We start from the raw sequence: 57,671 nt of genomic DNA, 5'->3' as shown, positions 1-57,671 counted from the left end.
TTTCGGTTTTAGGATTCTTGAGTATTTGGGCAGCAATAAAATATACCGTTGGCGATACTGCATATGGTTATAAAGGACTTGGCGATTTGTTTGTCTTTTTATTTTTCGGAATGCTCGCAGTGTTAGGCTCAATGTTTCTGTATACAAAATTTATTACACTAATATCAATATTGCCCGCAATAGCAATTGGACTGCTTTGTACAGCAGTATTAAATTTAAATAACCTAAGAGATTATGAAACTGATAAGAAATCTCAAAAGAATACGTTAGTAGTATTGATGGGGTTTGAAAATGGAAAGAAATACCATTATTCATTAGTGCTAATTTCTTTTCTCTGTACGGTTGTTTTTATGGGTATAAGCTTTAATAATTGGCTACTATACTTGCCTATAATTGCATTTGTGTTGATTTTCGTACATTTGTTTAAGGTGTATAATATCAAAGAACCAGTATTGTTAGACCCGGAGCTTAAGAAATTGGCGTTAAGCACATTTTTCTTGGCTGTACTGATTTTTTCAGCTGTTATTATAAAAACTAAATTTAAATGCTAACTAACCACCTAAACGCCCTATATCTTGGAACAACCAATTAGAATTCTTATCGTTGAAGACAATGTTATCATCGCAGATGATATGCAATCTATGCTTGAAGAGATTGGCTATGAAATTGTTGATAATGTTATTGTCTATGAACAGGCAGAAGAAGTATTAAAAACAAAAGAAGTTGATCTTGTTTTAATAGATATTATACTTGCTTCTGATAAAACAGGTATTGATCTTGGTAAGCATATTCGAGAAAATTACGATATCCCTTTTATTTTCGTTACATCTAACTCGGATCGTGCTACAGTTGAAAATGCCAAAACTGTTAAACCAAATGGATATTTGGTAAAACCATTTGAACAACAAGATTTATATACTTCCATTGAAATTGCGCTTTCTAATTTTATACAATCACCAAAAGGTGAAAATGGTGAAAGTGCGCCAGCTGCTGTTGCTGATGGTCCTATGTCTAATGCGGTATTAAAAGATTCTATTTTTGTAAAAAAACAACATCTGTATTATAGAATTCAGTTTGGTGATATTCAGTTTATAAAAGCAGATAACGTTTACTTAGAGGTTAATACAATTGATAAGAAGTTTTTAGTTCGTTCACCCCTTAAAGATTATTTAGAAAAATTACCAAAGAATAAATTTTACAGAGCGCATAAATCTTATATCGTTAACGTAGATCATATTGATGCTATTAACTCTAAAGATATTATGATTAATGAAACTTTAATTCCAATTTCGAAGGATTTTAAAGAGTTTATAATTTCCGCAATGAATTCTTAATTTTTTTAAAATATATAATAAAAAGAAAGGTGTTTTATTAAGCACCTTTTTTTATGGAATAAATTATACCATATCATATTTTGTAGGTAAATACTGTATATGTTTGAAGAATATTACATATTTATAATTATTGATTCATCGATAAACGGTAAATATATTCGTTGAAATACACTTTTTTGTACTGAAATGGAATCTAACCACAAAAAACAGCACTTATGCAACAAATGGAAAACGAAATTTTGTTGAAGCACTAATTTTGTACTACAATAAGAATCTATTTATTTTTTTAAATAAAAACTTGGACCACTTATTACATCGAGAATTCAATTAATACTGCCATGAAAATGAAACAAAATCGAATATCATGGTAAAACAACGTTTTTAATTGAAAATTAAATGTCAAAAACGTTATTTGGCGACAACAAATATTAAGACAAAGCGTTGAAATATATAATGTTTTGCTTTGTTCCGTTCACTAAACCATGAAAAAGTTACTTTTCAATTTCTTTTGCTTAACGCTATTTTACAGCGTATCTGTTACATCTGTGTACGGACAGGACTTGGAAATTCCTGAAGTTAATTCATACGAAAGCTTTATAAAACTAGAAGGAGCCACAGAACGATTCACTTTTTTCTTTAATACTTCAAACAGATATCAAGAGAATTCTGCATACGATTGGTTTGATAGGGTAAGTGAATATGAAATCGAATCGGAAAGGGAAAGGGATTCTTCGGCCATACGATACTATAAATTAATACAATCTCAAATTTATCATGATTTAGGTGATTTTGAAAAGGGATTAGCAATAGCTAAAGACGTCTATAAAAATGTTGATGCCCTTGAAATAGAGCAGAAAACTGTTTTATTGGATATCATGGATCAGACTTACGGTCAGTTAGAGCTGTATGATGAGCAGATGAATATTCGAGAAAAGAAAAAAGAATCTGGTATAATTGAGAATGTATATTTCTATGATATTTATGCTAACCTAGGAATGTATAGAGCTGCATTTGATGACTATTTTGATAAAGTAAGACCAAACTTAGACGATACCGATTCATTTGCGCAAGCCGATTTTTACAATAATGTCGGTAGTTTTTTGAGACTCGATAATTCTATTCCGATAGCACTTAGTAATTACAAAAAGGCCTTCGGTTATATAGAGGTTTATATCAACGACTTTATGTTGGATAAAACTGAGAAAAGTGAAACTAAAGGACTGCTGTTAAAAGGTATTATTGAAGGAAATATTGGTAAATGTTATGCTCAGATGAAAAATTATGAGTTAGCCATACCAAAATTAGAAAGTAGTTTAGAGTTCATTAAAAAACACAACGCTGGCAAATATTCAAAAGATTATATTGAAAATATTCTGGCCATTGCAGATTGCTATATTCAATTAGAGGATTTTGAAAAAGCTACAGATTACTTAAGTGATAACGTTGATATTAAAAGAACTAAAGACATTTTAAAAAAGAATGTTTTATTCGCTGCCTATTATGAAAAAACAGGTGATTATAGAAATTCAACCCAGTATCTAAAAAGAAATTTACGTATTCACGATTCAATTGCCATAAATAAATCAGAAGTACAAAAACAGATGTTGGCATCTGTTATGGGAAGAGATTTTAAAAATAATCAAACGATGATTTCAAATCAGCGTGCATTATTAGAGCAAAGTAGAAACGAATTGGATGCTAAAGAGAAACGTAATGATTTAGTAATTATATTTTTAGTTTTCACATTACTTTTTCTAGCAGGCCTCGTTTATGCCTATATGCGTAGTATCAAAAATCAACGCCTCATTGCAAAACAAAAAGGTATAATTGAAAATGCCCTTGTTGAAAAAGATTCTTTGTTAAAAGAAATTCATCATAGGGTGAAAAATAACCTTCAAATGGTTTCTAGTTTATTGAGTTTGCAAACTAAAAACACTAGAAGTAAAGCTGCAATAGAAGCTCTTGAAGAGGGTAAAAGTAGGGTGAAAGCAATGGCATTAATTCACCAGAAATTGTACCAACATGATGATCTTTCCGTAATTGAAATGCAAGGCTATATTGAAAGCTTAATTAATAGTGTGCAATCAGTTTACAAAAAAGGAGGTCATAATATTAATATAACCATTGATGCTGAGGGAGTTGAATTAGATATCGATAGGGCTATTCCATTTGGTTTAATGCTGAATGAATTAGTTTCTAACTCTTTTAAATATGCCTTTCCGAATGATGAAGAGAATGGTAAAATTTATATTCACTTAAGAAGAACAAAGGGTGAAGAAGGTTTCTTTGAATATACCGACAATGGTGTTGGGCTTCCGGAAGATACAGACGAACGTGCAAATAGCTCCATGGGGCTACGTTTAATGAACAGATTGGCAAATCAACTACAAACAGTTCTTAATGTTGACAAAGGCGGAGAAGGTGTGCGCTTTTGGTTTAACTTTAAATAGCTTATTTAACGGTACTTTTTAATACTACGCGATGTAATAATTTTGGAAAAAATCGTTTCAAATAAACACCCATTTTTTCTTTCTGTCCAATATAGGCTTCATGCTTATTTTTTTCTATTGCTTTTACCATTTTTATTGAAAAAGATTTAGGGGAAATGCCATTTGCTGTAGCGGTGTCATTTTTTTCTTGTACACTACCATCTCCTGTTAAAGCATTTTTAGCTACATCGGTATTAATGAATCCAGGGCAAATTAATGTTACAACGATACTATCCTTTTCATGTTCCATGCGAAGTACATCAAAGAAACCGTGAAGCGCATGCTTAGCACCACAATAACCTGAACGATATGGAGAACCGAATTTTCCCATCAAACTTGTAACAGTTACAAAATGGCCTGAACCATTTTCAACAAAAAAGGGTAAAATAGCTTTAGTTAGGGCAACAGTACCTAAGTAATTTACATCCATTAATTTTTTATCTACTGATATATCGGTGTCTATTATTAACGATCGTTGGCTGATTCCTGCATTATTTATTAGGATATCAATGTTGCCAAATGTATTGATAGCTTCACTCGTTTTGGATTTGGCCATATCAATCATGGCAATGTCCATTTCTAGAATGCTAATATTTTCTTTATTTATACAATTGTTTTTTACGCGTTGTAATTCATTTAATCTTCTTGCAGAGATTATTATTTTACATTTTTTCTCGTCCAATAGATAAGTTAAAGCCTCGCCAATACCTGAAGATGCTCCTGTAATCCAAATTGTTTTTCCGTCAATCCTTGCCATTTGTACGCTTTATTGCCGTAAAATATAATTAAATTTGATGTCTTCGGATGAAAGCATCATATAAAAAACATATACTCGATTTAAAAAAACCTAGTGGAACTTCGCGTGGGGTACTAAAACAAAAGGAATCTTGGTTTATTACTTTACAAAATGATGCGCAAATTGGAATAGGAGAGTGTGGCCTCTTAAAAGGGTTAAGCATAGATGATGTTGACACCTACGAACAAAAGCTAAAATGGACTTGTGAACATATTCATTTAGGTATGGATTTTCTATGGCAAGAATTAGAAGAATACCCCAGTATTCAATTTGGAATAGAACAAGCATTTTTGTCTTTTGAGTCTACCGATACTTTCGAATTATTTCCTTCAGATTTTACGTCTAATGAAAATAAAATTCCTATAAATGGTTTGGTTTGGATGGGGGATTTTGAATTTATGAATGATCAAATTCAACAAAAACTAGCAGAAGGTTTTAAGTGTATAAAACTAAAAATTGGTGCCATAGATTTTAACCAAGAAATAGCTTTATTAGAATCTTTAAGAAACCAGTTTTCAGAACCTATTTTAGAAATTAGAGTTGATGCAAATGGTGCATTTGTTGCTGAGGAAGCATTAGAAAAATTAGAGACCTTAGCTAGCTTTAATTTACATTCGATAGAACAACCTATTAAACAAGGACAACCTACTATAATGCAACAGCTTTGTGCTAAAACTCCTTTACCAATAGCTTTGGATGAAGAATTAATTGGAATTTCGAAGCTTGTAGAAAAGGAAGAATTATTGCAAACAATTCAACCGCAGTATATTATCTTGAAACCTAGTTTAATAGGAGGATTTAAAGGAAGTCAAGAATGGATAGATTTAGCCGATAAATATAATATTGGTTGGTGGGTTACAAGTGCTTTAGAAAGTAATATAGGACTTAATGCTATTTCGCAATGGACATATACTTTAGATAATAAAATGCCTCAGGGATTAGGAACTGGAAGCTTGTACACCAATAATATTGAGAGTCCGTTAATTGTTGAAAATGGACATATCTTTTATAGTCAAACAAAAAAGTGGAATATGAATCAAATTGAAAATAGATGTATATAGAGCAGGGATATAAAGGAAAAATTGGTTTATGGAAATATTGGATAATTCCGCCAGCATTTATTTTATTTATGGCTGTCAATTATATCATGGTGATAAATTCAGAGGTTCCGGTTGATAAGATGATGCAGGACATCGTTGAACAATTGGGGTCAAATACAGTTTTTGCCATTAATATGATTCCTCTAGCTGTCGGATTGTTCGTAGTCTTAGGATGGACAGTTCTCATACATCAACAAAAGGTAACATCGTTGACCACTTCAAGAAAAAAAATTGACTGGAAACGTATATTTTTTGCATTTATATTATGGGGCACAATAACTGCTATAATGTTAGCTGTAGACATATATTTTTCACCAGAAGACTTTGTCTTTAATTTCAGGCCTGTACCATTTTTTATTTTAGCAATTTTGGCTATAGTCTTGGTTCCGCTGCAAACAAGTTTTGAAGAATATTTATTTCGAGGACATATGATGCAGGGCTTGGGTATTTTAGTAAAAAATAGATGGGTGCCTTTGCTGGTTACTTCATTCATATTTGGCATCATGCATCTGGCAAATCCTGAAGTCGGTACACTGGGATATGGTATTATGGTATTCTATATAGGTACAGGATTGTTTCTGGGAATTTTAACCTTAATGGATGAAGGTTTAGAGTTAGCACTTGGTTTCCATGCAGCCAATAATTTGATTGGAGCACTACTAGTAACAGCAGACTGGACGGCTTTTCAAACAGAATCACTTTATAAGGATGTTTCAGAACCAGGTTTAGGCTGGGAAACTTTTGTGCCAATTTTTGTTATATATCCGATATTATTATTTGTTTTTTCAAAGAAGTATAGTTGGTCTAATTGGAAAGAACGCCTTACTGGTAAAGTGTATTCCGAAGAAGAATTTTTAGCATTAGAACAAAACGATGCAGTATTACAAAACCCTTCATAAAGATTTTAAGTTTAATGGATCTTCTTATTCGGAAGTGGAACTCTTAGCGCTATCTGATAAGTATATTGCAGAAGGTAAAGAGTACCAGCAGGCTATAGGTACGTTTCTTAAAAATTGGCTTAATGATGATTCATTTGTAAAAGTAAATACATCTGGATCTACGGGACAACGAAAAGAAATTATACTGCCCAAATCTAAAATGATTAATTCTGCTTTAGCGACGGGAGAATTTTTTCAATTGATGCCTAAGCAAAAGGCATTGTTATGTTTATCTGCGGATTATATAGCTGGTAAAATGATGTTGGTTCGCGCTATGGTCCTAGGCTTAGAAATTGATTGTATTGAGCCTAGTTCTAGTCCTTTACGTGTAAACGATAAACAGTATCATTTCTGTGCAATGGTGCCTTTACAAGTAGCTAATTCTATCTCAGGATTATCAAAAGTTAAAACATTAATTGTTGGCGGTGCCGCAATTTCTACTTCGTTAAACGAAAGGCTACAAAATACCACTTGTGAAGTTTATGCTACTTATGGCATGACTGAAACAATTACTCATATTGCCTTGAAAAAAATAAATCACCTTAGTTTAGATACAAATGCTTCTGTTTATAAAGCAATAACCAATGTAACTTTTACTGTAGATGAACGAAATTGTATTGTTGTACATGCTCCTAATGTCTCAGATGAAATAGTTGTTACAAATGATGTGGTAAACCTAATTTCGAAAACGGAGTTTAAATGGCTTGGCCGTTTTGATAACGTTATTAATTCGGGGGGGGTAAAATTATTCCCCGAACAAATTGAAGCGAAATTGGAAAAATTAATTTCGCATCGATTTTTTGTTGCCGGGATACCAGATGATCAATTAGGTCAGAAGTTAATTTTAATTATAGAAGGAAACCCTGATTTAGAAAAACTACGAGAGGCCATAAATAATTCTGTTCTGGACATTTACGAAAAACCAAAAGAAATAATCTTACTTCCTAAATTTAAAGAAACAGCTACAGGTAAAATTCAGAGAGCGAATACCTTAGAATTGATTTAAACCTGTAAAACTCCCATATTAAAGGGTGTTTCAATAGGAGCATGGTTGGCTGCTTCAATACCCATGGAAATCCATGTTCTTGTATCCAGCGGATCTATTACACCATCTGTCCAAATACGTGCTGCAGCATAATAAGGTGAAATCTGATTATCGTATCGCGATTTAATTTTATCAAAAAGTTCCTTTTCTTTTTCTGGTGTAATTTCTTCACCTTTCTTTTTTAAAGATGCTGTTTCTATTTGCAATAGTACTTTGGCTGCAGAATTTCCGCTCATTACCGCTAGTTCGGCACTAGGCCATGCTGCTATCAATCTTGGGTCATAGGCCTTGCCACACATTGCATAATTTCCAGCTCCGTAGCTGTTACCGATTACAATGGTAAATTTTGGAACCACAGAGTTACTAACAGCATTCACCATTTTAGCGCCATCTTTTATTATTCCGCCATGCTCACTTTTACTGCCAACCATAAAGCCTGTAACATCCTGTAAAAATACTAGTGGAATTTTTTTCTGATTACAGTTTGCAATAAAACGAGTTGCTTTATCTGCCGAATCCGAATAAATGACCCCTCCGAATTGCATTTCACCATTTTTGTTCTTTACAACTTTTCGCTGATTTGCTACAATTCCAACAGCCCAACCATCAATTCGGGCATACCCAGTAAGTATTGTTTTTCCATAGCCTTCTTTATATTGCTCAAATTCTGAATTATCAACTAATCGTTTTATAATTTCTACCATATCGTATTGCGCAGATCTAGATGCTGGCAATAATCCATATATGTCTTCTGGATTCTCTTTGGGCTTTTTTGCTTTAACCTTACTATATCCAGCTTTGTCAAAATCACCAATTTTATCTACAATATTTTTTATGGTATCTAAAGCTGCTTTGTCATCCTTAGCTTTATAGTCCGTAACACCACTAATTTCACAATGTGTTGTAGCACCTCCAAGTATTTCATTATCAATTTTTTCTCCTATGGCAGCTTTAACCAAATAACTACCTGCAAGAAAAATACTTCCTGTTTTATCGACAATTAGAGCTTCATCACTCATAATTGGTAAGTAAGCACCACCAGCAACACAACTTCCCATTACTGCGGCTATCTGAGTAATACCCATACTACTCATTTTGGCATTATTTCTAAAAATACGACCGAAGTGTTCTTTGTCGGGGAATATTTCATCTTGTAATGGAAGATACACTCCTGCGCTATCTACCAAATATATAATAGGTAAACGATTTTCTATTGATATTTCTTGAGCGCGAAGATTCTTTTTGCCTGTAATAGGGAACCAAGCGCCCGCCTTTACTGTAGCATCATTCGCTACAACTAAGCATTGCTTTCCACCAATAAATCCCATTTTAACAACAGTTCCACCGGATGGACAACCGCCGTGGGATGCATACATGTCATCCCCAGCAAAAGCTCCTATTTCAATACTATTTTTATCATTATCTAATAGATAATCAATTCGTTCACGAGCAGTCATTTTTCCTTTTGCACGTTGCTTTTCTAAGCGAACTTTACCACCACCAAGTTTAACTTGGGCCAACCGTTTTTTAAGGTCAGAAAGTAAAAGTTTATTATGATCTTCGTTTTTGTTGAAGTCGATATCCATGAACAATACTTTAAATATATTAGTAAAGATAAGGAGTTAAAATGATTACTTTTAAAGTATAAAATTTGAATATGGGGAATACAATACGTTGGGGAATTGCTGGCCCAGGAAATATAGCGCATAAGTTCGCTAAAGATTTACAATTAGTTGAAGGTGGTCGTATATCTGCGGTGGGGTCACGTAGTTTGGATAGAGCTGCAACTTTTGCAAAAGAATATGGTGCTGAAAATAGTTATAGTAGTTATGAGGCATTATTTGAAAGTGATACCATTGATGTAGTTTACATTGCTACACCTCATAATTCGCATGCTGAACTAACATTATTGGCTATAAAGCATGGGAAACATGTATTATGTGAAAAACCAGCAGGCATCAATAAAAAGGAAGTTCAAGAAATGATTTCTGCTGCTCGGGACAAGGGTGTATTTTTTATGGAAGCACTTTGGAGTCGATTTAATCCAGCTATTAGAAAGGTAAAAGAATTGGTGGATGCCAATGAAATAGGAAAAATAGGGTATCTCAAAGCTGATTTTGCATTCTATGGTTTGGATCGTGATGAAGAGGGTAGATTGTTAAACCCTAATTTGGCTGGAGGTTCATTATTAGATATTGGTATTTACCCAATTTTCTTGGCCTATTTATTTTTAGGGAAACCAAAAGAAATAATGGCTAAATCTAAATTTCATACTACTGGTGTGGAAGTGCAGACTTCCATGATATTTGACTATGAAAATGCACAGGCCTTATTGTATAGTGGAAATACGACCGAATCGGAATGTAAAGCAGAAATTGCGGGTGATAAAGGTTCTTTGTTTTTACCTTCACGTTGGCACGAAGCTCAAGGATATATATTAGAAAAGGACAGAAAATGTGAAGCATTTGAATTGTTGAGAAATGGATTAGGATATACTCACGAAATTGAAGCTGTTCATGACTGTGTAAATAATCAGAAATTGGAAAGTGAACTATGGTCACATAAAAATAGTTTGGATTTGATTGAGATTTTGGATGCGGTACGTGCACAAACGGGAATTACTTTTCCTTTTGAACAATAATATTTAGTGATATGATCGTAAAATTCTGGTTAATTTTGCGATATTGCATGTTCAACCAAAACGAAACAAATACACAATAATGAATAAGAATACAGTATTGGCGTGGGCCACATGGATTATGATTTTTGTAGGACTAGGATTAATTGCGATGGGTGCTTTTAGATATGCTGAAGTTTCTGGTTGGGGTTTTGCTGCTGTTGGTGTTGGTTTCTTTGCTATTGCATGGGTTTTCAATGCTTTAAAAGGAAGGGTTTAATATTCTTTTAATTTAAATTATATCAGCATTTTGCTGAAAAAATTCTTGTTTCTTACTACACTCTTTATAAATTATTACAATGAGCGACGATAAAAAGGTCATATTTTCAATGTCTGGGGTTACTAAAACCTTTAAAAGTGCAAATACTCCTGTTCTTAAAAATATTTATCTCAGTTTTTTCTATGGTGCCAAAATTGGTATTCTTGGATTAAACGGTTCTGGTAAATCAACTTTATTAAAAATTATTGCCGGTGTTGATAAAAATTTCCAAGGTGATGTTGTCTTTTCACCTGGATATAAAGTAGGGTATCTTGAACAAGAGCCGGACTTGGATGAGGATAAAACGGTTCTAGAAATTGTTAAAGAGGGAGTTGCGGAAACAGTTGCAGTACTTGATGAATACAACAAGATAAACGATATGTTTGGCTTGCCGGAAGTCTATGAAGATGCTGATAAGATGCAAAAATTAATGGATAAGCAAGCTATACTTCAAGATAAAATTGATGCTTCGAATGCCTGGGAATTAGACACTAAACTTGAAATTGCAATGGATGCCTTGCGCACACCGGAAGCAAATAAGAAAATTGGTGTTTTATCAGGTGGGGAACGAAGAAGAGTAGCTTTATGCCGTTTGCTGCTGCAAGAACCAGAAATTTTGCTGCTAGATGAACCAACAAACCACTTGGATGCGGAATCTGTTCATTGGTTAGAGCACCATCTAGCGAGTTATAAGGGAACTGTAATTGCAGTTACGCACGATAGATATTTCTTAGATAACGTTGCTGGATGGATTCTTGAATTGGATAGAGGTGAAGGTATACCTTGGGAAGGAAATTATTCAAGTTGGTTAGATCAAAAATCCAAACGTTTAGCTCAAGAAAGTAAAACAGCTTCTAAAAGACAAAAAACATTGGAGCGCGAGCTCGACTGGGTACGACAAGGGGCCAAGGGGAGACAAACGAAACAAAAGGCTCGTTTGAAGAATTATGATAAATTGATGAGTCAAGATCAAAAGCAGCTCGATGAAAAATTAGAAATATATATTCCTAATGGTCCAAGATTGGGGACCAATGTAATTGAAGCAAAAGGAGTAAGTAAGGCTTACGGTGATAAATTGTTGTACGAAGATTTAAATTTTAATTTGCCACAAGCTGGTATTGTCGGAATTATAGGGCCAAATGGCGCTGGTAAAACAACAATTTTTAGGATGATTATGGATGAAGAAACTCCTGATGCTGGTAATTTTGAAGTTGGGGAAACTGCAAAAATCGCATACGTGGATCAAAGCCATTCTAATATTGATCCTAATAAAACTATTTGGCAAAATTTCAGTGACGAGCAGGACTTGGTTTTAATGGGGGGTAGAGAAGTAAATTCTCGTGCATACTTAAGTCGATTTAATTTTACTGGTAGCGAACAGAATAAAAAAGTAAATATGCTTTCAGGTGGTGAACGTAACCGCCTGCATTTAGCCATGACTTTAAAAGAAGAAGGTAATGTTTTACTACTGGATGAGCCTACTAACGATTTAGATGTCAACACGTTACGTGCTTTGGAAGAAGGTTTAGAGAACTTTGCTGGTTGTGCTGTAGTAATTTCACACGACAGATGGTTCTTAGATCGTATTTGTACTCATATTTTAGCTTTTGAAGGTGATTCTCAAGTATATTTCTTTGAAGGTTCATTCTCCGATTATGAAGAAAACCGAAAGAAACGTTTGGGAGCTGATATAATGCCGAAACGTATTAAATACAAGAAGTTGATACGGTAAAAATAAGTGATAAGTAACAAAGAAGTAAGAAGTACAAAGTCTATAGTTTTAAGTGAAAACAAATTTTTATTTACATATCACTTTATACTAATTGCTTAAGACTTAATTCAATAAGCTTCGTTCGGGTACCAGTCTAATTGTATAACTTCAATTTCTGGATTACCAGCCTCAACTAAAGTTTTAAACTTAGCAACGTCGCTAACATTAGGTTTGCCTCTATAATGATAAGGGAATACTTGTTTAGGTTTAAAGGCTAAAACTCCCGCGGCAGCACTTTCTTCCGTCATCGTATAAGGTAAGTTCATACAGATAAGAGCTTTGTCAATATTTTTTAAAGCCCTCATTTCAGGTATGTCTTCAGTATCTCCAGAAATATAAATGCGCTCATCACCTATATTTAATACATATCCGTTACCACGTCCTTTTTCATGGAATTTTAAGGCTTCTGCTCGTAAATTGTACATGGGTATTGCTTCTACATCTATTCCGTAGCGTTCTTTTGACTGTCCATTTTCAAGAATATCAAGTTGTGGCGTAAATTCCTTCGGTATTTTATCTGCAACCGCTTTAGGTACTATTATTTTAGCTTTTGAAGTATTTAGGTTTTGTAATGTTTCTACATTGAAGTGATCCCCATGAATGTCAGTTATTAATATTAGGTCTGGTTGCTTTTGGCCTTCAAATGCTTTCGCTCCCCCGACAGGGTCTATATATATGGTATAATTGTTCCATTCCAATACTGCAGTAGCATGTTCTATAGGAATTATTTTTATTTCTAAATCAGTATTCGTTATCAATGGTGGAGGTGGTGGAGGAGTGTCTATTTTACTATATTCAGGTTCTGAATCTAGAATAGGTGATGACTTGACTTTTTCCTTGCACCCAAATAGCATAATTGTAATACATAGGACTGCTATATAATTTTTCATGATATTAAAGATTTAGTTCCATTTTAATTTCACTTCTGGCATAATCCAGTTCATTATCAATGATTACTTCTTTAAAGCCAAATTTCTTATAAATGTGTTGTGCAGCTGGCAATTTAATACTGGTATACAGAACAATTTGCTCCCAGTGCTCTTGTTTTCCGAAGTTTACCGCGTAATCTAATAAGATTTGCCCAATTTTTAAACCTTGATGGTTTTCATCTACAGCCATCTTTCCTAATTCATAGCAGGTGTCGCTTAACTTGATAAAACAAAAGCATCCAACGATTTTTTCGCCATATTTTGCGAAAAATATATATCCACCTTCATTAATAATATTTTTTTCACAGGCCTCTAGTAGTTCTTTATCCTTTTCTTCTACATAAAAATACTTTTTAATCCATACCAGGTTAAGGTCTCTGAAATGTCTTGCATACTGGGGCTCAAACGGTATAATTGTAGTCGATTGCATTACAATATTTAATTAATAATAAAGATAGAATAACCTCTTTTATAAACAAATGCACTATAAAATAATTTTAACATCCAAAAAATCCAATATTAAAATTGTATCGTATATAGACTGATACAAACAAAATTTACAAATAGTAAAATTAATTTTTACATTATGACTGAAACAAAAAATAACAACGGATTAAAGGTTCTAGCAGGTTTGCTAGGAGTAGTTCTTTTAGGAGTTATCATTTATACTGTTAGCCTTTATCAAGACAAGAAAAAAACTACTGCTGTTTTAACTCAAGAGAAGCAATTAGTAGTTGAAGATTTAAATAGTTTGAAATCTGAATATGACAAAGCTATTTTAGAAAGCAATGCTACCAATGAAGAGTTGGTTACTGCTAGAGATAATATTGCAAAATATATCGATTCTGTAAAAAGCATGAAAGGTGATATTGCTTCGTTATCAAGATACAGAAGACAAGTAGGCGTTTTAAAAGCTGAAAGAGAGCAACTTTTAAAGCAAGTAGATTCACTTACAAAGTCGAATACCTTAATAGCAATGCAACGTGACAGTACTTATGTTGAGTTAGAGAAACAAACTGTTTTCAACGATTCTTTGGTAGTACAAAACACACAATTGGCTGATGTAGTTGAAAAAGGTTCTGCATTAAATTTATCTAAATTTAACGTAGATGCAGTAAAAGAAAAAAGTAGTGGTAAATTATCTTCTACTTCTAGAGCTAAACGTACTGATAAATTTAAAATTTGTTTTACAGTAGCTGACAATGTTATTGCTAATGCAGGTGATAGAGAATTTTTTGTTGAAGTTCTTGATCCTCAAGGAAATGTTTTAGGTGAAAGCTATTCTAAAACTAATGATTCTGGTGCTTCTGTAACATACAGCAAAGGAACTAGTTTCTACTACGAGAATAAGTCACTTGATGTTTGTGATTACATCAACAAGCCATCTGGTGAATTCCAAAAAGGTAATTACATGGTAAATGTATATGATGATGGATTAAAATTATTAGGTACATCTAAATTTACTTTAAAGTAATAAACGCACTAACCATTAATATAAAAGGGACAATCTTAACTGATTGTCCCTTTATTTTTTGGTCTAATTTTACAAATTATTTTAGGCCACCAACCATATCTTCAGGCTTTACCCATTCGTCATAATCTTCAGCAGATACATAACCTAGGTTAACAGCTTCTACTTTTAACGTAGTGCCATTTTTGTGTGCAGTATTGGCTATTTCAGCCGCTTTATAATATCCTATTTTAGTATTTAATGCAGTAACTAGCATTAAAGAGTTGTTTAAAAGTTCTTTAATAACTTCATTATTAGGTATTATACCAGCTGCGCAATTAACATCAAAACTTACGCATGCATCGCCAATTAGTTGCGCAGATTGCAAAATGTTCGCCGCCATCATAGGTTTAAACACATTTAACTCATAATGTCCCTGGGTCCCTCCAACAGAAACAGCTACATCGTTCCCCATAACTTGTGCGCAAACCATAGTCATAGCTTCACATTGCGTTGGGTTTACTTTACCTGGCATAATGGAACTGCCTGGTTCATTAGCTGGAATAATTATTTCTCCAATTCCAGAACGTGGTCCGGATGCCATCATACGAATATCGTTAGCTATTTTATTTAATGAAACGGCTAATTGTTTAAGCGCTCCATGACTTTCCACAATGGCATCATGAGCTGCTAATGCTTCAAACTTGTTTTCAGCAGTTATAAACGGAAGTTCTGTAAATTCAGCAATATACTTTGCTACCAATACATCGTATCCATTAGGGGTGTTTAATCCTGTGCCTACGGCTGTGCCACCCAATGCTAATTCACTTAAATGAGATAAGGTATTTTTTAATGCTTTTAAACCATGATCTAATTGAGAAACATAACCCGAGAATTCTTGACCTAAGGTTAGGGGAGTGGCATCCATTAAATGTGTACGCCCAATTTTTACCACACTGCTAAATTCTTCTGATTTTTTAGCTAAGGTGTCTCGCAATTGTGTAACTCCTGGAATAGTATTTTCAACAATTTTCTTATAAGCAGCAATATGCATACCGGTAGGAAAAGTGTCATTTGATGATTGCGACTTATTTACATCGTCGTTGGGTTGTATAGTTTTTTCACCCTCACCAATTGTTTTTCCAGCGATTTCATGTGCACGATTTGCAATTACTTCATTCACGTTCATGTTACTCTGTGTACCCGATCCCGTTTGCCATATTACCAAAGGAAACTGGTCATTGTGCTTTCCATCTAAGATTTCATCACAAACTTTTGCTATTAAGTCGCGCTTTTCAATCGCTAAAACGCCTAATTCATGATTGGTGTAGGCAGCTGCCTTTTTTAGGTAGGCAAAGCCGAATACGACATCTAAAGGCATTGATGCCGGAGCACCTATTTTAAAATTGTTACGCGAACGTTCGGTTTGCGCACCCCAATATTTATCAGCGGGCACTTTTACCTCGCCCATGGTATCTTTTTCGATTCTGAAGCTCATTTCTAGTGGTTTTAGGTTAACAAAGGTACTGTATAGCGCATTTATTTCCACCTACAGATATTTATTTTCGTGTTTTTTTGATTTTGATTTGCAATTTTTATTCTTTTCAAACTATCTTTGTCATATAAATTGATAGCTCATGTTTGAATTTGACCAATATTTAGGTTTTATAATGTTTTTAACAATATTTACAATCGGCTTTTGGCTGATGCTTTTTTTGTTGATGTTTGTTGTACCTTATTGGTTAGGGGGCAATCTACTTGAAATGTGGAAAGAAAAGCGTGAAGCAAAGAAAGCTAAACGATTAGAATAAAAAACAATTTGAATAATAAAAAAGGAGCCTTTAGGCTCCTTTTTTATTTATACTTATAATTCTCAATTATCCTTCTTCATCAAAATCACCATCATCACCGCCACCACCGCGGCTTCCTTTATTTCGTTCCTTAGGTTGATTAAATCGATATACAAAACCTAATGTAACTTGTCTTTGTCTAAATTGAAATTCACTTTCTGATGTAAAGAATTCTGTTTCTGTAAATGACCTTCTTTTTCTAGAATTTAATAAATCACTAACATTCATAGAAACTGTTCCGTTGTCTTTTAAAATGTCTTTGCTAAAAGCTAAGTTTAATGATAGAATTCCTTTAGATTCGGTTTGTGCATTTTGGGAAGGTCCTCTATAGAAAGCATTGGATTGCCAATCAACTTTAGCTGGTAGCGATACCTTTGAGCTAAATCTTGCAAACCAACTTGTATTTGTTGCACCATAATCAACACCATTAAATAAACCTTCTGAAGAGAATTGGAAAAAATTAAAGCTTGAATTTAATCGTAACCATTTGGCTGGGTTATATAACATTCCTGCTTCCATACCAATTCTATTATTGGTTGAAAGGTTAATAGGTATAGATCTAATTATTTCAATACCATCTGTAGTTGTCTGCCCTGTTTCTTCTTGAATTCTTTCAAATGAATTTGTTTCCTTTTGATAGTATATGGAAGAAGTTAAAGTTAGTTTATCCCATCTTTTTAAATAACCTAAATCAAAAGCATTTGAAAATGCCGGATTTAAATCTGGATTCCCTTGAAAGATATTCGTTCTACTAGATCGTGAAGGAAAAGGATTTACATATCTACCTCTTGGCCTATTAATCCTTCTATTATAGCCTAATGTTATGTTCTCATTTTCTGCAACCTCCAAAATAAGGTTTAACGTAGGAAACAATCCTAAATAGTTCTTGTTAAAGTTAACATCCACGTCAACACCTAACTGTTCCTCCAATTCTCCAGTATCGAATTCAGATTCTAACTCACCTTTTAATTGTGTATTTTCTAATCGTAAACCGAATAAAAAAGAAAACTTGCCAAACTTATTGCCATACTGCGTATACAAAGCATTTATATTCTCGGTGTATGTAAATATATTAGTCAGATTTTCATTTAAATCCATTTGCCCAGTTATTTGGTTTAAAGAATCTAATCTGTAGTCTGTAATATCTTCTTCAAATTTTCCGCGATAACCAATTTCAAACTGTGAGTCTTCCATGGGTAGTACATAATCAGCTTGTACTAAATATTCATTTTCAGCTTCAACTTCATATACATTTTCTAGGACAATAAGGTTTTGATCTGGCATTGTTTCATTCTCTTCAATTATAGAAAATTTCTCTTCATCTTTTCTAGAGTATTGAAGGTCTGCTGTTAATTTTTCTCCATCTTCATTTAAATCATTTACATAATTTAAAGAAAATTGATAATTCTCGTCATCTTCAGTCTCATTTTCAGTTCTAAAGGTTAAACTATTAAGTGAGCTGTCGATATATCGCTGATTTGTATTCTCAGTTAAATCTTCGCCATCTGATGTTCTATAAAATACACTTCCAGTAAGAGATGAGTTATCAGTTATAAAATATTCTAACCCTAGGTTGGTATTAAACCCTTTCCGAAGTCTATTATATTCTCTGTCTTCATAAATTCTATCATAGCTTCCTGAAGTATATGTATTATCAAAATAAGCATTACCCGGCGCATCGCGATAGCTGTAACCTGTGGTATTAAAAATGTTAAACTTATCGGTACGTAAATTTGTATTTACAGAAATTCCACTTGTAGTAGGATAACCGATGGTTGTATTGACTGACCCATTAAAGCCTAATGTCTTTTCCTTTTTTAATACTATGTTTAAAATACCCGCTGTTCCTTCTGCATCATATCTGGCAGATGGACTAGTAATGACTTCAACTTTTTCGATAGCATCTGCAGGAAGCGCGCCAAGAGCATCGGTAGAACCAAAGCCTGCCAAAGCAGAAGGTTTACCGTTAATTAATATTCTGACATTCTCGTTTCCTCTTAAACTAATTGCACCTTCGACATCTACATCTACAGATGGTACATTATTTAATGCATCGGTAATAGTTGCTCCACTATTGGTTAAATCTTTACCAATATTATATATTTTTTTATCGAGGCGAATTTCGACGGTAGTCTTTTCACCGACTACTTCAACTCCATCTAATTGCGCTACATCCAAGGAAAGTTTAACCGTGCCTAAATCGGTGGATTTTCGAAATGTCTGTTCGGGTAAATGATATGTTTTATAGGAGATGTATTCTATGCGAACATTATACTTTCCAGGTAATGTTTCAACATCAAATTTACCATCAATATTAGTAATACCCCCAGTAACTTTTTCTGGGTTTTCAACACTTTGTAAGACCAAAGTGGCATATTCTAAGGGTAATCCGTCTTCGCTAGCTAAAACGGTACCGGTAATGTGAATGGGGTTGGATCGCTGACCCTCTGGTCTTTGGGAATTAACAATTGTACAAAATAAAATTAAGGAGAGTGTCAGTATTTTTTGCATGCTAGTCTTTAGGTTTTTTCTTTTTTTTCTTTTTGCTTTCTTTTTTCTTTTCCTTTTTTGCTTTTGCTAAACCTTTTTTCTGAAGTTCAACAAATGCCTCGTATTTTTCTTCTGATAAGCCCGCTTTTAACTCTTCAGTCTGTTGTGCGGTAATCTTTTCCATTGCCTCACGAACTTGATCAGGTTCTAATTCCAATATTTGAAGTTCAATTCTCTTTTGAATAAATTTCTTAAGAATTGAACTCATTACAGCCGTCTCAAACTCATTAAGTTCTAGGGCTTCTGTAATCCCTGGCATTTCATCATCAACTATTTCACCGGCTGTTTTTGGTTCTGGTGCCTTTGGTTCTGATGTCGCTTGTGGAATAGCATTTCGTTGTCTGCCATATCCGTAACCATAACCTCCGCCGCCATATCCATAACCGCTATTACCATAGCCGTATTGAGCCTGTAATTCCGCTCCTGATAAAAAAATAATTAGTGCTGCAAATAGAAACTTTATATTGATTTTCATAATCGCGAACTTTTATTAGATTCTAAATTAATATGAAGGTTTAACCGAGTTTGGTTAAAACTTTGTTAAATGAAATAATACGTTAAAATACAAATCTTATGCCAATTATATGATATTCAGAATGTTTTGTGGTGGTCTACCGATAACAGCCATTTTTCCGTTAACAACAATTGGTCTTTCTATAAGTTTAGGATTAGCAACCATAATGTCAATAAGCTCCTCTTCGGAATATTCTTTGCCTTTGTATTTTTCTTTCCATATTGGTTCGCCTTTCCGTACTAAATCTTGTGCCCGAATACCTAAAAGGCTGATGATTTTAGTGAGCTCATTTTTTGTCGGAACCGCTTCCAAGTATTTTACAACTTCAAATTCTTTATTCGATTCTTCTAGAATGGCTAAGCCTTCACGAGACTTACGACATCGAGGGTTGTGATATATTTTAATCATAATTATTAATATATGAATTCTAAAAATTTTATTCTTCGTCTTTTTGTCCCATCATCATAAGAAAAGCTTTTAAAAAGCGATCCAAATCACCATCCATAACAGCATCAACATTTCCTGTTTCTTCACCGGTTCTAACATCTTTAACTAATTTATAAGGATGCATTACATAGTTGCGAATTTGAGAACCCCATTCAATTTTCATTTTTGAAGATTCTATTTCCTGTCGAGCTTCCATCTTTTTACGCAATTCAATTTCATACAATTGAGATTTTAACATTTTTAATGCGGTAGCTCTATTGTCATGTTGACTACGTGAGTCTGAACATGATATTTGAATTCCCGTAGGCTTATGTACTAGTTGTACTTTTGTTTCAACTTTATTTACATTCTGGCCACCAGCACCGCTAGAACGTGCTGTGGTTATTTCGATATCAGCTGGATTTACATCAATTTCAATGCTATCATCTACCAAAGGGTATACATATACTGAAGCAAATGAGGTGTGCCTTTTGGCATTACTATCAAAAGGTGAAATTCGCACAAGTCTATGTACGCCGTTTTCACCTTTAAGCCAACCGAAGGCAAATTCACCATCAATTTCTAAGGTAACTGTTTTAATTCCGGCAACATCACCTTCTTGATAATTGAGCTCTTTTACTTTAAACCCACTTTTTTCTGCCCACATCATATACATACGCATGAGCATGGCGGCCCAATCGCAGCTCTCAGTACCACCTGCACCTGCAGTAATTTGAAGTACGGCAGGTAATTCATCACCTTCCTCTGAAAGCATATTCTTAAACTCCAATTTTTCAATTAGGTTTAGCGATTTTTCATACTGGTTTAAAAGCTCTTCCTCTTTTATCTCTCCTTCTTGGAAAAATTCAAGTAGTACTTCTAGATCACCTACCATAGTCATACCCGAATTGTAATCATCAACCCATTGTTTTTTGGATTGAATGTACTTCATATGGGCTTGGGCTTCTTGTGGATTATCCCAAAAATCTGGAGCTAGGGTTTTCTCTTGCTCGTTTTCTATTTCAATAAGTTTCGCATCGATGTCAAAGATACCTCCTTAACGCACCAAGGCGATCTTGAAGACCTTTAAAATGGTCTGTAGTGATTGTCATTAATTATATTTTTGGCTAAAATAATACTCTTTAATTGTACTACGAAGAATTATTGCTGTTGTTGGCTTACTACTTGAACAGAGTGTTTTGTTTTATTTGCTCCTGAGGTATTAAGAATTCCCTTTAATGGTGAGCAATCGGTATAATCTTTACCATGGGCTACTTTTATATGATTGGTGTTAGCTAATAAATTATTTGTTGGGTCAAAACCAATCCAACCAACTTGTGGGATGTAAGCCTCTGCCCATGCGTGCATTTGAGAATCTCCAAAATACCCATTTCCTTGATGTAAATAACCAGAAACATATCTTGTTGGTATACCATTTTGTCGAGCTAAAGCGCAAAATAAATGTGTAAAATCTTGGCAGACACCTTGTTGTTTTAAAAGAATATCTGATATGTCGGAATAGACATTTGTTACTTCTGCTTTGAAAACTAAGTGGTTAAACGTCCATTTATTAAGATTTTGAAGATTTTCAAATATAGAAAGTGATTTATCAAAAATAAATAGCTCCTTTTGAGTTTTTGATAAGCTTGTGTAATTGGATTTTTTTATAAAGCGTTCAAATTGTATTTGAAAATCTAATTCTAACAATTTTCCATACTGTTCTTCTGATTGATTATTTAAATCAAAATCATATGGATTTACCTCTCTTTTTAATAATCGAAAAGAGGCTTCGAAGGCAATTTTTTTAAATTTTACTTTTGGACTTAAACGTATTGTTTTAAAGCCATATCCATTTATTGAATATTCACTTTTAGCGTTAAGTGAATTTTTAAAATCGGTACTTACAAACTCTTGTGTTTTATTCTTTTCTGGTATAATAAGAAATTGCCAATGCGCATCATTAACCCAATTAGCGTAATCATTTTCAGCTTTGTAAACTATAGAATATTCTAGAAACATTATTTTTTAAAAAGGAATGCTAAGATAGTTGGATTAAATGGATTAATAATTAAAAAATTCCTTTTCCATTTTCTCACTTATTTCGTTCAAGTTTTGTAAAATATTTTCTATAAAAACTTGTATATTTTCCTCAATCTCTTCAATGTATTTATATTCATATTCTGCTCTTACTTTTCCAATTAAAAAGGCGGTAGTGTTTTTATCATAAGCTCTACTAGGATCTAAAATTTTAATATGATTAAATACTTGATTTAAACTATTCATTATGGATCTTGGGCAATTAGGATTTAGAATTAAGAATTCTAAAGTTGATATGGTTGTTGGAGTTTTTTTATAATAACGACGCATCATGTCATAAGATTCCGCACATTTTAATAAGGTAGTCCATTCAAAACTATTGTTAATTTTATCTCCATAACTACCCTGAGCAATTATGGCATCATTGTATTTAGCATTTATTATTCGAATAATTTGTGTGGCACGCTCAATATTAATGCCCATCATTATAATAGCATAAATAGAATCATGTAATAATGTACCTCTTATTTTGCCTCGTAGTACCGCTGTCATTTCAGCAACATTACTGGTGAAATCGTGTAGTCCATTTTTAACAAATGAATCACTTGAATAATTTAAAACAAAATGATAGAACTTATTAATTGCCTCATATAATTCTGTTGAAATTAAATCTCTAGCACTATTTGCATTTTCTCTTGCATGTTTTACATTATTAATAATTGAAATTGGAGATTCGCAATCCAATCCAATTTTATATAAAACTTCTTGTTCTACTAGTTCTTTGGTTTCATCTTTTTCTGGAGTGCCAACCATAAACAACATTGATCGCAATACAAATTGTCGATTTTGTGATTTTGCATTTGGCGCATCTAAGGATGAAAAATAATTTACATTAAGATAACGGGCAATATGTTCTGAACGTTCGATATAACGACCCATCCAGAAAAGATTATTTGCTACTCTTGCAAGCATATATTTAGTTTTTCAAATTCAATTAATTGATTTTATCAAAAAAAGGTATCTCTAGTCTTATTTTTATGATTAATTTTTTAACACCCAAGTATCTTTAGACCCGCCACCTTGAGAGGAATTAACTATCAGGTTTCCTTTTTTTAGAGCCACTCGAGTTAACCCTCCTTTTAAAACAAATTCGTTGTCTTTCCCTAGAATGGTAAAAGTCCTTAAATCTACATGTCGTTGTTCGAAAGATTGGCTTTCTTCAATATAAGTTGGATGAACGGATAAGGACATTATAGGTTGAGCAACGTACTTTCTTGGCGATTCCGATACTTGCTTTCTTACGGTTTCAATTTCCTCCGCTGTTAATCTATTACCAATTGAAATACCATAACCACCAGCTTCATCTACTGGCTTAATTACTAATTCATCAATATGCTCTAGTACAAACTCTAACTCATCAGGTCTACTACAATGATACGTGTGTACGTTATTTAATATAGGTTCTTCATTTAAATAATATTTAATTATTTGAGGCATATAAGTGTAAACAGCTTTATCGTCTGCTACTCCTGTTCCTGGAGCATTAGCCAAGGTGACATTACCTTTTTTATACGCCGCAAAAAGTCCAGGGACACCAAGTGCAGAATCCGGTCTAAATTCTAATGGATCAATAAAGGCATCATCTACTCTACGGTATATAATATCAACTTTTATAAGCCCCTTTATTGTCTTCATGTACACAAAATCATTCTCCACAATAAGATCACGACCCTCAACTAATTCCACACCCATAGTTTTGGCCAAATACGAATGTTCATAAAACGCTGAATTGTACATGCCCGGTGTTAATACAACCGTGACGGGAATGTCAATTCCTTTTGGTTTAGCAGTCTCTAAAAGGTCTAAGAGATTTTCAGCATAATTGGTGACGGAGTAGGTCTGATAATGATTAAAAACGCCGAATAACGCTCTTTTTAAAGCGGTTCTATTACTTATCACATAACTTACTCCTGACGGACACCTTATATTATCTTCAAGCACATAATAATTACCATCATTATGCTTAATGATATCTGTGCCAGAAATGTGGTTGTAAATGCCTCCTGGTGGGTCAATACCAACCATTTGATCTAAATAGTTGTCAGAAGAAATAATCAAATCTAAGGGTACAATGCCTTCTTTAATAATGTTTTTATCGTGGTATATATCCCAAAGAAATAAGTTTAACGCTTTACTTCTTTGTATGGCTCCTTTCTCAATTATTTCCCATTCATCTGGATCAATTATTCGAGGGAATAAATCAAAAGGGAATATCTTTTCTTGAGTCTCTTTTTTGCCATAGACTTGAAAAGTTATTCCCTGATTAAAAAAAGAGGATTTCGCTTTTGTATTCAAATTCACATAATCTTCTATCGAGTGTTCTCCGTAAAGTTCGAAAAGCTTTTTATAAACCTTTTTTATTTCCCCCTGTTTTTTATAGATTTCATCATACAAATCTGGGTTTCTTTCATAAGAAGAAAAAATTTGATTTTCTACAGTGCCCATGCGTTTTTATTTTTCTTTAAGGTAATGGTTTTTTGCTTTTTTTATGTTATTAATTCGCTAATAATAATTATGCGTTTTAACAATTCTAATAAAAATTAGTATCATTTATTAACAAATAAATTTTTAAAATAAGATTTGAAATACATGTATTGGACATATTTCATTCTATTTTATTAAAATTGCTGTTTAAATCGAAAATAGGACCTACATTGGAAATAAATCTTATAAGTGATACTGTTACAAAACCATCCTCAGAGATGCTGGATGCTATGATGACTGCAAAAATTGGGGATGATGTTTTCAAAGCTGACCCAACCGTAAATGCATTGGAATATAAGGTAGCGGAAATGTTTGGGAAAGAAGCAGCATTGTTCTTTCCTTCAGGTACAATGGCCAACCAAACTGCTATAAAATTACATACGAATCCTGGTGATCAATTAATATGTGATAAATATGCACATGTTTATAATTATGAAGGTGGTGGAATTAGTTTTAACAGCGGTGTATCATGTAAGTTGGTTGATGGTCATCGAGGGATGATGACTTTTGACCAAGTAGCAGCTGCAATTAATCCTCCCGATTTTTATCATAGCCCTTTAACTTCATTGGTTTGCATAGAAAACACTACAAATAAAGGGGGAGGAGCATGCTGGAATTTTGAAGAATTAAAAAGGATTAAAGAAGTATGTGATCAAAATGGATTGTCATACCATTTAGATGGTGCACGTTTGTGGAATGCTTTGGTAGCCCAAAATGAAACTCCAGAAAAGTACGGAAATCTTTTTGATTCTATTAGTGTGTGTTTAAGCAAGGGATTAGGTTGTCCGGTAGGATCAGTTTTGGTAGGTAGTTCAGAATTTATAAATAAAGCCTTGCGTATTCGTAAAATTCTAGGAGGAGGAATGCGGCAAGCTGGATTTTTAGCAGCTGCAGGAATATTTGCATTGGACAATAATATAAATAGATTAGTAGAGGATCATCGGAGAGCTAAAGAAATTGGAGAACTTTTGGCGAACTTAACCTTTGTTAAAAAAGTAGAGCCTATAGAAACGAACATTGTAATATTTGAAGTTGACCATGAAATAATTAGCGAGGCGGCATTCCTTGATAAACTAAATAGGCTAAATATTAATATTATTGGAATGGGACAAGGGAAACTTCGGATGGTTACGCATTTGGATTATACACAAAAAATGCATGAAAAATTCTTAAATATTTTAACTAATATGTAATTATGATTTTAATGAAGCTAAAGTGATTTTTAGATTTTTTATGCCATTCTGCATGCCTGCTTCGGAATTATATAACTGACTTGTTCCAACTAACCTACCAGAGGAATCTTTTACATTAAATAAGAATTTACCACTATTATTGGTTTTCCTTTCAAAAGTGAATTGTGTGATTGGACTATTTGTTAACGCGTTGATTATATGTGTAACTTCTTCTTTGGTAGAAAATACCATACTTTCCATTAATGCTTCTTCGCTTTCAGCCTGAATTTTAAAGGTGTAGCCTGACTCGATTTTATCTAGTACTATCATAAGTCATACGTTCTTTTAGTAAAAATACAATTTTTTATATCGCTCTATTATTATGTCATTTTGGTTATGGCAAAATTATGGGTGAAAATAATATGTTATTATGATCAAATAACATCTTAAAAAAATTAACATTTTGCTAAAAAATGCCTATTTTTGCTGTACCATTAATTATAAACATAAATTAAAATGAAGAAAGTGTTATTTTTTCTTGCAGTATTTGCAGGAGCGATTAGTTATGCTCAGGATTTGCCACAAAATCCAGAGCCAGGTAAATGTTATGTGCGTTGTACTACCCCTGATGTTTACGTAAATGAGACGGTTACCTTAACTGTTAAACCAGGTTATAAGGTTTTAAAAACAGTACCTGCTACCTTTAAAACAGTTACTGAGAGAGTTTTAATAAAAGAAGAAGGTAAGAAATTAACAGTAGTACCCGCAAAATGGGGTAAAGAAACTGTTACTTATGTAGCAAAACAAGGTGGTAATACACTAAAAGTAGTTCCTGCTTCTTTTGCACCAGGATCAGAAACTATTGAAATTAAGCCTGCGTATGCGCAATGGGAATTAGGAGCTTCTGCACCTGATTGTGCTTCTGGTAATCCAGATGATTGTCGTTATTGGTGTTATAAAGGTTATCCTGCTGAATTTACTACTATTGATACGCAAGTATTATCTAATGATGCTTCTACAAATAGTACTCCAATAGGTTCTAAAGATGCATCTTATACTAAAACTGTAATGTTAGAGCCGGCGAAAGTAGTTGAAGAGATTATTCCTGCCGAATATGCTGAGATTACTAAAACGGTATTAGATAGAGATGCTCAAACCGTTGAAGACATAATCCCTCCAGTTACTAAAACGGTAACTAAAGAGGTGTTGAAGGAAAAAGGTGGATTAACAACATGGAAAGAAGTTGAATGTTCTTTAGTGGAATACCAAGCCTTACCAATTAATTGGAATTTAGGAAGTGCAACTTTAACTTCTCAAGCTAAAAGTATAATTGATACTAGATTGATGCCAGTATTGTCTCAAAACCCAGGGGTTAAATTAGAGATTGCATCTCATACTGATGTTAGAGGTACTGCTTCTTCAAATAAAGATTTATCTGAAAGAAGAGCGAAAGCTGTAGCAGATTATTTAATTACTAAAGGAATTAATTCTAGTCTTTTAGTAGCGAATGGTTACGGTGAAACTAAAGTGAAAAATAGATGTAAAGAAGGTGTTTCTTGTACTGAGAGAGAGCACTCTGCAAATAGAAGAACTGAATTTAGATTGATAAACAACTAAGTTAAGATCTTAATAAAATCTATAAAAAAAGGGCTTTCAATTTTGAAGGCCCTTTTTAATTTAAAATAAGTCATTATGTATTTTTCCTTAGAAACTCTAGATGATAACTAATTTCTCCATTCATATTATATCCAGAATAGTCATCTAATACCTTTTCGTTAGAATTCAATATTTTAAATAAAGGAAATACGCCTTTTTTATTCAATTTTTTAAGAAGTTCTTTATTTTTTTGTAGTTGCTTTGGACCAATTACATCAACACTTCTAGGAATATCAACATATAACATCACATAAGATTCAGTAAAATCCTGAAACTCCTTTTTAGCGAACAAGTCTTTTTTAAGCATTTTGCAAGGACCACACCAATCACTACCCGTAAAATAAACCAAAAGATGTTTGTTCTCTTTTTTAGCTTGTTTAAGGGCTATGTTATAATCAGTTTGCCAATTGGAAAAAACTACAGCCTCACTTTCTAGCTGTCCATAAGACAAAAGCGGCATTAAAAATAGTATAACTGCGTATTTCATATTATCATATTGCTAATTAGGTTGGTTCATTATAATGAATCGCAAATAACTTGCCAAAGTCTATTTTAAAAACGAATCCATTCCTGGAATATTGGGCATGCCTTCTTTGGCTACAGCACCTAATTCAGCTTCATTAACTTCAGTTGCACGCTCGATAGCCTTGTTTAAAGTAAGTACCAGATAATCTTCTAATTGTTCTTTATCTTCTAGAAGGCTATTGTCTATAGTTATGTTTTTTATACTTCTATTAGCATTAATCGTAACTTTTAGTAAATTATCTGAAGAAGATTCATCTAATAAAACATGATTTAATCTTTCCTTGGTAGCCTTTACTTTTTCTTGGGTTTCTTTTAATTTACCCATCATTCCCATTATATCTCCAAACATAATATGTGTTTATTTTTCATTCAAAATTACTAAATTCATTCTTAAATAGGATTTTCATGATACACTTAGAAAAAAGAGCATTGTTTTGTCTGTTTAGTATTACTTTTGCGCTCTCTTGTCAAAATCAGAAAAATACAATGGTAAAAATTGATGCCCCTCATGCTAAAAAAGTCGGAAAAGAACTAGAAAAACATGGAGATGTTCGTATTGATAATTATTATTGGATGAACGATCGTGAGGACGCTGAAGTTATATCGTATTTAGATGCAGAAAATAAGTATTATAATGATTTAACAGCGCATACCAAAGATTTTCAAGACAGTCTTTTTTCTGAAATGAAATCTCGAATAAAGGAAGATGATTCTTCTGTGCCCTATAAACAAAATGGTTATTGGTATTTAAGAAGATTTGAAACAGGTAAAGAATATCCAATTTATTCTAGAAAAAAAGAAAGTGAAAGTGCTCCTGAGGAAGTAATGTTTGATGGTAATCAAATGGCTAAAGACCATGAATACTTTCAATTAGGTGGCATTAGCGTAAGTCCAAATAATACCTTGGCCTCATTTGCAGTAGATACGGTATCAAGACGCCAGTACTATATCCAAATTAAAAACTTAAAAACAGGAGAGGTTTATAGTGATAAAATAGAAAACACCACGGGTGGTTCGGTATGGGCTGATGATAACAAAACTTTGTTTTATACTAAAAAGGACCCCGTAACTTTGAGGTCTGATAAAGTTTATAAGCATATACTAGGCACTCCTGCATCAGAAGATGAGTTGATTTTTCATGAAAAAGACGAAACTTTTTACGCTTTTGTCTATAAATCAAAATCCAAAAAATATTTAATAATTGGCTCTACTAGCACCTTAACTTCAGAATATCAAATTTTAAAAGCCGATAACCCCAATGGTAAATTTAAAATGTTTAACCCTAGAGAAAGGGGAGTGGAATATGGAATTTATCATTACGCTGATAAATTCTATGTGCATACAAATAAAGATGGTGCTACCAATTTTAAAATGATGGTGACTGATGAAAATAATACAGAATCTAAGCACTGGCAAGAATTTATTCCACATAACGAGAATGTTCTCATTGAAGATATTGACATTTTTAAAGATTATTATGTGATTTCGGAGCGCGAAAATGGATTAAATAAATTGAAAATTATCCGTTGGGATGGATTCGACAATTATTTTCTTCCTTTTGACAATGAGACCTATACGGCATACACAAGTACAAATGTAGATTTTGACACCAAAATATTGCGTTATGGTTATAATTCGATGACTTCTCCTAGTTCCATTATTGATTTTAATATGGAAACTAAAGAAAAGACCATTAAAAAGGAGCAGGAAGTTTTAGGAGGAAAATTTTCAAAAGAAAATTATAAATCGAAACGTGTATGGGCCACCGCTGCTGATGGCATAAAAGTTCCTATATCCATGGTTTACCATAAAGACACAAAACTTGATGGAAGTAGTCCGTTATTACAATATGCCTACGGTTCATATGGAAATACAATTGACCCTTATTTTTCTTCAGTGCGTTTAAGTCTTTTGGATCGCGGCTTTATTTATGCTATTGCTCATATTCGTGGCGGGCAATATTTAGGACGTGAATGGTACGAAACAGGTAAAATGTTTCAAAAGAGAAATACTTTTACAGATTTTATTGATTGTTCAAAGTTTTTAATACAAGAAAAATATACCAGTTCAGAACATTTATATGCCTCTGGTGGTTCTGCTGGTGGTTTGTTAATGGGGGCAATTGTTAATATGGCACCTGAATTGTATAATGGAGTAATTGCGGCTGTACCATTTGTAGACGTTGTTACGACTATGTTAGACGATTCTATTCCTTTAACTACTGGGGAGTACGATGAATGGGGGAACCCTAATAATAAAGATTCATATGATTATATGAAATCATATTCTCCTTATGATAATGTCGTTAAACAAGAGTATCCAAATATGTACGTTAGTACTGGTTTACACGACTCTCAAGTGCAATATTGGGAGCCTGCAAAATGGGTGGCAAAATTAAGAGAGTATAAAACAGATGATAATTTATTGTTTTTAGATACGAATATGGAAGCAGGTCATGGTGGTGCATCCGGACGTTTTGAAGCCCTAAAAGAGGTGGCCAAAGAGTATGCTTTTATAATAGATCTAGAGGGAAAAATGGACTAAATCGGAAAAAATCCGTAATTTTGCTTTTGGAACAATACAAAATGAACGTTTATGTTACGTTCCCCTAACCAAGATTAACCTTTATGGAAAATCAAATTAATGCGCATAACAGTATCCTAGAATTAATAGGAAACACCCCAATTGTTAAGCTTAACAAGATTACTTCAGAGTTTAATGGTAACTTTTATGCAAAAGTTGAAGCCTTCAATCCAGGCCATTCTTCAAAAGATAGAGTAGCTACTTATATCATTGAAGAAGCCGAACGAAAAGGAATTCTTACAGAAGGAAGTACAATAATCGAAACTACATCAGGAAATACAGGCTTTAGTATTGCTATGGTTAGCATTATTAAAGGATACAAATGTATTTTAGCCGTTAGTTCTAAGTCATCACCCGACAAAATTGACATGCTGAAAAGTATGGGAGCTGAGGTCTATATATGTCCAGCTCATGTAAGCGCTGATGATCCTCGATCGTACTATGAAGTTGCTAAAAGATTGCATGAAGAGACTGAGAATAGTATTTATATTAATCAATATTTCAATGAATTGAATATTGAGGCTCACTACAATAATACAGGTCCAGAAATTTGGAAACAAACTAATGGAAACATTACGCATTTAGTCGCTTGTAGTGGTACTGGAGGTACTATTTCTGGAATTGGCAGGTATTTGAAAGAGCAAAATCCTGATATTAAAATTTTAGGTGTAGATGCTTTTGGTTCTGTACTTCAAAAATACCATCAAACAGGTAAATTTGATCAAAACGAAATTTATCCATACCGTATAGAAGGGCTAGGTAAAAATTTGATTCCGGCTGCTACAGACTTTAAAGTAATTGATAAGTTTATGAAAGTTAGCGATGAGGAAAGCGCACATACTGCTAGAGAAATTGCTAAAACTGAAGGAATGTTTGTTGGCTATACAAGTGGAGCAGCTTTACAAGCTGTAAAACAATATGCTAATGATGGTGAGTTTGATGAAAACAGTAATGTAATTGTAATGTTCCCTGATCATGGTTCTAGATATATGAGTAAAATATATAGCGATGATTGGATGAGCAATCAAGGTTTTTTCGACACAGAAAATGTGGAAGAAAAACAACAAATTCAAACAATAAAATAAATAAGATTATAATAGAATATACAAGCAACGACATTTGTCGTTGCTTTTTCGATTTATATGGTTTTTTAGGTTCGAATGTATATCCTAAATTAGCAAGGACTAGGGTTATTTTTATTGATAAAATAACAATACGATTAACATAGGTAGTAGTTTATAAGTGTTGTAGATTTTCTATAACATAAAACACGTTCAAGTAAAAAAATCCATATTTTTGCAGTGTAATCAAACGCAGAAAGCTAGATGAGAGACATATTTGATAGAATTATTGAAAATAAGGGCCCTTTAGGTAAATGGGCTTCGCAAGCCGAAGGTTATTTTGTTTTTCCGAAATTGGAAGGTCCTATTTCAAATCGAATGAAATTTCAAGGTAAAGATGTAATAACTTGGAGTATTAATGATTACTTGGGGTTAGCTAATTTACCGGAAATCAAAAAAGTTGACGGTGAGGCTGCTGCGGAATATGGTTCGGCTTACCCAATGGGTGCACGAATGATGAGTGGTCATACTGATTTTCATGAGCAATTGGAGCAGGAATGTGCAGCTTTTGTGCAAAAAGAATCTGCTTACTTAGTAAACTTTGGATATCAAGGAATAATGTCTGCAATTGATGCATTGGTTGCTAAAGATGATATTATTGTTTACGATGTTGACTGTCATGCATGTATTATAGATGGTGTACGGTTACATATGGGTAAACGTTTTACTTTTAAGCATAACGATATCGAAAGCTTAGAAGTGAATTTAGAAAGAGCTACTAAGATGGCTGAACATACTGGAGGTGGTATTCTAGTTATCTCTGAAGGTGTTTTTGGTATGAGAGGTCAACAGGGTAAATTGAAAGAAATAGTTGCCTTAAAGAAAAAATATAACTTTAGATTATTAGTAGACGATGCTCACGGTTTTGGTACATTGGGTAAAACTGGTGCTGGTGCAGGTGAGGAGCAAGGTGTGCAAGACGATATTGATGTGTACTTTGCAACTTTTGCAAAATCCATGGCAAGTATTGGAGCATTTTTAGCTGCAGATAAAGAAATAATTGATTATTTAAAGTATAATTTACGATCGCAAATGTTCGCAAAATCACTGCCAATGGTGTATGTAAAAGGGGCATTAAAACGTTTGGATATGTTACGTACTCAACCAGAGCTTAAAGCAAAACTTTGGGAGAATGTGAACGCTTTACAGAATGGTTTAAAAGAACGTGGATTTGATATTGGTACTACAACTAGTTGTGTTACACCGGTTTACTTAAACGGAAGTATTCCTGAGGCCATGGCTTTGGTAAAAGACTTGAGAGAAAATTACGGAATATTCTGTTCTATAGTTGTTTATCCTGTAATACCTAAAGGATTAATTTTACTTCGTATGATTCCAACGGCTACCCATACTATGGATGATATTTCTGAAACCTTAGAAGCATTTTCAGCAATTAGAGAACGTTTGGAAAACGGAACTTATAAAAGACTTTCAGCGGCTGTAGCAGCTGCTATGGGCGAATAAAAAAATCGCTTTGTTCAAAAGATAATTTTAAAACCAGAATCCGATTTACAATATACTAAATCGGATTTTGTTTTTTTAAGTAGTATTGTCGAACTACTTAAGGAGTGCTCAATATTTATCTAGGACAAGATAGTATTACTTTTATTCTTCTTGAATTAAGAATTACTCACCTAAACTCTTTTTATAAGTACAACGTCTCTTATAGATTTTAGGTTCAAAGTGTTTCCACATTTGCCGAATGGCAATATTGTCTTCTAATTCGGGAGTACGATAACACATTTCAATTTTTTTATCATTGAAAGTTTTATAGTACTCATTAAAAATGATTGCAGTAACCCCTTTATTTTGATATTCTGGGTGTATACCAATTAAATAAAATAAAACGTCTCTATTTTTCTTTTTAGCTCGTAAAAGATGAAAAATTCCGAATGGAAAAAGTCTTCCCTTTGCTTTTTGTAAAGCTTCTGAGAATGAAGGCATTACAATTGAAAATGCGATTAATTTATCATCCTTGTCAACAATAAACTTGATATACTCTGGATTAATAAAACTAATGTATTTCTTTTTAAAATATGCTTTTTGTATTTCAGTTATAGGTACGAATGAGGACAGTTTGGAATATGTTTCGTTGAAAAGGTCGAACATTTTGTCCGTCATAGGTAAGACATCCTTCGTGTCTGTAAAGTTTATTTCTCGCAGACCATACCTACGTTTTACCAAACTATTTAGCTTTGTGAATAGCGCAGGATCAGCATTCGAAGCGGGAAATTTATTCTCAACATATTTTTTTGCTACTTCAAAACCTAACCTTTCATAATGAGCAACGTAGTATGCATGATTGTACCAAGTAATCATACTTCCAATATGGTCAAAACCTTCAGTTAAAACACCTACTTTATCTAAATTTGAGAAACCTACGGGACCTTCAATAAAGTCTAATTGATGTTCTTTACCTATTTCGGCAACTTTTTGTAATAGTGCCTCAGAAACTTCTACATCATCAATAAAATCGAACCAACCAAAACGCATTTTTCTTACTTTTTGGTCGTTTACTTCAAGCCAATTGATGATTGCCACAATTCTTCCGGCAATTTTGTTATTTTTATAGGCTAGAAAAAAACGAGCTTCAGCGTTTTTAAATGCGGGGTTTTTATCCTTATTAAAAGTTTCAAGTTCATCAGCAATAATCGGTGGAACCCAATATTTAGAGTCTTTGTAAAGCTTAAAAGGAAACTTTACAAAGCTCTTGAATTCCGATTTTGAAGAGACTTCAACAAGGTTGACCATAGTTGTTTTTTCTATAGTCAATATTAGGTATAAATGCGGTTAGAATAAAATTTGAAACTTAAATCAATGTTAAAAATCTATAGCACCGTTATCTTCTTTTTTACTCTTTTTCTTTTTCTTATCTGCTTTTTTCTTTTCGCGCAGTTGTTTTTTTGTGGGACCTAAGTCAATATCTTCTGCTCCAGAGCCATTTGCAGCATTTTTAGCTTTTTTCTTTTCTTCGCGGCTTTTCTTTTTCATGCTATTCTTCTTAATCTCCCCACCGTTTTCATTAGCCTTTTGATCTTCTATTGCTTTTAAATCATCTTTGTGAAAATCAAAACGATAAGAAGCGCCTGCACTCATAAAAATTCTTGATGGAGTATTTTTGAAACTAGCACCAAGGTTTACGTCTACTTGTAGCTTCTCGGACAGTAAATGAACGACACCACCACGTATGAGCAAATCTGCATATCGATCACTATCAAAACCTTGATGTTCTACAAATGTGCTCCATTTAGGGTTTCTAAAGGCATAGGAAATTGATACTGCATAATTGATTTCCGGGAAATCAGTTCCTATTCGATCATAAGCGATGTTTGAAATTAGCACGAAACGAGGGGTTAACCTACTTTGCGTAGCTAACATTACTCTAGGCGAAACCGTAGGGTCACCTACATAAAATGGGTTGTCACCGAATAATATGTTGGCCCCCGCATATAATGATACTGACGGAATTAAATTAGCAAGTTGAAAAACATAATTTTTACGCCAGCTATATAAATTCGGTTTATTTCGTAAAGGTGATTTGTAACGATCATAAATTAAAAACTTAAGACCAATACGGTTTCGATAGAAGTTTGTTCGGTTTTCTGTTGTACCAAAATTGGCAAAAGTGATGTTCTGATTCTGAAAAGTTCCTTCCCAATTAATCTCTAATTGTTCGAATAAAAGGCCATATCTAAGCGCATAGTCTAATCCCCAAATTCCAGATTGGGTATTTAATAATGCATGATCCTGTTGCTCAAAAATTGCTCCACCTTCTAATTGAATAACGTTTTTACCCACTGCATACGCACTTACAGCTTTCCCTGGTCTGTTAGAATTAATTACATCTGTATATTGTGAAATACCTAAAAAAGGGATTGAAAATACTAGTAAAATTAATGCTTGATTAAACTTTTCTAAACGAAAAAGGTACCTCATAAACAGCTACTTTATTAAACTTTTAAGACAATTACTCATATTATACAACGCTAGAATCGTATTTTTGATATATATAGATTGAATAAAAATGGTATTACTAAAAACTATATTAATTATTCTTTTGGTGTATTACGGGCTAAAGATTATAGCGAAGTGGTATGGACCAAAATTGTTTAATTATGCTGCTAAAAAGACAGAAGAAAAATTTAAAGAGCAATTTGGTGATTTTAGCAACCAAGCAAGTGGCTTTGGTCAACAACAGCAAGAGGAAGAGCAAATAGGCGATATTTCGATAAAAAAGAATCGTGCTGGTAAAAAATCTACAAAAGAACCAGTGGGGGAGTATATTGAGTTTGAAGAGTTGGACTAAAAACTGTATACTTTGTTTTGAATGCTTCTTATTTAAAATATTCCGTCAAAGAATAGTATCTATTTGTAAATTTGCGGGAATCAACATAATTCCATGCAAATTACTTTAAAATCCTTTTTAATACATTTTTTTGTTATTGTACTTTTTGTCGTTGCGGCATTAGCATATTTTAGCCCTGTATTACAAGGGAAAGTAATAGAACAATCAGATATTATTCAGTACACTGGCATGGCCAAGGAACAGAATGATTTCAGAAAACTTACAGGTGAAGAACCTTATTGGACCAACAGCGCATTTGGTGGTATGCCTACCTATCAATTAGGTGCTAATTATCCACATAATTACGTTAAAAAATTAGACAAGGTTATCCGATTTTTGCCTAGACCTGCAGATTATCTTTTCTTATACTTTTTAGGTTTTTACATATTGCTTTGTTGTTTAAAAGTCGATTTTCGATTGGCTGCTTTAGGTGCCCTGGCATTTGGCTTCTCTACTTATCTTATAATTATTTTGGGAGTAGGTCATAATGCTAAAGCGCATGCCATTGGTTATTTACCAATGTTGCTCGGTGGTATTGTTTTAGTTTTTAGAAAAGAGTACCTCTGGGGGTTTGTTTTAGCAGCTTTAGCAATGGCATTAGAAATAGGGGCAAACCACTATCAAATGACCTATTATTTTATGTTGTTGGTATTGATCTTAGGCGTGGCTTATTTAGTCGATGCTATTAGAAAGAAAAAACTCAAACATTATTTTATTTCAGTAGGAATTCTTTTAGGTGCAGTGCTTTTAGGAATTGCAGCCAATGCTACGGGATTATTAGCAACTAAGGAATATGCTGACTGGAGTACAAGAGGTAAATCTGAAATTACAATAAACCCCGATGGTACGCCAAAAGAAAATACGGGCGGCCTAGATAAAAATTATATAACGCAATGGAGTTATGGTATTACGGAGTCCCTTAACCTTTTTGTTCCCAGGTTATTTGGTGGAGGGAGTCAAGAAGAACTAGGGGAAGATTCAAAGACCTTTGCATATGTCGTAAGTAAAGAAATTCCAAAAAGTACGGCTTTAGAATACTTTAGCGCGCTACCAATGTATTGGGGTGATCAACCCGGTACTTCTGGTCCAGCTTATATAGGAGCAATTATATTCTTCTTGTTTATTTTAGGTTTAATTTTAGTAAAAGGTAGAGCCAAATGGTGGCTTTTAGGCGGAACCATTATGTCTTTGGTGCTTTCTTGGGGAAAGAATTTTAGTTTACTTACTGATTTAATGATTGATTATTTTCCGTTGTATGATAAATTTAGAGCGGTTTCTTCCATACAAGTAATTCTAGAATTATGTGCACCGATTCTAGCTATTTTGGCCCTTACGGTTTTGTTTAACGACTATATATCGAAAGAACGAAAAATGAAAGCATTAAAACTTTCATTTTATATTACAGCTGGTTTGTGCGTTGCTTTATTTTTAGCAAAAGGGATGTTTGATTTTACTTCTCCTTCCGATGATCGTATGAAAATGACTGGACTGGAAGGACTACCTGATGTATTGCAAGAAGACCGAAAAGCATTATATACTAGCGATTTATTGCGTTCGTTTATTTATGTGTTTTTAGCTGCACTTGCAATTTGGTTTTTTATAAAAGAAAAAATTAAAGAAAATGTTTTTGTAATTGCATTAACAGCATTAATTCTTTTTGATTTGGTAGGAGTAGGGCGCAGGTATGTGGATAACGATGATTTTGTCGCAAAGCGAAAAATGAGCCAGCCATTTCAAGAAACACCATTGCATCAACAGATTTTAAAAGATGAGGGAGTGTACAGAGTTTATAACCCGCGTGAAGGATGGGATTCTGCTAGTACGTCTTATTTTCATCAATCAATTACAGGTTATCATGCAGCGAAACCAGCTGGTATGCAAGACCTGTTTTACTTTTATATATTTAAAGGAAATGTTAGTGTATTAAACATGTTGAATGTTAAATATGTGGTGCAGCAAACAGAAGAGGGTCAGAGTTACCCGGCTGTTAATCCTGATGCAAATGGAAATGCTTGGTTTGTAAAAACATTAAAAGAAGTAGGTAGTGCTAATGAAGAAATTTTAGGGCTGAATGATTTTGATGAAAAAAATGAGGCCATAGTTAATACGGCTAAATTTAATATAATAAATCGTACTAGCTTTCAAACGGACTCTACAACAACTATAACATTAACAGATTACAAGCCCAATCATTTAACCTATAAATCAAATAACCCAAATGCTGGTGTTGCCGTATTTTCTGAAATGTATTATGCGAATGGATGGAATGCATATATAGATGGTAAGCCATCTGATCATTTTAGAGTTAATTATGTGTTACGAGCCTTAAAAGTTCCGGAAGGTCAGCATACTATTGAATTTAAATTTGAACCTACGATTATAAAAGAAGGAAGCCAAATAGCGTTAGCAAGTACGTTGCTTTTTGGACTAGTAGTCATAGGCGGATTGGGATTCTCATTCTGGCGGAATCGTAAAAAAGAAGTAGCATAATGCAAAAAGTCTTGATTGTCTCGTATTATTGGCCACCAGCAGGAGGACCAGGAGTACAGCGATGGTTGAAATTTGTAAAGTATTTACCAGAGTTCAATATAGAACCTATAGTTTATATTCCAGAAAATCCTAATTACCCCATTGAAGATGTTACGCTTGAAAAGGAAGTTCCTCCAGAAATTAGAATTCTTAAACAAAAAATTTCAGAACCTTATAAATTGGCTGGGTTACTTTCATCTAAAAAAACGAAACGTATAAGTTCTGGTGTTATTCAAACGAAGAATCAATCTTTTCTTGAAAAATTTATGCTTTGGGTGCGTGGCAATTTTTTTATACCAGACGCTCGTAAAAATTGGATTGTACCTTCTATTGATTATTTATCCGAAATTATTGCTAAAGAGGATATTAATACTATTATTACGACTGGGCCACCACATAGCATACACTTAATAGGCGATGGGTTAAAACAACAATTCAATATAAAATGGATTACAGATTTTAGAGATCCTTGGACATCCATTGGTTATCATAAAAAATTGAAGCTTACCAAATCATCAGCTAAAAAACATAAGCAATTAGAGCATCAAGTTTTAAATAATGCAGATCATATAATAGTTACTAGTGCAACTACCAAAACTGAATTTGAACAAATTACGAAAAAGCCAATAGCCGTTATTACAAATGGTCATGACACTAAATATTCAGGTGACTCGAATTTAGATTCACAATTTACAATTACACATATTGGCTCGCTATTAACAGGTAGAAACCCTCAGAATCTTTGGAAGGTACTGTCTGATATCGCTCGTGAAAATCCAGTTTTTAGAAAATATTTACAACTGGAATTTTTAGGGGTGGTAAGTCAAGATGTGATGGATAGTTTGCATCGATTTGAACTTGAACCTTATATTAGGCTAAATGGATATGTATCCCATGCATCTGCTATTCGTAAACAAAGAGGTTCGCAAGTTTTACTTTTAATTGAAATAGATTCTGAAGACACTAAAGGTATAATTCCGGGTAAATTATTTGAATACTTGTCTGCCAAGCGCCCTATATTGGCGGTCGGCCCATATAATTGGGAAGTTGCTAATCTTATTAAAGAAACCGAATCGGGTGCTATATTTGACTATAAAGCCAATTCTGAATTAAAAAATGTAATTTTAAAATGGTTTGAAGCGTTTAAAGAAGGGCAACTTACAATTTCATCAAAAAATATAGAAAAGTATAGTCGCCAGTCTTTAACAAAAGAACTTTCGAAATTGCTATAATGGGCATAGTACTTAAACAAACTTTCTTTAATACTATTATTACCTATCTGGGATTTGCGATGGGTGCGGTTAATGCGCTCTTTCTTTATACTAATTTTATTACTGATGAATATTATGGCTTAGTAGGTGTAGTCTTATCTACATCAGCTATACTTATGCCTTTAATGGCTTTTGGTGTTCAGAATACATTGGTTAAATATTATAGTAGCTTCGACAAAAAAGATTCCTTTTTAACCCTAATGGTCTTATTGCCTTTAATTGTTATAATTCCACTTGGACTTTTTGCTTTTTTTGGAAATTCAATAATAGCTGAATTTCTTTCAAAGAAAAATGTGATTGTTAAAGATTACGTATGGCATATCTTTTTTATAGGCTTGTCAATGGCGTATTTTGAAGTCTTTTATGCCTGGGCTAGAGTTCAATTAAAGTCAATTTTTGGCAATTTCATGAAAGAAGTCTTTGTTCGATTGGGCGTTACAATATTGCTTTTTTCTGTTTACTTTAAAATTATTTCGGTTGATGTATTCATGAATGCATTAGTCGGACTCTATTTATTGCGTACATTGATAATGAAGGTTCACGCTTATTTATTAAAAAAGCCAAAATTGGATTTTAATTTTCCTACAAATACGCGTGAAATAGTTATATACAGTGCTTTAATTATACTTGGAGGTTCTGCCGCTGTAATCTTATTGGAGATTGATAAGTTTATGATTAATCAATATATAGAAATTGAGAATGTAGCTTATTACGCCGTAGCCGTGCACATTGCAACTGTAATAATAGCGCCATCTAGAGCTATGCACCAAATAACCTATCCGATGACGGCTGAATTATTAAACGATAATAACTTGGTAGGCTTAAAAGCATTGTACCAAAAAAGTTCACTTACGCTGTACATAGTTGCTGGACTTGTTTTTCTTATGATAATATTAAATTTGAACGATTTGTATCAAATGATTCCATCTGAATATAGAGGTGGCTTTATTGTGGTGCTTTTAATCGGACTTATTAAACTATACGATTCGTTTTTAGGTTGCAATAATGCCATTCTTTTTAATTCAGAATATTACAGAGCTGTTTTGTGGTTAGGAGCATTTTTGGCGGCAATGACAATTTTATTTAATATATGGCTTATTCCGGAGTTTGGAATGGAAGGTGCAGCAATGGCTAGTTTTTTAGCGGTATTTATTTATAATACTTGTAAGTTGGCATATGTGAAAGCTAAATTTAATATGTGGCCATTTACCTTAGAAACTTTCAAAGTTACTGGATTGATTTTGCTGGTGGGAGCTTTGTTCTTTTCGCTTCAATTCAACTTCCATCCATTGGTAAATATTTTATTAAAACTCTTTTTAATGACTACCATGTATGTTGGTATACTATACCGCTTTAAAATATCTGAAGACGTATTTGGTGTATTGCACAAATTTTTAGGTAGAAAAAATAGTTAAGTATTAGTGTAAGTATCATTTAAATAAAACCCCGGTAGAAGAAGCATCTTCTACCGGGGTAAACAACTAACCAACCTAAAAACTATTTTTATTCTTTTATTGTCTTCTTGTACTATTAGATCTTGCACTTGTAGATCTAGAAGTACTTCTTGAAGGTGCTTTACTAACAGTTCTTCTTGCTGTAGTGCTTCTTGTTGCTGTAGAAGTTCTACTTCTTGTCGGAGCTTTACTCACATTTCTCGAATTATTAACTCTTTTTACCGTAGTATTTCTATTAATAGTTCTGTTCGTAGTAGTTCTACTTTGCGGTCTGTTCACCGTTGTACTTCTATTTACAGTTGTACGTTGAGGAGTACGTGTTACTGTTCTTTTAGTTGTAACTGTACTTGTTCTTGGTGATCTTACCGTTGTAGATCTATTTGTGATTTTTCTATTTGTATTAATAGCATCTCTTGTGTTATTACCACGGTTCGCTATCGCTCTATTATTTTTTACTGCATTATTATTATTACGTCTAACAACTGCTGTCTTACTTGAACGAACACTTCTGTTCTGTCTAACAGCTACACGTTTGTCATTTCTATAAACCGATGCTCTCTGCTGTCTTACTTTATTAAATCTATGTTCTCTTCCAATTTTAGCATATGCTCTTCTATGGTTAAACCTGTAAGGGTTAAAGTAGGTATATCTAATTGGATTATACCATCTTCTATAAGGATTAATATGTACCAAACGTAGACTTAATAAAGGTCTTGCAAAGAAAGCATGAAATGGTCTCCAAACATATCTTCTATTATAGCTGTTTATATAACCCGTATGATAATCGTAAAACCCACGGTTGTTATAGAAAACAAACATTCCACCAACATTATTAACCCTTCCATTTCTATAGTTTATATTAATATCACCAATCTGGCTTACACGTCCATAATGATCATAATAGACTGGAATATTCTCTACTTGAATTACTGCTCCATAATCATCATATTGTGCATAAGGACTATAATCATAACCAGAGTTAAAAGTTACATTTCGATTTTGATTACCAATTCTACTATCAATGTAAAAATCAAATTCACCATCGGGATAAACCGAAAAGGTAATTCCATCTTCTACGAATATGAATGAATCGCTATTTCTTAAAGCAGTGTTTTCCACAACCTTGTCTTCTGCTGTTACAGTTGCCATGGTACTTGTAGTACCTAGAATCAAAGCTGTAAATAGGAGTACTAAATTTCTCATGATATAAGGTTTTAATTGTCGAATGCAACTATTTACATTCGGTTAGTATATACCAAACAGCGTGCCAAAAAATACAAACACAACATAAATAATTGATAATCAATTATTTATGTTTGTAAATTTGAAAATGTTTATTATTAAATCGGCTGATGAAACTAAAAGTAGAAGTACTTCTTTTGAATATTTTAACTTATAAACTGTTATAATTTTTCTTTTAAATATTTAGCGGTAAGCGAGGCTGTACTTTTAGCAATTTCTTCTGGAGTTCCTTTAGCAATAAGTTGCCCACCTTTTGTACCACCTTCTAAACCTAGGTCTATTATGTAATCAGCACACTTAATAAGTTCTATATTATGCTCAATTACAATTACGGAATGACCTCGAGTAATTAATGCTTCAAAGGATTTTAGTAATTTTTTGATATCATGAAAATGTAAGCCAGTTGTTGGCTCATCAAAGATAAATAACGATTTATCTTTTGTTTTACCTTTTACAAGGAATGAGGCTAATTTAATTCGCTGTGCTTCACCACCAGATAGGGTGGAGGATGATTGTCCTAAAGTAACATAACCCAAACCAACCTCTTGTAGTGGCTTTAACTTTGTTATTATTTTGGATTGTTGGTGCTTTTCGAAGAATTCTATTGCATTGTCAATGGTCATATTTAATACATCATCAATTGATGCATTTTCAAATTGTACCTCTAATACTTCCTTTTTAAATCGTTTGCCTTTACAGGTCTCACATTCTAAATGAACATCTGCCATAAACTGCATCTCAACAGTTATTTCGCCTTCACCTTTACATTTTTCACAACGGCCACCATCAACATTAAATGAAAAGTGTTTTGCTTGATACCCTCTTATTTTACTTAATTTTTGAGCTGCAAAGAGGCTTCTAATATCATCGTAAGCCTTTATATAAGTTACTGGATTTGAACGTGAAGAACGCCCAATTGGATTTTGGTCTACGAATTCAACTGTTTTTACAGTTGAAAAGTTGCCTTCTGCTTTTGTATATTGTCCGGCTTTTTCACCATAACCGCCTATTTCTTTTAAAACAATAGGGTATAATAGCTTTTTTACTAAGGTACTTTTACCACTCCCTGATACTCCAGTAACAACCGTTAGCATATTTAATGGAAAAGCAACATTTATGTTTTTAAGGTTGTTTTCTCTAGCGCCTATTATATTTATTGAATTTTTTATAGGCCTTCTCTTTTCAGGCACTGCAATTTCTTCAGTTCCATTTAGATAACTGGCTGTTAGTGAGTTAGATTTTAGAATTTCACTTAAAGGACCAAAAGCAACGACTTCGCCACCGTGTGTGCCAGCCTCAGGGCCAATATCAATAACTTCATCAGCCGCTTTCATTATATCTTCGTCATGTTCAACAACTATAACGGTGTTGCCCAAATCTCGTAACGATAATAGTACGTCAATAAGATTCTCTGTATCTTTTGGATGCAGGCCAATACTAGGTTCATCTAATATATACATACTTCCAACTAAGCTACTACCTAATGAGGTAGCTAAGTTAATTCGCTGACTTTCTCCACCTGAGAGCGAATTCGATTTTCTATTTAAGGTTAAATAGCTTAAACCTACCTTAGTTAAAAAACTTAAACGCGTATTTATTTCTTTCAGCAGTCTTTTGGCAATTTGGCCATCATGCTCGTTTAAGTTGATGTTTTGAAAAAAGCTAACTAAGTTTTCAATTGGTAATTCAACTAAATCTGAAATGGATTTATCACTTATTTTAATATAGTCCGTTTCTTTTCGTAATCGCTTTCCATTACAGCTATTACACCGTGTTTTTCCGCGATAACGAGAAAGCATTACCCTGTTCTGTATTTTATAGCTTTTTTCTTCAAGCATACCGAAGAAATTATTCAGCCCTGTAAAATGTTTATTTCCTTCCCAAACTAATATTTTATGGTCATCAGATAATTCAAACCAAGGCTTATGTATTGGAAAATCGAATTTATATGCACTGTTAACCAGTTGGTCGCGATAGGCACCCATGCTTTCACCACGCCAGGGGAAAATAGCATTTTCATAAACTGATAGAGCAGTATTAGGTACGACCAAATCTTGATCTATTCCTATAACATCACCATAACCCTCACATTTAGGGCAAGCGCCATATGGATTGTTGAAGCTAAATAGATGAACATTGGGCTCTAAAAATGACATTCCGTCTAATACGAAATTATTGCTGAAATCTGCTTGATTACGAGTTTCTAGCTCTTCAATTGTGCATTCTCCACCACCTTCAAAAAAGGCTGTATCTATTGCGTTAGCTAATCTGTTAAAGAAATCTTCATCATCTTTGAATATTATACGATCGACTACCAAGTCAAATTTCCTCCCTATGTTTTCTGGGGCCTTATCAATTCTCATTACCTCATCATTATATTTTATTCTAGCGTAGCCTTGCTTTGCAAAAATTTGAAGCGATTTTAAAGGATCTCTTTTTTTATCAACTGTAATAGGTGCTAACAATAGCAGTTTGGTACCCTCTTTATACGTTTTAATATGGTCAATAACATCACTCACCGTGTGCTTTTTAACCTCGTTTCCAGAAATTGGAGAATACGTTTTACCTACACGGGCGTATAGTAGTTTTAAGTAATCGTAAATCTCAGTGGTTGTACCTACAGTCGATCGTGGATTTGTGGAGTTAACTTTTTGCTCTATAGCAATCGCAGGTGCAATACCTTTTATATAATCTACTTTTGGTTTATCTAACTTGCCTAAAAACTGTCTGGCATAAGAAGAAAGACTTTCAACATAACGTCGTTGACCCTCAGCATATAAGGTGTCAAAAGCTAAACTTGACTTGCCAGAGCCGGATAAGCCCGTAATAACTACTAATTTATTTCTGGGAATAACGACATCAATATTCTTAAGATTATGCAGTTTTGCACCTTTAATTATGATGTTTTTTTTTGGGTCTATGTCTTTAATTGCAGTCATTGGCGTAAATGTGGACGCAAAGATACAATATGTGCGAATCAATAGCGAACATAGCCAAACACCAATATAAATGTAACTTACTACTTGTTAAATTTGTTAATACAATATTATTTTTTCTATCTTTGGCTTTCACTTACACAAAATGTGCCTATAGAATAAAATTACTTTTTTAAAACTTAGAGATCAACCTAGACGACCATTAAAGCATTAATGGTAAATGATTATTCTAGTTTTAACCCTGAAAAAGTAATTGCAATGGATACACACTTATTTAACGATTCCGAACTTATTAGACTTTACGCTCAAGGCAATGAACGTGCTTTGAATACTTTAATCAACCGCCATAACCAAAGGCTGAGTAGTTTTATTTATTCTAAAGTAGGCGACCGCGAGATAACAGAAGATATTTTTCAAGATACATTTATTAAAGTAATACGTACCCTTAAAAGAGGGGCCTATAATGAAGAGGGGAAATTTTTACCTTGGGTAATGCGCATTGCACACAATCTAATTATAGATTACTTTAGAAAAAGTAGTAGAATGCCATATTTTGAAGGTACAAGTAATTTTGATGTATTCTCTATTATAAGTGATGAACGCTTGAATGCAGAAGGACAATTAATAAAAGATCAAATAAATGTTGATTTAGGGGTGTTAATTGATGAATTGCCTGAAGACCAACAACAAGTATTAAATATGCGCATCTTTAAAGATATGAGTTTCAAGGAGATATCTGAAAATACAGGTGTAAGTATAAATACAGCTTTAGGTAGAATGCGTTATGCACTTATTAACCTCAGAAAAATAATTGAGGAACATGATATAGTTTTGACGAATTAATTTACATCAGGTCGATTAGAATTATTATATTGGCTCTTGCTTCGTTATCCTTATATAACAAGACAAAAAGCGATATGAAAAAATTATACTCGAACAAAAGGAAAAGAAATAAAGTAGTAGAAGCGAAACCGGAGACCATTCAGTTTCTATTGAACTACTCAAAATCTCTTAAGATAACTGAAGTAGACGGTTATAAGTTTGAAAGCAACTTGAACTAGAAAAGAACATAAATAGGTTAAAATCCTCAGGCTTTATTATAAGTTTGAGGATTTTTTTTGTTTTAATATATAAGGTACTATAAGTAATAGACCACTATGGATAATAGTAAGAGATGCCTTTTAGGAGTTCAGAACCACATATTTAACTAATAGACTGTTGTATTTTCTGACATTTCAACTCTTCGTATTTCTGTTCAGATTAGCTCGAAAAACGTAAAACTAGCGTTTCACATCAAAAAGTAGTCGTTTTACAACAATGTTTTTTCCAGACACCCCCTTTTATCTAGTTTTAGGTCATAATTAAAAAATGAAACGATTCATAATAATAAAAATTGTTTCAAAAATTATACTAATAACTTAAAAAAAGCTTTCTCAGTCGGAAGCACTAATCTTAACCAAAAAAACAATCTGTATGAACTTGCAAATTGAAGACTCAGTACTAGTAAGAGATTATATCTCAGGAGATGAAAAATCACTTGAAGTATTAATTAACAGACATAACCAACGTATCTCAAGCTTTATTTACTCAAAGGTTTTAGATAGAGATATTACCGAAGATATTTTCCAAGATACTTTTATTAAGGTAATTAAAACTTTAAAAAAAGGTACTTATAGTGAAGAGGGTAAATTTTTACCTTGGGTAATGAGAATTGCTCATAACTTAATAATTGACCACTTTAGAAAAAATAAGAGAATGCCAATGTTTGAAGGCAGCGATGATTTTAATATTTTCTCTGTAATTGGTGATGATAAGTTAAATGCTGAAAAGCAAATCATAAAAGATCAAATAAATACCGATTTAAGATATTTAATTGATGAATTACCAGATGATCAAAGAGAAGTACTTTTAATGCGTATTTATAAAGATATGAGCTTTAAGGAAATCTCTGAAAATACGGGAGTTAGCATTAATACAGCCCTTGGTAGAATGCGTTATGCACTAATTAACCTTCGTAAAATTATTGACAAGCACAATATAGTTTTGACAAACTAGAATTTACAAAATTACTTAGTAAGCAATATTTCCATATCGGTGTCGTTATTAATACATAACTAGATATAATCGATATGGAAAAAATTTACTCAGAATATCCAAAAAGACGAGGGTTAACCAAGGCTGCACCGGAAACAATTCAGTTTCTGATGAACTTTTCTAAATCTTTGCATATTATTAAACATGCTGAATTCTCTTTTGAAGGAAGCTTGAATTAAAAAACTGTTTAAAAGTTCAACTTTTGAACCTAATACAAAAAGACCTTTTTTAGGTCTTTTTTGTTTTATAATAGTTATCCAACACCGTTTTTCTACCAATAGTTTTAGTTATTATATCGTTATCTAAATTCCAACCACGTGCAGGAGAATATTGTCTACCATACCAAATAATTTGTAAGTGTAAATCGTTCCATAATTCTCTTGGGAAAAGCCTTTTTGCGTCCTTTTCAGTTTGCACCACATTTTTTCCATTGGTAAAACCCCAACGATACATTAAGCGATGAATATGTGTGTCAACCGGAAAAGCAGGAATACCAAATGCTTGCGAGACTACCACACTAGCCGTTTTATGGCCCACAGCTGGAAATTCTTCTAAAAGTTCAATTTCCTTAGGCACCACACCATTATATTTTTCAATTAGCATTTTTGATAAGCCATAAATTCCTTTTGATTTCATTGGAGATAAACCAACAGGTTTTATTATTTCCCGAATTTCTTCTACTGATAATTTTACCATATCATACGGATTATCAGCTTTTTTAAATAGCAAAGGGGTAATTTGGTTAACACGGATATCTGTGCTTTGTGCTGACATTAATACAGCGATTAATAGGGTATAAGGGTCTTTATGGTCTAGGGGAACTGGAATTTCAGGATATAATTCCTGTAATTTTTGTATCGTAAAATTTACTTTTTCGGCTTTAGTCATTTTTGATTAGTTTCGTGTCGAGTATCACGAATTTAATTAAAAATAGACTATGAATACGTTGAAAGTAGGAGATAAGGTGGCAGAATTTACAAGTGTGGATCAAGCTGGGAATACTGTTAAGTTATCCGATTATAAAGGGAAGAAATTGATTGTTTTTTTCTATCCCAAAGCTAATACTCCTACGTGTACCGTAGAAGCTTGTAATCTGCGAGATAACTATAAACTACTACTAGATGCGGGTTATTCAATATTAGGGGTTAGCGCTGATTCCCAGAAAAGACAATCTAATTTTAAAGACAAATACAAATTTCCTTACCCTTTATTGGCAGATGAAGATCATACCTTGCTTAATATTTTTGGTGTTTGGGGTGAAAAAAAATTCATGGGTAGAATTTATGATGGAATTCATAGAAAAACCTTTGTAATTGATGAAAATGGGGTTATATCAAAAGTAATCGACAAAGTAAAAGCTAAAGAGCATGCAGCTCAAATATTAGCAGATAATTAAATCAAAGAAGTAGATTTTCTACTTCTTTGATTTTGTTTTTTTATCGGATTCTAACTTTTTAGTAAAAAGTTGCTTTTCTTTAATTACTTCAGAGATTCCTTCTGGAAGCATTTCTTCCCAGCCCTCTTCATTATTAATAATTTTCTTGAGAACGTCTCTTGAGAAAATATGCATAATTTCAGGGTCGTAATCGATAATATCCATCACTTTACCATTGTACTTGAAGAACTTATAAAGCTCTTTCATTCGAGGGTGTACTTTAACATTATTACTCGTCATTATTTGACCAGTTTCGGCATTTTTCATCGGATATAAATAAACTTGTAGGTCCTTGAAGAAAAGCTTACCAAAAGCTTCTAATATACCACCACTTAAATCGCGGTAATAGGTTTCATCAAATACATCTACTAAATTATTAACACCCATAGTAAGGCCAATGTGCTTTTTAGTGTAATTATTAAAGTATTCTACTAGTTTATAATACTCTTGGAATTTTGAAATCATTACCGTATGTCCTAAAGAACAAAGTAGCTCAGCTCTATCGAAAAAGTCGCGTTCGTCAATTTCTCCCGATGCTTTTAAATTCGATAAAGTAATCTCAAAAATTACAATACTATTGTCTACATCTACTGTTTGGTTCCTAACAAATATATCGTAGGACTTATTAAACATATCCTCATTTACTTTTGTTACGGGTCTAAAACTACCGCGCAACGCAAGTATATTCTTTTTATAAAGAACAGATGCTGGTAAAAGATTGTTGCCATCTGGGCCAAACATAACCGCATCGGTCATGTCATTTCTTATTAATTGTAAACTGATTAATCTATTGTCTACATTTTTAAAGTTAGGGCCTGAAAAATTTACCATATCTATTTCAACCGTATCCTTATCAATATGGTCGTATAAATACTTTATTAATTTAACAGGTTTATGATGCTTGTAAAATGCCCCGTAAATAAGGTTAACACCAAGTATTCCTAAGGTTTCTTGTTGCAATCGAGCTTCGTTTTGTTTGAAACGAACATGCATGATTATTTCATCAAATTCTTTTTGGTCAGGATCTAATTGAAATCGAATGCCTTGCCATCCATGCCCTTTATATCTTTTCGAAAAATCAATGGTAGCTACTGTGTTAGCGTAAGAAAAGAACAATCGTTCCGGGTGTTTATCCCTCGTAATTCTTTCTTCCATTAAATTCATCTCATGCGACAACATACGTTTTAAACGTGGTTGACTCACATATCTACCATCTTTTTCAACACCATAAATGGCATCGCTAAAATCTTTATCATAGGCACTCATTGCTTTTGCAATTGTACCAGAAGCGCCACCCGATCTAAAGAAGTGTCTGGCTGTTTCCTGGCCTGCTCCTATTTCGGCAAATGTTCCATAAATATCCGGATTGAGATTTATGCGAAGTGTCTTCGCTTTGATTGATGGGATGTTTTCAAACGCTGTATCTCTTTTACGCACTGTGGCCATTGGCTAGGTTTTGTGTTTTACAAAGTTAAGAAGTTCAGAAAATAATTTAGGTAAATATGTTATAAATTTGAAATAAATGAAAGATAGCCTAAAAATCACTTTTCTTGGTACTGGAACTTCTCAAGGAATACCAGTAATTGGTAGTAAGCATCCTGTATGTTTAAGCAACAATAGTAAAGACAAACGCTTGCGAACTTCAGTATTATTATCTTGGGATGAACACAATTATGTAATTGATTGTGGTCCAGATTTTAGACAACAAATGCTTCGCCATAATGTGGAAAACTTAGATGGAATTTTATTTACACATGAACATTCGGATCATACTGCGGGCTTAGACGATATTAGACCTTACTTTTTTAAGCAAGGAGATATTCCAATTTACGCGAATCAGGATGTTATTAATTCATTAAAAAGACGTTTTGATTACATTTTTGCTGATGAAAATCGCTATCCTGGAGCTCCCGCAGTAAAGGTAAACTTAATTAATTCAGAATGCGTTTTAAACCTTGGAGGTAAGAAAATAACAGTAGTAGAAGCATGGCATAATCGTTTAAAAGTATTTGGATTTAGTGTAGATGGGTTTACTTATTTAACAGACATTAAACGTGTTGATGCTTTAGAACTCGAAAAAATAAAAAATTCAAAGGTTTTGGTTATAAATGCCTTACGATTAGAACCTCATCATTCACATCTGAATTTGGAAGAAGCATTGGAATTTGTTGATTTAGTGAAACCGGAAGTAGCATACTTTACACATATTAGTCATATGCTCGGCTTTCATGAAATTGTGGACAAAGAGTTGCCCGAAAATGTTCATTTGGCTTTTGATGGACTTACAATTAAAGTTTAATTCAAAAAATATATAATTTACTCTGGCGTTTATATGCTACGGAGAACCTATAAAGATTAATTAAGATAATTATGAAAAAAAGCTTATTCCTTTACCTATTTGTTTTTGCTGCTTTAATCTGCTTGTATTTGGTAGTGAGTAATAAAAACATGCAAACTGTTGGAGAAGCCAAAATTGTTAGCTTACAAAAAGAAAATGTAAGTCTTCAAGATTCTATACAGAATCTACATTTAAAGGTTTTAGACATGCAATATTTCTCATTAGAGAATAATGACGATGCATTAGCCTATTATGACCATTTAAATATTGAAGATCCAGCAAGGTATATAGCCGATAAATTGTTAGAAACTAATGAGCAGAAGGGTGACAACCCCTTAATTCCCTATGAAGGAATGGAAAGTGATTTTAAAATAAATAAAATTAAAATTCTAAATCACAAATGGATAGTCTGTGATTTTTCTGATGGTAAATATTGGGGCGAACTTGTAGTAAAATATGAACTCAAAGACGACTTAGGAGTTGATTTTACTTTAATTGACCATTTATTATATACAAGAAGTAATTAAAATTTCTCCAACAACCACTTTTTAAACGAGTAGAAATTTTGAGGTGCTACACCGTGGCCTACAGGAAATTCTTCGTACACATGTTCAACTTGTAAATTCTTTAAAAAGTTAGGTATCCGCTGGGCCCATTCAGGTGGAATTACTTGATCTACTTGTCCGTGTGAAGCATATACCTTAAGTTGTGAATGGTCTTTTTCTTGATATCCCTTTGCAAGGATATCGACATTTATATAACCACTAAGACCAATTACATTTTTTACTTTTTCAGGATAGGATAGAGCTACTGCATAACTTAAAATAGTACCCTGACTAAACCCTAAAAGTGTTACGTTATTTGAGTTTAGACCATAAGCAGTGCAAGCTTCATCTATAAAATTTCCAATTTTTTCACGTGATTCTATTGCTTGGTCATCATCACTCCATTTTCCATTTAAGTTATCAAAATGAATGGCATACCAGGCATAACCGTAGGGTTCAAGAGAGTAGGGGGCACGAGCAGAAATTATAAAAATATTATCAGGTAATTCTGCTGCAAATGAAAACAAGTCTTCCTCATTACTCCCATAGCCATGCAGCATAATAAGTAAAGGGGTATTGGAATTAATTTCTTTTGATGGTCGAACTAAATGTTCTAATGATAATTCTTTAGGTTGCATTCGGGGTCGTTTGGATTAGCTAATAAAAGTAAACCATTTTTGAAAATATGGTCCAAGAACAGGTACAGATTGTTTTTTGTTGTTTAAAGCTCCTAAAAAACCATAAAACCACAAAACTATATAGAAAACATACAAACCATACCATGCATACTCATTAAACCATTGGCTTAAAAACAAGGCAAAACCTAGAAAGCCGATATGAAGACCAAAGGCTTGTCTTGTATGAAATCGAGCAAAATCGTGCTTTGGATCCCAATTCATACTCATGGCAATAAATGCACCAATAATTGTAAAATAAGCTATGATAGCTGTTGTTTTTCCTTCAATTTCTTCGTCCATCTTACAGCATTTATCAAATTGGTAATTTAATTTATTTGGATATCGTTTTCTGTAATTATGCCAACCACACTCCCTTTTAATTCTTCATCGATAAACATACTGTTCTTGGATCTAGAATTAATATTTTCTTTTTTAAATTGTGTAGTTGTTTTCGGTTCAAATAATGTAAAATTCGCATTTGCACCCTCTTTAATTTTAACCTCAGGTATGCCGAAACGGCTTCTACCTTTTGTTAGTAATGAAATAGTTAACTTTGTATCTAAGATTCTATTCAAAATACCAAAAGCACTTTCTAATCCAATTGTCCCGTAAGAAGCATTATCGAATTCAAGTTCTTTGAATTCGATGTTCATAGGTCTATGATCCGTTGTTACATAGTCAATAGTTCCTGACTTTAAACCGCCGATAAGAGCTTTTATATCTGCCTTTTCTCGCAATGGTGGTTTCACCTTGAATTTGCTGTCAAAAGATTCTAGTTTATTATCTGTAAATACAAGATTATGTATGGCTACACTACAAGTTATATCCAATTTTTTCTTTTTAGCATCCGCTATTAATTTAACAGAATTAGCCGTTGAAATTGTTGGTATGTGAAGTTTTCCGCCAGTATATTGTAAAACAAAAATATCTCGTGCTATTTGTAATTCTTCAGCCATTGCTGGCATTCCTTTTAATCCTAATCTAGTGGATACCGATCCTTCATTTACAATACCTTTACCCGCAATGTTCTTATCCAAGGGATAAGAAAAAACTAATCCATCGAAATTCTGAGCATATTGCAATGCTATTTTTAAAAGGTTAGAATTGTTGATTGGTTTTTTGTAATCATAGAAACCAACTGCTCCAGACTTTTTCATATCGAAAAGTTCTGCTAAGTCTTCATTTTCAGATTTTACGGTTAACGCTCCTAATGGATGTAATGATGTAGTACTATCTTTTGCAGCATTTTTTAAAAAGATTATATCAGAACTACTATCTGGAACTGGATAAGTGTCGGGGTTTAATATAACATCTGTAAATCCACTTTTTGCCGCGGTCAAAAGCCCATTTTCGATTGTCTCGCGGTCTTCATAACCAGGTTCGCCGAAACTAACCCCTGTATCCAACCAGCCAGCAGAAACATGTAAATCTTTATGCTCAATTACCTTATTTTGTCCTTTAGGTACAATTTTATCGGCAATCTTTTCAATTCTACCATTCTTTATCCAAATATCCTTTTTTTTCAAATGGAGGCTACTGTTACCTTCATCAATAATTTTGGCTGATTTTATAAGTATATTCATGAAAAGAATTTTTGAATAAAAATCTCAAATAATAAAAATATCAAGGCGAAAATAATAAACCATTTCCAAAGCTCAGTGATGCTACTGTCTTTTTGTAAGGTGTCAAACAGATTACTTATTGTACTCGATTTACTGGTTTCGTTTTTATCGGAGAAGTCTGTATACATTAAATTACTTTCTGCTCTCGAATAATTAAAACTTAGATTCTGATATATTTTCTGATTATCTAAAACACTATAAATTCCAGCTTCAGCAGGATTTTCAATAAACTTAAGGCTTACCTTATTATTAAAGGACTGTTGTTGAGGAATAAATTCGTAGGTGTCTCTTTTCATTTTCAAAATATCATCTTTTGCCAATTTAAGCGGTAAATCTATAGCAGATGCATTTCCAATTATATTATATAATTGGGCTGATTTTAAACTTTTTAGGCCAATATTATATAGTGTTGGTACAATTAAAGGTGAATTTTTAAAATTTGAATTTTCTTTTGAAAGCGATGCGGTAAATAAGTATAGACCATCAGTGCCTATTAAAAAAGGACTTTTATCTTGAAAAGATAATATGTGCAGAGCTGTAGTTTTTATTCTATTATAATTTTTTACACTTGGATATTGAAAATTGACTACTTCTTTCTCAAATACATTCTTAAATAAAGGATTGGAAAAGTTAATATCTGTAATATTTATAGCGTTTGTTACTGTCTGTTGGAAAGATGAATTAGATAGCCCAAGTAAAAGCTGATTATAAGAATCGATCTCAATAGCTATTGCCGGAATAATTAAAAGTGTACCTCCGTTAGATTTAAATGTTTTAAGACTAGTTTGTAAAGCAGTACTAATGCTTTTTAATTCATTTAAGATGATAAGGTTTTGAGATGCTATATCGCTATAGTTCAGTGTTTTTGGGGTATACGAATTAAAAGTAAATTCTTCTTTTGTAAAAATCCTGTTTAGAAAACTAACTTCTGCAGCGGCATCGCTAATTGCTAAAGTTTTTATTTTTTCTTTTTTATTAATATTGAAGTAAAGTGTATTGTCGTAGTTTAATCCATTGTCTGACACCTGTAGTCTACCATTTAAAGCCTCGTTATATTGTATTGAAAAGTTTACGATTCCCTTATTGGTAGTATCAATTTCAACAGAAGATTTAGCTATTAATTGTTCCTCATTATATAAGGATATTGGGATATTTTTATTTTCAGTGATACCAGAAACGAGCACTTCAACCTCTATTCCTTGCGCATTCTCTTTACTTATATACACCGAATCTATTGTAATATTTGTAGCGTTATCTGGTAATAATTGCACAAAATGATTTTCAGTATTTATAGTAGAGTCTAATTTTATATTACCTAGGCTATTTTGAAAATCGGAGATGTAGATAAACTCTTTTCGAGTATCATTTTTTTTGCTAAAAAAAGTTGCACCTTTTAGCTGTATTTCTTCAAATGATAGTTGTTTGTTAGTAAATTCTAGGCTTAAAAGTTCGTTCTGAATTTCATTAATCGTACTATTTCTAAATTCTATAGAATTGGTAAATAAATTGAACGGGCTTGTTTTTGGAACATTCTGAATTACTTCTTGAATGGCGTTTTGCAATAATGTAGCATTTCCAGCTTTGGCTTGCATGCTAAAAGAATTATCTATATAAATGGTAGTTTCTTTGTCTTTTAAGGCATTCTTTTCTGCAAAAAAAGGTTGAGCGAAAGCAATTACAATACCCGCCAACAAAAACATTCTTGTAAATAGTAGAAGCCATTTTTTTAATGTGCTGCTACGGCGAGAATTAGAGATTACTTTTTGTAGTAAGGCTACATTTGTAAAGGGTGTTTTCTTAAATCTTCGGAGTTGAAAAAGATGAATGAAAATAGGAATTAGTAGTAAAAGTAGGGCCCAAAGTAATTCTGGATGTCTAAACTGCATTGCCTATTTTGATTACACAAATATAGCTAAATAGGTTGACTGGCTCCAATTCTAATCAAAGAAGTTTTATAATTCTTGTGTCTCAATTAATTAGGTTAACAGAAGAAGTAAAAATCATCTCTTGGAGATTTCTTTAATTTCAAGAAATAACCTCGAATGATTTTCTGTTCATCTTCGTTTGCAACGGTGATAATACACTGTGGGTCTTGTAATTCTGCTATTTTTGAAAAATGATACAAAATATTGTTGTAGATATACTTACCAATTTTTTTTGGATTATCGCAGTACCACTTAAATGATATATTCAATTCAATTAACTTTTTAGCAATGCTCTTGCCTTTATTTCCTGCTCCCCAAATAGTTAATGGTCTATTTCTGTCATATTCTAGTTTTAAAAAATAATTCAATTTAATGTCTAGAAAATAATTTTGAGCATAATGCTCACTTGTACGCGAAGTGCGATAATCATGATCGCGCCAATGGTGCAATATTTCTTGACTCGGAATGCATTTTATATTGTTTTTATAAAAGCGAAAGGCAAGATCATAATCCTCCGGATATACATAGGGCCTAAAAGCTTCACATAAGTCAAAATCCTCTTTATAAACCATCCAACAAGGGGAGGGGATAACACATTCTTTATAGATTTCTGTATAATTTTTACCGATTGCTGTTAAGGAGTTTAACCATTTTTCATAACGTGCATAGCCATCATTTATTCCAGAAGCCGAAAAGTACTTTACTTGCCCCAGTGCCACATGACCTTTACCATTTATTAAAAGTGAATTAACCATCACTCTTAACTTGTCTGTAGTCATTAAATCATCAGAATCCATACGGGTAATTAGTTCGCCATTACTTTTAGAATATGCCTTTCGCAAAGCAGCAATAATTCCGTTTTTGTCATTCTCAAAGACCTGAATTCTTGAATCTTTAGCAGCAAATTTCTGAAGTATTATTTTGCTAGAGTCCGTAGAATGGTCATTTACGGCCAGTAGTTGCCAATTATTGTACGTTTGATTCACTATAGAAAAAAGGCATTCTTCTAGAAATTCTTCGGTATTCTTAACGGGCATTAAAATGCTTACAAGAGGATTTTGCATTTAGCCAAATTACTGAAAATAGTAGCTAATTTGGCAGTACTAACAATGGAATTTTGCTATGATATGCTAAATTGGTAACAACGGGTTCACGCATTAATTGATCCAAATAATTCCGTTCATTATATACTAAAGCCAGCATGTTAATATCTAATTCCTTTAGAAAATTAGCAATTACATTGGTTTTTGCAGAATAGTGCGGCACAAAGTGAACCTGATGTTTTACAGGTGCCATGTATTCCATGAGTGTAAATTTATTGGACTCCTGAAATTTATCTGTCTTACTCGATTCATTAATATGTAAAATGTGAATTTCTGAATTAAATTTCTTCGCTAAACTCAATAAAGGTTGCAGTATTTCTGAACTAAAATGGTGTTTGAAATCCGTTGGAAAAGCAATATGATTCAGTTGTTGAAACTCATACACTTCT

Annotated in this window: 54 protein-coding genes (1 of these 54 running past the window's edge); 27 read left to right on the top strand and 27 right to left on the bottom strand. The window is 33.1% G+C overall.

Annotated elements, in window-relative coordinates; all coding sequences use genetic code 11:
* The 3 genes from menA to ABJF52_RS10330 all read left to right on the top strand — a co-directional run.
* Window positions 1-551, top strand: the 3' portion of a protein-coding gene (menA, locus tag ABJF52_RS10340) for a 1,4-dihydroxy-2-naphthoate octaprenyltransferase (RefSeq protein ID WP_348149728.1). 370 nt of this gene lie to the left of the window's left edge; only the last 551 of its 921 coding nucleotides appear in the window; its start codon lies off the left edge, out of view; it ends in the stop codon at window positions 549-551.
* Window positions 552-575: 24 nt separating this feature from the next.
* A complete protein-coding gene (locus ABJF52_RS10335) occupies window positions 576-1,334 on the top strand; it encodes a response regulator (RefSeq protein WP_348149726.1) in 759 nt (252 codons plus the stop codon).
* Window positions 1,335-1,816: 482 nt separating this feature from the next.
* Window positions 1,817-3,784, top strand: a complete 1,968-nt coding sequence (locus ABJF52_RS10330) for a histidine kinase dimerization/phosphoacceptor domain -containing protein (RefSeq protein WP_348149724.1) — start codon at window positions 1,817-1,819, stop codon at window positions 3,782-3,784.
* 1 nt (window position 3,785) lies between these two features.
* Here ABJF52_RS10330 and ABJF52_RS10325 read toward each other — a convergent pair whose 3' ends face one another.
* On the bottom strand, window positions 3,786-4,580 hold the full coding sequence (locus tag ABJF52_RS10325; RefSeq protein WP_348149722.1) for an SDR family oxidoreductase: 795 nt from the start codon (window positions 4,578-4,580) through the stop codon (window positions 3,786-3,788).
* A gap of 47 nt (window positions 4,581-4,627) precedes the next feature.
* Here ABJF52_RS10325 and ABJF52_RS10320 point away from each other — a divergent pair, with 47 nt between their 5' ends.
* From ABJF52_RS10320 to ABJF52_RS10310, 3 genes are read left to right on the top strand one after another with little or no spacing between them, the layout of a single operon-like run.
* The gene (locus ABJF52_RS10320; protein WP_348149720.1) at window positions 4,628-5,680 is read left to right on the top strand and encodes an o-succinylbenzoate synthase; all 1,053 of its coding nucleotides are present in this window, start codon (window positions 4,628-4,630) and stop codon (window positions 5,678-5,680) included.
* On the top strand, window positions 5,671-6,618 hold the full coding sequence (locus ABJF52_RS10315; RefSeq protein ID WP_348149718.1) for a CPBP family intramembrane glutamic endopeptidase: 948 nt from the start codon (window positions 5,671-5,673) through the stop codon (window positions 6,616-6,618). The genes ABJF52_RS10320 and ABJF52_RS10315 overlap by 10 nt, the downstream gene beginning before the upstream one ends.
* Window positions 6,593-7,663, top strand: coding sequence for an AMP-binding protein (locus ABJF52_RS10310; RefSeq protein WP_348149716.1), 1,071 nt, complete (start codon window positions 6,593-6,595; stop codon window positions 7,661-7,663). The genes ABJF52_RS10315 and ABJF52_RS10310 overlap by 26 nt, the downstream gene beginning before the upstream one ends.
* Here the strand turns inward: ABJF52_RS10310 and ABJF52_RS10305 are convergent.
* Complete coding sequence (locus tag ABJF52_RS10305) at window positions 7,660-9,288, bottom strand: carboxyl transferase domain-containing protein (protein ID WP_348149714.1); 1,629 nt, start codon at window positions 9,286-9,288, stop codon at window positions 7,660-7,662. The two genes, ABJF52_RS10310 and ABJF52_RS10305, sit on opposite strands and share 4 nt — an antisense overlap.
* Window positions 9,289-9,359: 71 nt before the next feature.
* On the opposite strand from ABJF52_RS10305, the gene ABJF52_RS10300 reads away from it, so the two are divergent.
* The 3 genes from ABJF52_RS10300 (at window position 9,360) to ettA (ending at window position 12,370) form a co-directional block, all read left to right on the top strand.
* On the top strand, window positions 9,360-10,343 hold the full coding sequence (locus ABJF52_RS10300) for a Gfo/Idh/MocA family oxidoreductase (protein WP_348149712.1): 984 nt from the start codon (window positions 9,360-9,362) through the stop codon (window positions 10,341-10,343).
* 79 nt (window positions 10,344-10,422) lie between these two features.
* Window positions 10,423-10,599 (top strand): CAL67264 family membrane protein, encoded by a 177-nt coding sequence (locus tag ABJF52_RS10295; protein ID WP_172976327.1) that lies wholly within the window; start codon window positions 10,423-10,425, stop codon window positions 10,597-10,599.
* 79 nt (window positions 10,600-10,678) lie between these two features.
* Window positions 10,679-12,370 carry an energy-dependent translational throttle protein EttA gene (gene ettA / locus ABJF52_RS10290; RefSeq protein WP_348149710.1) on the top strand — a complete coding sequence of 564 codons (1,692 nt, stop codon included), beginning with the start codon at window positions 10,679-10,681 and terminating at the stop codon, window positions 12,368-12,370.
* Window positions 12,371-12,477: 107 nt separating this feature from the next.
* Here the strand turns inward: ettA and ABJF52_RS10285 are convergent, their stop codons facing one another.
* Both ABJF52_RS10285 and ABJF52_RS10280 read right to left on the bottom strand, forming a co-directional pair.
* The gene (locus ABJF52_RS10285) at window positions 12,478-13,299 is read right to left on the bottom strand and encodes an MBL fold metallo-hydrolase (protein ID WP_348149708.1); all 822 of its coding nucleotides are present in this window, start codon (window positions 13,297-13,299) and stop codon (window positions 12,478-12,480) included.
* 4 nt (window positions 13,300-13,303) lie between these two features.
* Entirely contained in the window at window positions 13,304-13,768 is a 465-nt protein-coding gene (locus tag ABJF52_RS10280) for a GNAT family N-acetyltransferase (protein ID WP_348149706.1), read from the bottom strand.
* A 156-nt stretch (window positions 13,769-13,924) separates the two neighbouring features.
* On the opposite strand from ABJF52_RS10280, the gene ABJF52_RS10275 reads away from it, so the two are divergent.
* Window positions 13,925-14,812, top strand: a complete 888-nt coding sequence (locus ABJF52_RS10275) for a hypothetical protein (protein WP_348149704.1) — start codon at window positions 13,925-13,927, stop codon at window positions 14,810-14,812.
* Window positions 14,813-14,888: 76 nt separating this feature from the next.
* Here ABJF52_RS10275 and fumC read toward each other — a convergent pair whose 3' ends face one another.
* Window positions 14,889-16,286 (bottom strand): class II fumarate hydratase, encoded by a 1,398-nt coding sequence (fumC, locus tag ABJF52_RS10270; RefSeq protein WP_348149702.1) that lies wholly within the window; start codon window positions 16,284-16,286, stop codon window positions 14,889-14,891.
* Window positions 16,287-16,425: 139 nt separating this feature from the next.
* On the opposite strand from fumC, the gene ABJF52_RS10265 reads away from it, so the two are divergent.
* Entirely contained in the window at window positions 16,426-16,599 is a 174-nt protein-coding gene (locus tag ABJF52_RS10265; protein ID WP_172976326.1) for a hypothetical protein, read from the top strand.
* Between the two features lie 66 nt (window positions 16,600-16,665).
* Here ABJF52_RS10265 and ABJF52_RS10260 read toward each other — a convergent pair whose 3' ends face one another.
* The 7 genes from ABJF52_RS10260 to ABJF52_RS10230 form a co-directional block, all read right to left on the bottom strand.
* Entirely contained in the window at window positions 16,666-19,149 is a 2,484-nt protein-coding gene (locus ABJF52_RS10260; protein ID WP_348149699.1) for a TonB-dependent receptor, read from the bottom strand.
* A 1-nt stretch (window position 19,150) separates the two neighbouring features.
* Entirely contained in the window at window positions 19,151-19,663 is a 513-nt protein-coding gene (locus ABJF52_RS10255) for a hypothetical protein (protein WP_348149697.1), read from the bottom strand.
* A 105-nt stretch (window positions 19,664-19,768) separates the two neighbouring features.
* Window positions 19,769-20,110 carry an arsenate reductase (glutaredoxin) gene (gene arsC, locus ABJF52_RS10250; protein WP_348149695.1) on the bottom strand — a complete coding sequence of 114 codons (342 nt, stop codon included), beginning with the start codon at window positions 20,108-20,110 and terminating at the stop codon, window positions 19,769-19,771.
* A 28-nt stretch (window positions 20,111-20,138) separates the two neighbouring features.
* A protein-coding gene (prfB, locus tag ABJF52_RS10245) for a peptide chain release factor 2 (protein WP_348149693.1) occupies window positions 20,139-21,240 on the bottom strand; the annotation gives its coding sequence in 2 pieces (ribosomal slippage) (window positions 20,139-21,173 and window positions 21,175-21,240; 1,101 coding nt in all).
* A 49-nt stretch (window positions 21,241-21,289) separates the two neighbouring features.
* Window positions 21,290-22,147 (bottom strand): transglutaminase family protein, encoded by an 858-nt coding sequence (locus ABJF52_RS10240; RefSeq protein ID WP_348149691.1) that lies wholly within the window; start codon window positions 22,145-22,147, stop codon window positions 21,290-21,292.
* Window positions 22,148-22,189: 42 nt separating this feature from the next.
* Entirely contained in the window at window positions 22,190-23,137 is a 948-nt protein-coding gene (locus ABJF52_RS10235) for an alpha-E domain-containing protein (RefSeq protein ID WP_348149689.1), read from the bottom strand.
* Between the two features lie 69 nt (window positions 23,138-23,206).
* Window positions 23,207-24,670 (bottom strand): circularly permuted type 2 ATP-grasp protein, encoded by a 1,464-nt coding sequence (locus tag ABJF52_RS10230; RefSeq protein ID WP_348149687.1) that lies wholly within the window; start codon window positions 24,668-24,670, stop codon window positions 23,207-23,209.
* A gap of 209 nt (window positions 24,671-24,879) precedes the next feature.
* Between ABJF52_RS10230 and ABJF52_RS10225 the strand changes: the two genes are divergently transcribed.
* Window positions 24,880-25,902: a GntG family PLP-dependent aldolase gene (locus ABJF52_RS10225; RefSeq protein WP_348149685.1), complete on the top strand. Its 1,023-nt coding sequence runs from the start codon at window positions 24,880-24,882 to the stop codon at window positions 25,900-25,902.
* Here ABJF52_RS10225 and ABJF52_RS10220 read toward each other — a convergent pair whose 3' ends face one another.
* Complete coding sequence (locus ABJF52_RS10220; protein ID WP_348149683.1) at window positions 25,903-26,211, bottom strand: YegP family protein; 309 nt, start codon at window positions 26,209-26,211, stop codon at window positions 25,903-25,905.
* Between the two features lie 186 nt (window positions 26,212-26,397).
* Between ABJF52_RS10220 and ABJF52_RS10215 the strand changes: the two genes are divergently transcribed.
* On the top strand, window positions 26,398-27,498 hold the full coding sequence (locus ABJF52_RS10215; protein ID WP_348149681.1) for an OmpA family protein: 1,101 nt from the start codon (window positions 26,398-26,400) through the stop codon (window positions 27,496-27,498).
* Window positions 27,499-27,571: 73 nt separating this feature from the next.
* Here ABJF52_RS10215 and ABJF52_RS10210 read toward each other — a convergent pair whose 3' ends face one another.
* Together ABJF52_RS10210 and ABJF52_RS10205 are read right to left on the bottom strand one after the other, a co-directional pair.
* Window positions 27,572-28,024, bottom strand: a complete 453-nt coding sequence (locus ABJF52_RS10210; protein ID WP_348149679.1) for a thioredoxin family protein — start codon at window positions 28,022-28,024, stop codon at window positions 27,572-27,574.
* Between the two features lie 60 nt (window positions 28,025-28,084).
* The gene (locus ABJF52_RS10205) at window positions 28,085-28,411 is read right to left on the bottom strand and encodes a YbaB/EbfC family nucleoid-associated protein (protein ID WP_348149677.1); all 327 of its coding nucleotides are present in this window, start codon (window positions 28,409-28,411) and stop codon (window positions 28,085-28,087) included.
* Between the two features lie 56 nt (window positions 28,412-28,467).
* Between ABJF52_RS10205 and ABJF52_RS10200 the strand changes: the two genes are divergently transcribed.
* From ABJF52_RS10200 to ABJF52_RS10190, 3 genes are all read left to right on the top strand, one after another.
* The gene (locus ABJF52_RS10200) at window positions 28,468-30,606 is read left to right on the top strand and encodes a S9 family peptidase (protein WP_348149675.1); all 2,139 of its coding nucleotides are present in this window, start codon (window positions 28,468-28,470) and stop codon (window positions 30,604-30,606) included.
* Between the two features lie 83 nt (window positions 30,607-30,689).
* The gene (locus ABJF52_RS10195) at window positions 30,690-31,730 is read left to right on the top strand and encodes a cysteine synthase family protein (protein WP_348149673.1); all 1,041 of its coding nucleotides are present in this window, start codon (window positions 30,690-30,692) and stop codon (window positions 31,728-31,730) included.
* A gap of 240 nt (window positions 31,731-31,970) precedes the next feature.
* Entirely contained in the window at window positions 31,971-33,230 is a 1,260-nt protein-coding gene (locus ABJF52_RS10190) for an aminotransferase class I/II-fold pyridoxal phosphate-dependent enzyme (protein ID WP_348149671.1), read from the top strand.
* A 162-nt stretch (window positions 33,231-33,392) separates the two neighbouring features.
* On the opposite strand, the gene ABJF52_RS10185 is transcribed toward ABJF52_RS10190, so the two are convergent.
* Both ABJF52_RS10185 and ABJF52_RS10180 read right to left on the bottom strand, forming a co-directional pair.
* Entirely contained in the window at window positions 33,393-34,517 is a 1,125-nt protein-coding gene (locus ABJF52_RS10185) for a GTP cyclohydrolase (RefSeq protein WP_348149669.1), read from the bottom strand.
* Between the two features lie 69 nt (window positions 34,518-34,586).
* Window positions 34,587-35,702, bottom strand: coding sequence for a transporter (locus tag ABJF52_RS10180; protein WP_348149667.1), 1,116 nt, complete (start codon window positions 35,700-35,702; stop codon window positions 34,587-34,589).
* A gap of 88 nt (window positions 35,703-35,790) precedes the next feature.
* Here ABJF52_RS10180 and ABJF52_RS10175 point away from each other — a divergent pair, with 88 nt between their 5' ends.
* The 4 genes from ABJF52_RS10175 (at window position 35,791) to ABJF52_RS10160 (ending at window position 41,326) form a co-directional block, all read left to right on the top strand.
* Window positions 35,791-36,072 carry a DUF4834 family protein gene (locus tag ABJF52_RS10175; protein ID WP_348149665.1) on the top strand — a complete coding sequence of 94 codons (282 nt, stop codon included), beginning with the start codon at window positions 35,791-35,793 and terminating at the stop codon, window positions 36,070-36,072.
* A gap of 93 nt (window positions 36,073-36,165) precedes the next feature.
* Window positions 36,166-38,601: a YfhO family protein gene (locus tag ABJF52_RS10170; RefSeq protein ID WP_348149663.1), complete on the top strand. Its 2,436-nt coding sequence runs from the start codon at window positions 36,166-36,168 to the stop codon at window positions 38,599-38,601.
* Window positions 38,601-39,872 carry a glycosyltransferase gene (locus ABJF52_RS10165; RefSeq protein WP_348149661.1) on the top strand — a complete coding sequence of 424 codons (1,272 nt, stop codon included), beginning with the start codon at window positions 38,601-38,603 and terminating at the stop codon, window positions 39,870-39,872. Before ABJF52_RS10170 ends, ABJF52_RS10165 begins: the two co-directional genes overlap by 1 nt.
* Window positions 39,872-41,326: an oligosaccharide flippase family protein gene (locus ABJF52_RS10160; RefSeq protein ID WP_348149659.1), complete on the top strand. Its 1,455-nt coding sequence runs from the start codon at window positions 39,872-39,874 to the stop codon at window positions 41,324-41,326. Before ABJF52_RS10165 ends, ABJF52_RS10160 begins: the two co-directional genes overlap by 1 nt.
* Before the next feature lie 96 nt (window positions 41,327-41,422).
* Here the strand turns inward: ABJF52_RS10160 and ABJF52_RS10155 are convergent, their stop codons facing one another.
* Both ABJF52_RS10155 and uvrA read right to left on the bottom strand, forming a co-directional pair.
* Complete coding sequence (locus tag ABJF52_RS10155) at window positions 41,423-42,568, bottom strand: hypothetical protein (RefSeq protein ID WP_348149657.1); 1,146 nt, start codon at window positions 42,566-42,568, stop codon at window positions 41,423-41,425.
* 200 nt (window positions 42,569-42,768) lie between these two features.
* Complete coding sequence (gene uvrA, locus ABJF52_RS10150; RefSeq protein WP_348149655.1) at window positions 42,769-45,546, bottom strand: excinuclease ABC subunit UvrA; 2,778 nt, start codon at window positions 45,544-45,546, stop codon at window positions 42,769-42,771.
* A 255-nt stretch (window positions 45,547-45,801) separates the two neighbouring features.
* On the opposite strand from uvrA, the gene ABJF52_RS10145 reads away from it, so the two are divergent.
* From ABJF52_RS10145 to ABJF52_RS10130, 4 genes are all read left to right on the top strand, one after another.
* Window positions 45,802-46,386 carry a sigma-70 family RNA polymerase sigma factor gene (locus ABJF52_RS10145; protein ID WP_348149653.1) on the top strand — a complete coding sequence of 195 codons (585 nt, stop codon included), beginning with the start codon at window positions 45,802-45,804 and terminating at the stop codon, window positions 46,384-46,386.
* 74 nt (window positions 46,387-46,460) lie between these two features.
* Window positions 46,461-46,604 (top strand): hypothetical protein, encoded by a 144-nt coding sequence (locus ABJF52_RS10140; RefSeq protein WP_348149651.1) that lies wholly within the window; start codon window positions 46,461-46,463, stop codon window positions 46,602-46,604.
* A 412-nt stretch (window positions 46,605-47,016) separates the two neighbouring features.
* On the top strand, window positions 47,017-47,598 hold the full coding sequence (locus ABJF52_RS10135) for a sigma-70 family RNA polymerase sigma factor (RefSeq protein WP_153754829.1): 582 nt from the start codon (window positions 47,017-47,019) through the stop codon (window positions 47,596-47,598).
* A gap of 74 nt (window positions 47,599-47,672) precedes the next feature.
* Complete coding sequence (locus ABJF52_RS10130; protein ID WP_172976324.1) at window positions 47,673-47,816, top strand: hypothetical protein; 144 nt, start codon at window positions 47,673-47,675, stop codon at window positions 47,814-47,816.
* Window positions 47,817-47,865: 49 nt separating this feature from the next.
* Here the strand turns inward: ABJF52_RS10130 and nth are convergent, their stop codons facing one another.
* Window positions 47,866-48,525 (bottom strand): endonuclease III, encoded by a 660-nt coding sequence (nth, locus tag ABJF52_RS10125; protein WP_348149649.1) that lies wholly within the window; start codon window positions 48,523-48,525, stop codon window positions 47,866-47,868.
* Window positions 48,526-48,574: 49 nt separating this feature from the next.
* Between nth and bcp the strand changes: the two genes are divergently transcribed.
* Window positions 48,575-49,033 (top strand): thioredoxin-dependent thiol peroxidase, encoded by a 459-nt coding sequence (gene bcp / locus ABJF52_RS10120; RefSeq protein WP_348149647.1) that lies wholly within the window; start codon window positions 48,575-48,577, stop codon window positions 49,031-49,033.
* An 18-nt stretch (window positions 49,034-49,051) separates the two neighbouring features.
* Here the strand turns inward: bcp and ABJF52_RS10115 are convergent, their stop codons facing one another.
* On the bottom strand, window positions 49,052-50,518 hold the full coding sequence (locus tag ABJF52_RS10115) for a TonB-dependent receptor (protein WP_348149646.1): 1,467 nt from the start codon (window positions 50,516-50,518) through the stop codon (window positions 49,052-49,054).
* Between the two features lie 76 nt (window positions 50,519-50,594).
* On the opposite strand from ABJF52_RS10115, the gene ABJF52_RS10110 reads away from it, so the two are divergent.
* On the top strand, window positions 50,595-51,371 hold the full coding sequence (locus tag ABJF52_RS10110) for an MBL fold metallo-hydrolase (protein ID WP_348149644.1): 777 nt from the start codon (window positions 50,595-50,597) through the stop codon (window positions 51,369-51,371).
* 71 nt (window positions 51,372-51,442) lie between these two features.
* The gene (locus ABJF52_RS10105) at window positions 51,443-51,937 is read left to right on the top strand and encodes a hydrolase (protein ID WP_348149642.1); all 495 of its coding nucleotides are present in this window, start codon (window positions 51,443-51,445) and stop codon (window positions 51,935-51,937) included.
* On the opposite strand, the gene ABJF52_RS10100 is transcribed toward ABJF52_RS10105, so the two are convergent.
* The 6 genes from ABJF52_RS10100 to ABJF52_RS10075 form a co-directional block, all read right to left on the bottom strand.
* The gene (locus ABJF52_RS10100; protein ID WP_348149640.1) at window positions 51,934-52,593 is read right to left on the bottom strand and encodes a dienelactone hydrolase family protein; all 660 of its coding nucleotides are present in this window, start codon (window positions 52,591-52,593) and stop codon (window positions 51,934-51,936) included. The genes ABJF52_RS10105 and ABJF52_RS10100 overlap by 4 nt on opposite strands.
* Window positions 52,594-52,608: 15 nt before the next feature.
* Window positions 52,609-52,932 (bottom strand): hypothetical protein, encoded by a 324-nt coding sequence (locus ABJF52_RS10095; RefSeq protein ID WP_348149638.1) that lies wholly within the window; start codon window positions 52,930-52,932, stop codon window positions 52,609-52,611.
* Window positions 52,933-52,958: 26 nt separating this feature from the next.
* A complete protein-coding gene (locus ABJF52_RS10090; protein ID WP_348149636.1) occupies window positions 52,959-54,215 on the bottom strand; it encodes a dihydroorotase in 1,257 nt (418 codons plus the stop codon).
* The gene (locus ABJF52_RS10085; RefSeq protein ID WP_348149634.1) at window positions 54,212-56,140 is read right to left on the bottom strand and encodes a BatA domain-containing protein; all 1,929 of its coding nucleotides are present in this window, start codon (window positions 56,138-56,140) and stop codon (window positions 54,212-54,214) included. Before ABJF52_RS10085 ends, ABJF52_RS10090 begins: the two co-directional genes overlap by 4 nt.
* A gap of 95 nt (window positions 56,141-56,235) precedes the next feature.
* Window positions 56,236-57,243 (bottom strand): glycosyltransferase family 2 protein, encoded by a 1,008-nt coding sequence (locus ABJF52_RS10080; protein WP_348149632.1) that lies wholly within the window; start codon window positions 57,241-57,243, stop codon window positions 56,236-56,238.
* Window positions 57,244-57,268: 25 nt separating this feature from the next.
* Window positions 57,269-57,671: universal stress protein (locus ABJF52_RS10075; protein WP_348149630.1), on the bottom strand; the 403-nt coding region annotated here is incomplete at its 5' end.

This window comes from Aurantibacter sp. (assembly GCF_039941195.1).
GTDB lineage: Bacteria > Bacteroidota > Bacteroidia > Flavobacteriales > Flavobacteriaceae > Aurantibacter_A.
The sequence above is the reverse complement of the archived record's forward strand: the minus strand, read 5'-3'. Positions and strand labels throughout refer to the sequence as shown.

Bases quoted from the DNA above. Each gene is read 5' to 3' on its own strand.
- ABJF52_RS10195 (WP_348149673.1), top strand. From the start codon at position 30,690: ATGGAAAATCAAATTAATGCGCATAACAGTATCCTAGAATTAATAGGA.
- ABJF52_RS10165 (WP_348149661.1), top strand. From the start codon at position 38,601: ATGCAAAAAGTCTTGATTGTCTCGTATTATTGGCCACCAGCAGGAGGA.
- ABJF52_RS10295 (WP_172976327.1), top strand. From the start codon at position 10,423: ATGAATAAGAATACAGTATTGGCGTGGGCCACATGGATTATGATTTTT.
- ABJF52_RS10175 (WP_348149665.1), top strand. From the start codon at position 35,791: ATGGTATTACTAAAAACTATATTAATTATTCTTTTGGTGTATTACGGG.
- ABJF52_RS10320 (WP_348149720.1), top strand. From the start codon at position 4,628: ATGAAAGCATCATATAAAAAACATATACTCGATTTAAAAAAACCTAGT.
- ABJF52_RS10255 (WP_348149697.1), bottom strand. From the start codon at position 19,663: ATGAAAATCAATATAAAGTTTCTATTTGCAGCACTAATTATTTTTTTA.
- ABJF52_RS10305 (WP_348149714.1), bottom strand. From the start codon at position 9,288: ATGGATATCGACTTCAACAAAAACGAAGATCATAATAAACTTTTACTT.
- ABJF52_RS10205 (WP_348149677.1), bottom strand. From the start codon at position 28,411: ATGTTTGGAGATATAATGGGAATGATGGGTAAATTAAAAGAAACCCAA.
- ABJF52_RS10220 (WP_348149683.1), bottom strand. From the start codon at position 26,211: ATGATAGTACTAGATAAAATCGAGTCAGGCTACACCTTTAAAATTCAG.
- ABJF52_RS10140 (WP_348149651.1), top strand. From the start codon at position 46,461: ATGAAAAAATTATACTCGAACAAAAGGAAAAGAAATAAAGTAGTAGAA.
- ABJF52_RS10265 (WP_172976326.1), top strand. From the start codon at position 16,426: ATGTTTGAATTTGACCAATATTTAGGTTTTATAATGTTTTTAACAATA.
- ABJF52_RS10100 (WP_348149640.1), bottom strand. From the start codon at position 52,593: ATGCAACCTAAAGAATTATCATTAGAACATTTAGTTCGACCATCAAAA.
- ABJF52_RS10260 (WP_348149699.1), bottom strand. From the start codon at position 19,149: ATGCAAAAAATACTGACACTCTCCTTAATTTTATTTTGTACAATTGTT.
- bcp (WP_348149647.1), top strand. From the start codon at position 48,575: ATGAATACGTTGAAAGTAGGAGATAAGGTGGCAGAATTTACAAGTGTG.
- nth (WP_348149649.1), bottom strand. From the start codon at position 48,525: ATGACTAAAGCCGAAAAAGTAAATTTTACGATACAAAAATTACAGGAA.
- ABJF52_RS10325 (WP_348149722.1), bottom strand. From the start codon at position 4,580: ATGGCAAGGATTGACGGAAAAACAATTTGGATTACAGGAGCATCTTCA.
- ABJF52_RS10085 (WP_348149634.1), bottom strand. From the start codon at position 56,140: ATGCAGTTTAGACATCCAGAATTACTTTGGGCCCTACTTTTACTACTA.
- ABJF52_RS10300 (WP_348149712.1), top strand. From the start codon at position 9,360: ATGGGGAATACAATACGTTGGGGAATTGCTGGCCCAGGAAATATAGCG.
- ABJF52_RS10330 (WP_348149724.1), top strand. From the start codon at position 1,817: ATGAAAAAGTTACTTTTCAATTTCTTTTGCTTAACGCTATTTTACAGC.
- ABJF52_RS10210 (WP_348149679.1), bottom strand. From the start codon at position 28,024: ATGAAATACGCAGTTATACTATTTTTAATGCCGCTTTTGTCTTATGGA.
- ABJF52_RS10275 (WP_348149704.1), top strand. From the start codon at position 13,925: ATGACTGAAACAAAAAATAACAACGGATTAAAGGTTCTAGCAGGTTTG.
- ABJF52_RS10080 (WP_348149632.1), bottom strand. From the start codon at position 57,243: ATGCAAAATCCTCTTGTAAGCATTTTAATGCCCGTTAAGAATACCGAA.
- fumC (WP_348149702.1), bottom strand. From the start codon at position 16,286: ATGAGCTTCAGAATCGAAAAAGATACCATGGGCGAGGTAAAAGTGCCC.
- ABJF52_RS10145 (WP_348149653.1), top strand. From the start codon at position 45,802: ATGGATACACACTTATTTAACGATTCCGAACTTATTAGACTTTACGCT.
- ABJF52_RS10180 (WP_348149667.1), bottom strand. From the start codon at position 35,702: ATGAGGTACCTTTTTCGTTTAGAAAAGTTTAATCAAGCATTAATTTTA.
- ABJF52_RS10285 (WP_348149708.1), bottom strand. From the start codon at position 13,299: ATGAAAAATTATATAGCAGTCCTATGTATTACAATTATGCTATTTGGG.
- ABJF52_RS10105 (WP_348149642.1), top strand. From the start codon at position 51,443: ATGAAAAAAAGCTTATTCCTTTACCTATTTGTTTTTGCTGCTTTAATC.
- arsC (WP_348149695.1), bottom strand. From the start codon at position 20,110: ATGATTAAAATATATCACAACCCTCGATGTCGTAAGTCTCGTGAAGGC.
- ABJF52_RS10190 (WP_348149671.1), top strand. From the start codon at position 31,971: ATGAGAGACATATTTGATAGAATTATTGAAAATAAGGGCCCTTTAGGT.
- ABJF52_RS10135 (WP_153754829.1), top strand. From the start codon at position 47,017: ATGAACTTGCAAATTGAAGACTCAGTACTAGTAAGAGATTATATCTCA.
- ABJF52_RS10115 (WP_348149646.1), bottom strand. From the start codon at position 50,518: ATGGCCACAGTGCGTAAAAGAGATACAGCGTTTGAAAACATCCCATCA.
- ettA (WP_348149710.1), top strand. From the start codon at position 10,679: ATGAGCGACGATAAAAAGGTCATATTTTCAATGTCTGGGGTTACTAAA.
- ABJF52_RS10200 (WP_348149675.1), top strand. From the start codon at position 28,468: ATGATACACTTAGAAAAAAGAGCATTGTTTTGTCTGTTTAGTATTACT.
- ABJF52_RS10185 (WP_348149669.1), bottom strand. From the start codon at position 34,517: ATGGTCAACCTTGTTGAAGTCTCTTCAAAATCGGAATTCAAGAGCTTT.
- ABJF52_RS10235 (WP_348149689.1), bottom strand. From the start codon at position 23,137: ATGCTTGCAAGAGTAGCAAATAATCTTTTCTGGATGGGTCGTTATATC.
- ABJF52_RS10110 (WP_348149644.1), top strand. From the start codon at position 50,595: ATGAAAGATAGCCTAAAAATCACTTTTCTTGGTACTGGAACTTCTCAA.
- ABJF52_RS10310 (WP_348149716.1), top strand. From the start codon at position 6,593: ATGCAGTATTACAAAACCCTTCATAAAGATTTTAAGTTTAATGGATCT.
- ABJF52_RS10230 (WP_348149687.1), bottom strand. From the start codon at position 24,670: ATGGGCACTGTAGAAAATCAAATTTTTTCTTCTTATGAAAGAAACCCA.
- ABJF52_RS10130 (WP_172976324.1), top strand. From the start codon at position 47,673: ATGGAAAAAATTTACTCAGAATATCCAAAAAGACGAGGGTTAACCAAG.
- ABJF52_RS10240 (WP_348149691.1), bottom strand. From the start codon at position 22,147: ATGTTTCTAGAATATTCTATAGTTTACAAAGCTGAAAATGATTACGCT.
- ABJF52_RS10160 (WP_348149659.1), top strand. From the start codon at position 39,872: ATGGGCATAGTACTTAAACAAACTTTCTTTAATACTATTATTACCTAT.
- ABJF52_RS10280 (WP_348149706.1), bottom strand. From the start codon at position 13,768: ATGCAATCGACTACAATTATACCGTTTGAGCCCCAGTATGCAAGACAT.
- ABJF52_RS10090 (WP_348149636.1), bottom strand. From the start codon at position 54,215: ATGAATATACTTATAAAATCAGCCAAAATTATTGATGAAGGTAACAGT.
- ABJF52_RS10095 (WP_348149638.1), bottom strand. From the start codon at position 52,932: ATGGACGAAGAAATTGAAGGAAAAACAACAGCTATCATAGCTTATTTT.
- uvrA (WP_348149655.1), bottom strand. From the start codon at position 45,546: ATGACTGCAATTAAAGACATAGACCCAAAAAAAAACATCATAATTAAA.
- ABJF52_RS10155 (WP_348149657.1), bottom strand. From the start codon at position 42,568: ATGAGAAATTTAGTACTCCTATTTACAGCTTTGATTCTAGGTACTACA.
- ABJF52_RS10170 (WP_348149663.1), top strand. From the start codon at position 36,166: ATGCAAATTACTTTAAAATCCTTTTTAATACATTTTTTTGTTATTGTA.
- ABJF52_RS10315 (WP_348149718.1), top strand. From the start codon at position 5,671: ATGTATATAGAGCAGGGATATAAAGGAAAAATTGGTTTATGGAAATAT.
- ABJF52_RS10215 (WP_348149681.1), top strand. From the start codon at position 26,398: ATGAAGAAAGTGTTATTTTTTCTTGCAGTATTTGCAGGAGCGATTAGT.